Annotated in this window: 48 protein-coding genes; 29 read left to right on the forward strand and 19 right to left on the reverse strand. The window is 41.3% G+C overall.

The genetic code is table 11. The features are described 5' to 3' along the window. Positions 1–4 precede the first annotated feature (4 nt). The 3 genes from BV214_RS11295 to BV214_RS11305 all read right to left on the reverse strand — a co-directional run bounded on the left by BV214_RS11295 (position 5) and on the right by BV214_RS11305 (position 3,230). Positions 5–2,131 (reverse strand): carbohydrate binding family 9 domain-containing protein, encoded by a 2,127-nt coding sequence (locus tag BV214_RS11295; protein ID WP_245806784.1) that lies wholly within the window; start codon positions 2,129–2,131, stop codon positions 5–7. A gap of 83 nt (positions 2,132–2,214) precedes the next feature. Continuing rightward, positions 2,215–2,637, reverse strand: a complete 423-nt coding sequence (locus BV214_RS11300) for an MBL fold metallo-hydrolase (protein ID WP_086477617.1) — start codon at positions 2,635–2,637, stop codon at positions 2,215–2,217. 155 nt (positions 2,638–2,792) lie between these two features. Further along, positions 2,793–3,230, reverse strand: coding sequence for a hypothetical protein (locus tag BV214_RS11305; protein ID WP_086477618.1), 438 nt, complete (start codon positions 3,228–3,230; stop codon positions 2,793–2,795). A 369-nt stretch (positions 3,231–3,599) separates the two neighbouring features. On the opposite strand from BV214_RS11305, the gene BV214_RS11310 reads away from it, so the two are divergent. Both BV214_RS11310 and BV214_RS11315 read left to right on the forward strand, forming a co-directional pair. Next, entirely contained in the window at positions 3,600–4,145 is a 546-nt protein-coding gene (locus BV214_RS11310; protein ID WP_086477619.1) for a hypothetical protein, read from the forward strand. Between the two features lie 106 nt (positions 4,146–4,251). After that, the gene (locus BV214_RS11315) at positions 4,252–4,695 is read left to right on the forward strand and encodes a lipocalin family protein (RefSeq protein WP_086477620.1); all 444 of its coding nucleotides are present in this window, start codon (positions 4,252–4,254) and stop codon (positions 4,693–4,695) included. Positions 4,696–5,332: 637 nt separating this feature from the next. On the opposite strand, the gene BV214_RS11320 is transcribed toward BV214_RS11315, so the two are convergent. Then, the gene (locus BV214_RS11320) at positions 5,333–6,610 is read right to left on the reverse strand and encodes a hypothetical protein (RefSeq protein WP_086477659.1); all 1,278 of its coding nucleotides are present in this window, start codon (positions 6,608–6,610) and stop codon (positions 5,333–5,335) included. 270 nt (positions 6,611–6,880) lie between these two features. On the opposite strand from BV214_RS11320, the gene BV214_RS11325 reads away from it, so the two are divergent. Together BV214_RS11325 and BV214_RS11330 are read left to right on the forward strand one after the other, a co-directional pair. Next, positions 6,881–9,265 carry a TonB-dependent receptor gene (locus BV214_RS11325; RefSeq protein ID WP_086477621.1) on the forward strand — a complete coding sequence of 795 codons (2,385 nt, stop codon included), beginning with the start codon at positions 6,881–6,883 and terminating at the stop codon, positions 9,263–9,265. Between the two features lie 60 nt (positions 9,266–9,325). After that, positions 9,326–10,420 carry a PepSY-associated TM helix domain-containing protein gene (locus BV214_RS11330; protein ID WP_086477622.1) on the forward strand — a complete coding sequence of 365 codons (1,095 nt, stop codon included), beginning with the start codon at positions 9,326–9,328 and terminating at the stop codon, positions 10,418–10,420. A 42-nt stretch (positions 10,421–10,462) separates the two neighbouring features. Here BV214_RS11330 and BV214_RS11335 read toward each other — a convergent pair whose 3' ends face one another. Then, on the reverse strand, positions 10,463–11,053 hold the full coding sequence (locus BV214_RS11335; protein ID WP_086477623.1) for a hypothetical protein: 591 nt from the start codon (positions 11,051–11,053) through the stop codon (positions 10,463–10,465). A gap of 380 nt (positions 11,054–11,433) precedes the next feature. Between BV214_RS11335 and BV214_RS11340 the strand changes: the two genes are divergently transcribed. From BV214_RS11340 to BV214_RS11400, 13 genes are all read left to right on the forward strand, one after another. Then, positions 11,434–12,798 (forward strand): mercuric reductase, encoded by a 1,365-nt coding sequence (locus BV214_RS11340; protein ID WP_086477624.1) that lies wholly within the window; start codon positions 11,434–11,436, stop codon positions 12,796–12,798. Positions 12,799–12,953: 155 nt separating this feature from the next. After that, positions 12,954–13,805: a ChaN family lipoprotein gene (locus BV214_RS11345; protein WP_086477625.1), complete on the forward strand. Its 852-nt coding sequence runs from the start codon at positions 12,954–12,956 to the stop codon at positions 13,803–13,805. Positions 13,806–14,377: 572 nt separating this feature from the next. Beyond that, positions 14,378–14,680: an urease subunit gamma gene (gene ureA, locus BV214_RS11350; protein WP_086477626.1), complete on the forward strand. Its 303-nt coding sequence runs from the start codon at positions 14,378–14,380 to the stop codon at positions 14,678–14,680. A 16-nt stretch (positions 14,681–14,696) separates the two neighbouring features. Then, complete coding sequence (locus BV214_RS11355) at positions 14,697–15,071, forward strand: urease subunit beta (RefSeq protein WP_086477627.1); 375 nt, start codon at positions 14,697–14,699, stop codon at positions 15,069–15,071. Beyond that, complete coding sequence (ureC, locus tag BV214_RS11360; RefSeq protein WP_086477628.1) at positions 15,068–16,789, forward strand: urease subunit alpha; 1,722 nt, start codon at positions 15,068–15,070, stop codon at positions 16,787–16,789. Before BV214_RS11355 ends, ureC begins: the two co-directional genes overlap by 4 nt. A 146-nt stretch (positions 16,790–16,935) precedes the next feature. Then, a complete protein-coding gene (ureE, locus tag BV214_RS11365; RefSeq protein ID WP_086477629.1) occupies positions 16,936–17,439 on the forward strand; it encodes an urease accessory protein UreE in 504 nt (167 codons plus the stop codon). A gap of 3 nt (positions 17,440–17,442) precedes the next feature. After that, positions 17,443–18,138 (forward strand): urease accessory protein UreF, encoded by a 696-nt coding sequence (locus BV214_RS11370; RefSeq protein WP_086477630.1) that lies wholly within the window; start codon positions 17,443–17,445, stop codon positions 18,136–18,138. A gap of 31 nt (positions 18,139–18,169) precedes the next feature. After that, a complete protein-coding gene (gene ureG / locus BV214_RS11375; RefSeq protein ID WP_086477631.1) occupies positions 18,170–18,811 on the forward strand; it encodes an urease accessory protein UreG in 642 nt (213 codons plus the stop codon). A 3-nt stretch (positions 18,812–18,814) separates the two neighbouring features. Continuing rightward, positions 18,815–19,627: an urease accessory protein UreD gene (locus tag BV214_RS11380; protein ID WP_086477632.1), complete on the forward strand. Its 813-nt coding sequence runs from the start codon at positions 18,815–18,817 to the stop codon at positions 19,625–19,627. 5 nt (positions 19,628–19,632) lie between these two features. Next, positions 19,633–20,337: a hypothetical protein gene (locus BV214_RS11385; protein ID WP_086477633.1), complete on the forward strand. Its 705-nt coding sequence runs from the start codon at positions 19,633–19,635 to the stop codon at positions 20,335–20,337. A 20-nt stretch (positions 20,338–20,357) separates the two neighbouring features. Continuing rightward, the gene (locus BV214_RS11390; protein ID WP_086477634.1) at positions 20,358–21,338 is read left to right on the forward strand and encodes an urea transporter; all 981 of its coding nucleotides are present in this window, start codon (positions 20,358–20,360) and stop codon (positions 21,336–21,338) included. A gap of 163 nt (positions 21,339–21,501) precedes the next feature. Beyond that, the gene (locus BV214_RS11395) at positions 21,502–21,873 is read left to right on the forward strand and encodes a VOC family protein (protein WP_086477660.1); all 372 of its coding nucleotides are present in this window, start codon (positions 21,502–21,504) and stop codon (positions 21,871–21,873) included. 99 nt (positions 21,874–21,972) lie between these two features. Continuing rightward, entirely contained in the window at positions 21,973–24,525 is a 2,553-nt protein-coding gene (locus BV214_RS11400) for a c-type cytochrome (protein WP_086477635.1), read from the forward strand. A 50-nt stretch (positions 24,526–24,575) separates the two neighbouring features. On the opposite strand, the gene BV214_RS11405 is transcribed toward BV214_RS11400, so the two are convergent. The 8 genes from BV214_RS11405 to BV214_RS11440 form a co-directional block, all read right to left on the reverse strand. Next, positions 24,576–25,328: a LytR/AlgR family response regulator transcription factor gene (locus BV214_RS11405; RefSeq protein WP_086477636.1), complete on the reverse strand. Its 753-nt coding sequence runs from the start codon at positions 25,326–25,328 to the stop codon at positions 24,576–24,578. A gap of 37 nt (positions 25,329–25,365) precedes the next feature. Beyond that, positions 25,366–26,271, reverse strand: coding sequence for a 1,4-dihydroxy-2-naphthoate octaprenyltransferase (gene menA / locus BV214_RS11410; protein ID WP_086477637.1), 906 nt, complete (start codon positions 26,269–26,271; stop codon positions 25,366–25,368). 1 nt (position 26,272) lies between these two features. Continuing rightward, entirely contained in the window at positions 26,273–26,881 is a 609-nt protein-coding gene (locus BV214_RS11415) for an SPOR domain-containing protein (protein ID WP_086477638.1), read from the reverse strand. Positions 26,882–27,122: 241 nt separating this feature from the next. Then, complete coding sequence (locus tag BV214_RS11420; protein ID WP_086477639.1) at positions 27,123–27,953, reverse strand: CvfB family protein; 831 nt, start codon at positions 27,951–27,953, stop codon at positions 27,123–27,125. 86 nt (positions 27,954–28,039) lie between these two features. Next, a complete protein-coding gene (locus BV214_RS11425) occupies positions 28,040–28,384 on the reverse strand; it encodes a DUF2853 family protein (protein WP_086477640.1) in 345 nt (114 codons plus the stop codon). A gap of 23 nt (positions 28,385–28,407) precedes the next feature. Continuing rightward, a complete protein-coding gene (menD, locus tag BV214_RS11430) occupies positions 28,408–30,177 on the reverse strand; it encodes a 2-succinyl-5-enolpyruvyl-6-hydroxy-3-cyclohexene-1-carboxylic-acid synthase (protein WP_086477641.1) in 1,770 nt (589 codons plus the stop codon). 55 nt (positions 30,178–30,232) lie between these two features. Continuing rightward, positions 30,233–31,345, reverse strand: coding sequence for a chorismate-binding protein (locus BV214_RS11435; RefSeq protein ID WP_086477642.1), 1,113 nt, complete (start codon positions 31,343–31,345; stop codon positions 30,233–30,235). Position 31,346: 1 nt separating this feature from the next. After that, complete coding sequence (locus BV214_RS11440; protein WP_086477661.1) at positions 31,347–31,769, reverse strand: PaaI family thioesterase; 423 nt, start codon at positions 31,767–31,769, stop codon at positions 31,347–31,349. 71 nt (positions 31,770–31,840) lie between these two features. On the opposite strand from BV214_RS11440, the gene BV214_RS11445 reads away from it, so the two are divergent. The 3 genes from BV214_RS11445 (at position 31,841) to BV214_RS11455 (ending at position 34,234) form a co-directional block, all read left to right on the forward strand. After that, a complete protein-coding gene (locus BV214_RS11445; protein WP_086477643.1) occupies positions 31,841–32,488 on the forward strand; it encodes an alpha/beta hydrolase in 648 nt (215 codons plus the stop codon). 385 nt (positions 32,489–32,873) lie between these two features. Next, on the forward strand, positions 32,874–33,578 hold the full coding sequence (locus BV214_RS11450) for a Crp/Fnr family transcriptional regulator (RefSeq protein WP_086477644.1): 705 nt from the start codon (positions 32,874–32,876) through the stop codon (positions 33,576–33,578). A gap of 122 nt (positions 33,579–33,700) precedes the next feature. After that, positions 33,701–34,234 (forward strand): hypothetical protein, encoded by a 534-nt coding sequence (locus tag BV214_RS11455; RefSeq protein WP_086477645.1) that lies wholly within the window; start codon positions 33,701–33,703, stop codon positions 34,232–34,234. A 264-nt stretch (positions 34,235–34,498) separates the two neighbouring features. Here BV214_RS11455 and BV214_RS11460 read toward each other — a convergent pair whose 3' ends face one another. After that, positions 34,499–35,416 (reverse strand): hypothetical protein, encoded by a 918-nt coding sequence (locus BV214_RS11460; RefSeq protein ID WP_223883403.1) that lies wholly within the window; start codon positions 35,414–35,416, stop codon positions 34,499–34,501. A 357-nt stretch (positions 35,417–35,773) separates the two neighbouring features. Between BV214_RS11460 and BV214_RS11465 the strand changes: the two genes are divergently transcribed. The 4 genes from BV214_RS11465 (at position 35,774) to BV214_RS11480 (ending at position 42,705) form a co-directional block, all read left to right on the forward strand. After that, positions 35,774–36,478, forward strand: coding sequence for a LytR/AlgR family response regulator transcription factor (locus tag BV214_RS11465; RefSeq protein ID WP_086477662.1), 705 nt, complete (start codon positions 35,774–35,776; stop codon positions 36,476–36,478). A gap of 250 nt (positions 36,479–36,728) precedes the next feature. Next, positions 36,729–37,127: a hypothetical protein gene (locus BV214_RS11470; protein WP_086477647.1), complete on the forward strand. Its 399-nt coding sequence runs from the start codon at positions 36,729–36,731 to the stop codon at positions 37,125–37,127. A 69-nt stretch (positions 37,128–37,196) separates the two neighbouring features. Next, on the forward strand, positions 37,197–41,534 hold the full coding sequence (locus BV214_RS11475; RefSeq protein WP_086477648.1) for a CusA/CzcA family heavy metal efflux RND transporter: 4,338 nt from the start codon (positions 37,197–37,199) through the stop codon (positions 41,532–41,534). 10 nt (positions 41,535–41,544) lie between these two features. After that, entirely contained in the window at positions 41,545–42,705 is a 1,161-nt protein-coding gene (locus BV214_RS11480) for an efflux RND transporter periplasmic adaptor subunit (RefSeq protein ID WP_086477649.1), read from the forward strand. 128 nt (positions 42,706–42,833) lie between these two features. On the opposite strand, the gene BV214_RS11485 is transcribed toward BV214_RS11480, so the two are convergent. The 4 genes from BV214_RS11485 to BV214_RS11500 all read right to left on the reverse strand — a co-directional run bounded on the left by BV214_RS11485 (position 42,834) and on the right by BV214_RS11500 (position 47,721). After that, entirely contained in the window at positions 42,834–44,084 is a 1,251-nt protein-coding gene (locus tag BV214_RS11485) for an NAD(P)/FAD-dependent oxidoreductase (RefSeq protein WP_086477650.1), read from the reverse strand. 1 nt (position 44,085) lies between these two features. After that, on the reverse strand, positions 44,086–45,093 hold the full coding sequence (locus BV214_RS11490; RefSeq protein ID WP_086477651.1) for a 4-hydroxyproline epimerase: 1,008 nt from the start codon (positions 45,091–45,093) through the stop codon (positions 44,086–44,088). Positions 45,094–45,099: 6 nt separating this feature from the next. After that, complete coding sequence (locus BV214_RS11495) at positions 45,100–46,683, reverse strand: aldehyde dehydrogenase (NADP(+)) (protein ID WP_086477652.1); 1,584 nt, start codon at positions 46,681–46,683, stop codon at positions 45,100–45,102. 132 nt (positions 46,684–46,815) lie between these two features. Further along, positions 46,816–47,721 carry a dihydrodipicolinate synthase family protein gene (locus BV214_RS11500; protein ID WP_086477653.1) on the reverse strand — a complete coding sequence of 302 codons (906 nt, stop codon included), beginning with the start codon at positions 47,719–47,721 and terminating at the stop codon, positions 46,816–46,818. Between the two features lie 296 nt (positions 47,722–48,017). On the opposite strand from BV214_RS11500, the gene BV214_RS11505 reads away from it, so the two are divergent. From BV214_RS11505 to leuB, 5 genes are all read left to right on the forward strand, one after another. Then, the gene (locus BV214_RS11505) at positions 48,018–49,580 is read left to right on the forward strand and encodes a M28 family peptidase (RefSeq protein ID WP_086477654.1); all 1,563 of its coding nucleotides are present in this window, start codon (positions 48,018–48,020) and stop codon (positions 49,578–49,580) included. A 330-nt stretch (positions 49,581–49,910) separates the two neighbouring features. Then, entirely contained in the window at positions 49,911–51,320 is a 1,410-nt protein-coding gene (leuC, locus tag BV214_RS11510) for a 3-isopropylmalate dehydratase large subunit (protein WP_086477655.1), read from the forward strand. Between the two features lie 69 nt (positions 51,321–51,389). Beyond that, entirely contained in the window at positions 51,390–51,986 is a 597-nt protein-coding gene (gene leuD / locus BV214_RS11515) for a 3-isopropylmalate dehydratase small subunit (RefSeq protein WP_086477656.1), read from the forward strand. Between the two features lie 140 nt (positions 51,987–52,126). Further along, positions 52,127–53,644 carry an alpha-isopropylmalate synthase regulatory domain-containing protein gene (locus BV214_RS11520; RefSeq protein WP_086477657.1) on the forward strand — a complete coding sequence of 506 codons (1,518 nt, stop codon included), beginning with the start codon at positions 52,127–52,129 and terminating at the stop codon, positions 53,642–53,644. Positions 53,645–53,698: 54 nt separating this feature from the next. Further along, positions 53,699–54,754: a 3-isopropylmalate dehydrogenase gene (gene leuB / locus BV214_RS11525; RefSeq protein WP_086477658.1), complete on the forward strand. Its 1,056-nt coding sequence runs from the start codon at positions 53,699–53,701 to the stop codon at positions 54,752–54,754. A 110-nt stretch (positions 54,755–54,864) separates the two neighbouring features. Here leuB and BV214_RS11530 read toward each other — a convergent pair whose 3' ends face one another. Beyond that, a complete protein-coding gene (locus tag BV214_RS11530) occupies positions 54,865–56,082 on the reverse strand; it encodes an MFS transporter (protein WP_245806785.1) in 1,218 nt (405 codons plus the stop codon). Between the last annotated feature and the right edge of the window lie 193 nt (positions 56,083–56,275).

Consider the following 56,275-nt stretch of genomic DNA (forward strand, 5'->3'; position numbering starts at 1 on the left):
CTTATTATAAAAATCGTTTGGAATTGTCATAGAAATCGAACTGAATATTGGACGATAAGGAAATATCTGGGGTAAAGTCCAACCCGAGGTCCATCCGGAATAGATTGGTTTTAAATCCGACGGGATTGGCAGTGACCTCGGTATGGGTATATCCACTACTTAAGTTAATTCCTGGGCTTGGTCGTACGGTCACACCCAAACTATAACTAGAAATATGTCCTGTCCAAAATTCCCCGGCTTCGTACTCAAAGGAGCCAGACACCTTCCGATACGAGGCCGTGGAGGCCTCCACCTCGTACCTCCAATTCACATATTCCTCTGCGGGAATTAGTACGGACCCGTCGTTCAGTATATCAAAATCGTCCTCTAGAAATTCGAAGCTCCTGGAAATTTCGAATGCTATCCTGTCGTCGGATTCAAACCGAATAGCGCCTAAATTAAATCTCAGATTTTCGGTGAGGAGTTTATTTTCCAGGGAGGTGAGGTATAGGTAGTAGATTCCCCATTCGATTTCCCGTATTAGCTTGCTTCTATTGAACAGTGGTGCGTAATAAACCGCTGGTTGCACCCTTCTAAAACCGTTACGCTGGTTAAATCCTACGGCGGGATCATAGGCCTCTCCAAACTCCCTATAGGATACCCAGGCCGACCAGGGTTGGTTGGGGAAATTAAAACGGAATCCACGCACAGATCGGTCAGACGCGCTAGTAATACTATCCAAGGGAGAACTGGCATTATGCCCCACATAAAAGGCAGAGAATTGGAGGGTTTTACTACCAAAAAGTTCGGAGGTACTTAGGTTGAGATCGGCACCCAAGGTCTTTCTATCTTGCACGGGGATATCGAACAACAGATCATCTTCCGTGCTTCTATGGGTATACAATACCCCTATGGAACTCTCCTTCCAAAAATTGCGCCTATACCTCGCCACGGTAAAATTCTCTGGATTCAGCTCCCCTTGTTTTCCAGTTCGCACATGTAAAAGGGCTATGTTATTCTTCCCCACATTTCCTAGGAGTCGGCCTCCATAGCTAATAGGAATCCGCATCCCATTCACCAGCCCGATTCTCCGACTAAAATAGGGGTTCACATTACTAGAAGGTGCAAATTGTAGAATGGAGGATCCCTCCAGAAAAAAATCCCTCTTTTCGGGAAAACGCAAGGGGAATCGAGTGAGGTTTATCTGCCGATTGTCTACCTCAGCCTGTGCAAAATCCGTATTATAGGTAATAGAGGCTTTCAATTGAGAGGTAATATTGTAATTAATATCAAATCCGAGGTCGGCCGTGGTAGTGCTAACGAACTCCTGGTTCTCCACCTCATACTCCTTGCTAGACTGGGCAATGGCGTAGGGGATTACCTCTAAACCTACTCCCTGGGAAGGATCTACAAGGCCCGTAAGGATACCGGCATTCTGTGGGCGTAACAACCCCTGATTCCGGCGGTGCCCTGTCCACAATAGTTCTTCATTTTTACGCCGTATGGTCCGTTGGAAGTTAATTCCCCAACTATCTTTCTTAGTGTCAAAATTGATACTGCGAAAGGGAATCCTAATTTCAGCGGACCATCCAAAATCGCCCCTATACGTCCATGCTTTCCAAATCCCGTCCCAATCTTGGTTGAGGGTCTGACCCTGGCCAGAAGAAATGAGTCCATCCCCACGTAATCCAAGGGGATTAATCTCAAAGAAGTAGGCGCTACGCTTGTCCATAAAGGTGTCTAAAATCAATCTAAATCGGTCATCGGTCTCTAGGGAGGCATCCCGTTTCTTTTGAAAGGCTTTTATCCCGGACGGATCACTATCATAACAAACTACTGCGATATAAAGGTGTTGACTATCAAAGGTGATTCTTACCTCCGTTTGTTCGGTTGGCACACCACCTTCTATAGGTTCTTGCATTCGGAAATCAGTATTGGCCGGAATGGACAACCAAAATTCTTCATCCACCACCCCGTCCATTAGCAGCTCCTTCCCCTTCTTGGAATAGGCCCTAATTTCCTTCACCTCATTATCTGGATCACTGTCTTGGCCAACTATCAACAAAGGAAGAAAGTACAGGAAGGAGAGTACCATAATCCGAATCCGAAATTTATTGTGATGCGATGTAAAGTCTAGTATTTTGTTTTGCATTTGATTGTATTATTTCTATTATAAAAAACCAAGGGTCGGTTTGATTCATTAGCGCCCGCCTCCTATCGGCAGGAGTTCAATGTTCATCCTGCGTTTAAATTTCCTAAGTCCCAATTCTTCGCAATTGTTCTGTTCAGTTGGGCCTGAATTATTAAAGATAAAAAAAACGCTACACGCAACTCAGGGTTATAATGGTCTTTATGGTCATGGGGAATGATGCTAAGCTCAATATCGGTAAATCCTGGGTAGTTCCCTTTAAGCAGGGAGGCTATCACGGTATCGGAGGGATGCGCATAGGCTGGTTTGTACTTTTTATGGAATCCGTCTATCAGAACCGTTTGATCCTTATGCTCCAAAAGAACCCCCATATTCCCAATATAGGCAAGTTTTAATTCCGGTATTGGAAAAGGAATTACCTCGGTTGGCTCCCTCAGAATTATGGAATATTTTTGCGAAGCAAAAATCAATAGTAATAGTAGCAGTGGTAATCTTAGTGGATTAAACATGGGAACCCCATTGATGGGTTATCTGAAATAACTAGGCGATGTAATTGTATAAGACTTCAATAAAAAAACACCCAAGTGCACAGTGCCTAAGCGATGCGACATTGCCGCTTCCAGGGGCAAAGAAAAGGTTTGGAATATGGAATTAATTACCGATTCTAATACTCGTAAAGCAGTTGCTGGTCAGCATTGGTAATATTCAATACCACTCGGTTCCCTTCCACTTGTAGGTTCCTAATGTTAAACCTTATTTCTTTGGTTATATACGCCTCGCAAAGCTCCTCATTTTTCAAAGACAGCCTAATAGTTCTTTGTGGGGGATTCGATTCCATAATTTCGCCGGAATCGATTAGTTTTACTTCCCAACTATCTCCGCTGCAACCACTGGAACTATAGTTGATCTTTAAACAATGGTTGTCTATTTCCAACGTATTGATAGTGACAGTATGGGAAGGGGCGTTTGCATACTGGTCGGCACTAATCAAAGCAGTAAGATCACAATTTGCAGTTTTTGTGGTATCGTCATTATCGGAACAACTAAATGTTAAGCCTCCGACAAGGGTTACAATTACAATTTTCAGCTTAAAGTAATTCATCTCAATCTAATTTGGGGTCATGTGTATTAGGCCAACTATGCGATCTAAACCTGTAGAAAGTTACGCAATTTTTGTACGATTTTAGGTAGGCGGTGTAGTAAATATAATTTCTGAATACCCCGTATACCCTATTGATACTTATAATTTAAGATGAACCCTTTTAAACGCTTCACAAAATTCACTTAACTAGAAGAAAACTAATTGATACAGCTATAATCCTCAGCGAAACTCCACAAATTCTCAGTCGCTATTGCCAGCGAAAAAGACATGTTCTATTCTTGTACCAAACTGAGGGAAGGCACCTTGAGCGATGGAAAATAATAGCCTTCCATTAACTATAAGTTATAACTGATACTAATAAGATAGTGTATGGGAAAATCACTTTTACATTCTACGGCATATCTATTGGCCCTGTATTTTTTTATGGCGTGTTCCCAGGGTAAATCCAACAAATCCAAAGCTTCTTCGGAAGAAAATGAACATACCTACCACATTACCATCCATGGTGGCCAAACCTACTCTGGGCAGGTTCCAAAATCACAGGCCGGAATTTTCTGGCCATTTTCTATGGTAAGCTATAGCGAGGAGGTAAACAGCAAGGTATTGGCGGGAACCTTAATGGATGCAGGGAAATTTCAAGTGGGTATCGGTTTAAAATTGAATGAAAACAACCGGCCCATTTTAGAGGGTGATGGACCAGGATTAGTATTTGGGGAATGGAATAGCCAGCAAAAATACACTCCGGTTGGGAGTCCCAAAATGACCTTGAAGAACTACCAGGAGCACAATATTTCCTTTGCTGGAGAAAAGGGTGTAGGAGCCTCTTATACCTTGGAGTTCCAAGGAACATTTAAAGCTAATGGAACCGAAGAAACGGTGGAGGTCAGTGGAAAAATAACTTCCGCTGCACCTTAAATAGTATATCTGTCTAATTTAGACCTACGCCTAAAAAGACCCCAACAGACTGGCAACCAGCCTTTAACAAAGCATTAATACCACTAATTATTTAAACAAATACTTCATGAAAACAACTATTAAATGGTCCCTTGTAATGGGCTGTCTTATCTTCGCAAATGGATTAACTATCGCCCAGTACAAGGAAAACATCCCCTTAAAAGACCTTCTTCTGGGGAAGTGGGAAGTACAGGGAACTATAATGGGAGAAGATGGCAATGGATGGGTGGTACCACATAGCCATTCCAACAAAGAGTGCGGATTGGATCACAGCGAATTTAATGAGGACCATACAGTTACGGAAGTAACCTACACCAGTGATTGCGAAACCAAGGAACGCGTTTTTGAATGGAGCATTGAGGATGAGGATACCTTGACACTAAGTAGTGGGGATCGCAGTATTAATTGGCACATCCTTAGCATAGAAGACACTATTATGAAGGTAGGGTTACAGCTAAATCCTTATTCTGAACGGAGGATGTATGTTAGTTATAAGAAAATGCAGGAATAGGTTAGCTACCGAAGCATAGCGAATAGGTCTTTCCAATAGGACCTATCTTCCCATTGGTGGTAGCACGCTTTCTGCTGGTCCGTAGGATTATTTATTTTAGGCTCGCCATAAATTACATCCCCCTGCCAACTTTTGGCTTTACAACGGTAACATTTTATTTGTTTTAATACGGGCATACTATTGTTGGTTTATTAGTCACCACTAATATCGATGACTGTACTCTAATTTATTGATTTAGTTGTAAAAAAACTACAATTAGAATTCATAACGAAAAATCGGCAGATATAGTATGACTCCATGGACGAACATTATCAAAATACAATATAGAAATCCCATTTTCCGTAAAACAGGCTGTTCGATCTCGAAAGCACCCCATAACCTAATCAGCCTCAACTAACTAGAAACACATAGCCCTTAAAATTTCTATAATTTTTTTACTGATTTTTACCGATAAGTGATTTTTTTATTGTATATTTATATAATCATATTTCGGGGTGCTTTCATAGGACATGAAGGCTGAGAAAATACCCGTTGAACTTATCAGATAATGCTGACAAGGGGAAAATATGAGCGCAAAGGGAACTAGGAACGGTTTATATTGTTTTTGTTCCCTTTGTTTTTTTATACCCTTCCGGTTTTATTCCTCCCCACATTCAAAACAAGCCATCAATCCTTCTGGCAATTCCAAATCCCTAGAGCCTTTTAGTTTCTCTGTAAGCACCCCCTTTTCATCCAAAACCTCCTTGAACCGTTTTGCGTATTCAACAAGGTTATCGCGTCGTTCCTGGATGATGCCTATAAGTTCTTCCCCATTTAAATCATAAACTTCCTTTGGCCATACTTTAAAGGCCTCCGCAATTACAGCGTTCGTCAAGTTTTTTTGAAGATACCTTGCTTCTTCCTCAAAAATCCTCGATTCCGTTTTATATAGAAAATAGCGATCAAAATCCATCACCAATCCTGGAAGGTAATCTATATCACTCTCAAAATTTTGAAGACCGGGCAACAGATTTTTATTGGAAAGGATAGAAGGCACTAATCCCTCTACCTTAAAAAAAGCATTATCCCTATCGCAGGCCATGGGTATGGCCTTTTTTACCTCCCCGTTTCTTTGTACCACCCACCCCCATTGCTTGGCATGCCTGTCCCAATCCCCTATCAACAGATCGAACAACCTAGCACGTACCAACGCATTTTCATCAATGGATAGTCGCTCCCCTTCTTCTAACTTTAATTCCTGTAAATCTTCGGTATCCATTACCTGGGTGGCATTCTCTATTCCCCTCCACTGGGCATTCCCATCCGTTTCATACTCCATTAAAAAGAGTCGGTTTCCATACGTATCGTTATACGTTCCCAAAGCATCTTGCTTGGGAAGGAAGTACAACTTTGGCCTGGTATTTAATATGTGAACCGCTTCTGATAGTGGTGCCACTACCAAGGCGGCATAAGGGTGTTGCGCCGAGATTCCGTCTACAACAATATTCTCTAGCCCTAGCGTCTTTACAAAATCTGGGATTAAGGGTTCTGGATTTTTGGTAACACTTCGTAAACTATACACCGTGCCTGTCCCAGATTCCAACTCTAAGGAGTGGGTTTGCTTACCTCCCCCCTGCGCTACCACCTTTAAGCCCCCGTGCAGGGTATCTAAGAATACAATGGGAACCTTTACCGGAGTGGCCCATGCCTCACGATATTGATCTCCTTGTATTATTTTCTTTAACTGGTTCCCCTCATAGAGCAAACTAGCCGCCACCAATACGGAATCGTGCTTCCTAAAATCTATAGAATCCAAATTTGTTGGACTGAGAATCTCACAGGTAGAAAATGCTTTTTTGGTGCTGGATACCGACAGGTAAACAAGCCCTATAAAAACCAAAACGATCAGGGCAAAAAACAGTAGTATTTTCTTCATTTTCATAGTATTACCCTATTAGTTTTTCAACAAATTACGAAAACCAATCAAGTTTTATCGCCTTGCATCAACAATAAAATTAACCCAAAAACAAACTTATAAAAATGCTTCCCACCTCCATGGTATTCATCCCTTGTTGTAGTACCAACTACGATTATTAGCCTAGTACACGGATTTCAACCCTCTTAAAAAAAACAAAAAAATAGTTTGTAAGGATGGAAGCCCGACCCTATATTTGCCTTTATTTTTAATTAATCTAAATAAGAATAAATGAAATTCATACTATTTGCCACCTCCATGTTGATGTCCCTTTCCGCGTTTTCACAAGCATTGATCCAGGGAAAGGTATCAGATCAATTACAACAACCCATCGCAGGTGCCACCGTTTACATTCCAGAACTGCAACAGGGCACTATGACCGATTTTAATGGGGAGTACACCTTAGCAGAAATTCCGCCAGGAACATACAACCTCAGATTTCGCATGCTGGGATATAAAAGCAGCATGGTGAAAATTACAGTTACCACAACTGCCCCACTGCAACTAAATACCACCTTGGAAGAAGACATCAGTAATTTGGATGAAGTGGTGGTCTCCGCCAGTAGGCATTCTCAATACCTCACTCAGATTCCGGCTTCGGTCACTGTGGTAGGTGAGGCGAAACTGGAAGAATTATCGCAGATTACTACCAATATAAGCGACATCCTGGAGTTTACCGTACCCGGATTAGCGGTTTCAACCGGTACTTTCTCCAACTGGGGCCAGACCCTACGGGGTAGGTCACTCTTAGTTATGGTAGACGGTATCCCACAATCTACGCCCCTTAGGAATGGACAGTTGGGGATAAAATCTGTAAACCCCCAAGATATACAACGTGTAGAGGTAATTAAAGGGGCTACTTCTATTTTTGGAAATGGGGGTAACGGAGGATTCATCAATTACATCACCAAAAAACCGGTGTCCAACAAAAAGTTGGAAGCAACTACCCAGCTATGGGGTACCAGCAATCTAGCAAAGACCAAGGATGCTTTGGGATGGGGTGTTTACCAGTCCCTAAAGGGAAATCTGAACAAATTCAGGTATTATATCAGCGGAAGTATGGAGCAGACCGGAACTAAATACGATGCCAAAGGCCTACCCCTCCTCCCTACCTACGGATTTGATAATACCGACATCTACAGTGCTTTTGGAAAATTGGAATACCTGTTGAGCGAAAACCAGCAACTTTCTTTGGGCGCTAATATCTATAAATCCATTCACGATACCCCCTTTATCCCAGTACCGGCAACCGTACAGGTATTTAATGAAGCTGGTGATTACCATATTACGGCAGGTTATGGGGTAAAAGGCAGTATCCCAGGTGAGGAACCTACGGGATCTACCCTAATAAATAGTCAGTTGACCTATAGCCTCCACAATATTTTTCAGGGGACCACCAACTTTAATACCGATCTCTATTACCAAAACACGGAAAACATCTTTTTCTATTCGGACAAATTTGAAAATGGGGGACAGTCTGTTATCAATGCGGAAAAATATGGAATACGTCCCAATTTTAATTCAAAATTCGGTTCCTACTCCCACATGGATGTGTCATTAACCTACGGATTGGATTTTTTAAAGGACAAAACCAATCAAGGGTTGTTAGATGGTAGGTTATGGGTACCCAATATCGCATTGACCAACTGGGCACCCTACGCACAGACCACCGTTAAACTTAATAACCAATGGGTGTTTAAAGGCGGACTCCGTTATGATGAGATGCATATGGATATCGCAGATTACAATACCCTACCCTATTCGCCCAAAGGGGACGGCAACTATAATCCGTCCGTATCCGTGGAAGGTGGAAAGCTGGCATTTAATAACTTAGCCTTTAACCTCGGGTTGCGCTACATAGCACACGAGACTTTTATTCCTTATATTGGTTATTCCCAAGGTTTTTCCATTGCAGATCTTGGTTCCGTATTACGCTCTGCGGTGGCCAGTAATATAAACGATATTCAATTAGAGCCCGCGGTAACCAATAATTATGAATTTGGATTTATGTCCAAATTCCCCCAAGTACAATTGGAAGCCGTGGGGTACTATAGCACCTCCAACCTAGGAACGGGGGTGGTTTTTGTAGATGAGATAAACACCTTTGTTCCTTCCAAACAACCACAACAAATTTATGGAGGGGAAGTTTCTATCGATTTCCAGAGTTATAACAACCAATGGCAGCTTGGAACCTCCTACTCCTATGTAGAGGGGGTAAAGCATGCGGTAGACGATCCACATACCCTTTCTTTTTTAGGGGGTGATGTTATTTCTGCCCCTAAATGGACCGCCTACATTACCTGGAAGCCCTCAGAAAAACTGAACACCTCTGTTAGAATGACCAATTTGGGCGATAGAAAGCGATTTGATCCGTTCTTGGATGCCAATGACCAATTGGCCTATAGGCATACCCAATTTCCCGTAAACGGCTACACCTTGGTAAACTTTTCCATGGCCTATCAACTACAGTCCAATACCACCGTTTCCCTTGGTATCAATAATTTATTGAACGAATACTACCTACCAGCAAGATCGCAGTGGGCCTCCCCCTTAACTACTTTTACCGGAGCTGGGGAAGGCACGCATGCCAAACTGAGCGTACAGTATAATTTTTAAATATACCTCCCCCTAGTTTCATGATGAAGCTAGGGGGTATTTTAATACTAACTAGATAGTTTGAACCATCTTAATAAAACAATAAGAAAAATCCACCTTTGGTTGGGCATCAGCTGCGGACTCTTGGCATCCTTTTCTGGACTTACCGGGGCGCTATACGTGTGGCAACCAGAAATAACTGCTGCACTCAATCCAAGGTTGTTAACAGTAAGACAGGTAGATAGTCTCCCTGAAGAAACATTGATGCAAACGGCATCCCAACTGATAAAAGTACACAAGGATAGCCTAGTGCGCGTAAATTTACCCTACCGAGAGCAGCAGACCATATCTTTACTGTTTAATAATGGAACCACCCGTTATTATCATCCAAAAACCACAAGCTTTCTAGGAACAAAATCGGCCTCCATACATTATTTCGAGCAACTCTTAAACGTTCACCGTACCCTTGCCATCCCCATAATTGGCAAGTACATCATGGGCGGCAGTACTATTATCTTTTTGGTGATTATCCTTGGTAGCGGTATGTTTATTTGGTGGAAAGCCTATAAGAGCAGATTAAAAAAAGGATTCCAAATAAAATGGAAGGGGAAGAAAAAGAGACTAAACTATGACCTCCATAAGGTATTGGGGGTCTATTTCCTTATTCCACTTATACTAATTGCCTTATCCGGGGCCTACTTTACCTATCCTACTTATTATAAATCGGTTTTGAGCCTTCTGGACGGTACTAAGAAAGCACAGAACCAGCAAATAGAAAGTCGGTACACCTTTACCCAGCTGTTACGAATACCGGACACAACTTATGCCCTACGTGCTATTTACTTTCCGAAGGACGGCACGGATAGTTATCACTTTAGATATATTCAGGATCGATTTATTAGTCCAGGCTTAAGAAAAAGCAAGGAATTAAAAATAACGGAAGCGAACCAAGTCATCAGCGAAACCTCTTATGAATTGGCCCCCTCCAGCGATAAGATTGCCCTGCAATTTTATCCGATACATACCGGGGAAATAGCGGGATTAGCTGGGAGGATACTAGTCTTTATTTCTGGATTGGTTCCCCTTATCCTTTACATTACCGGAATTAGAATGTATTGGTTTAAAAATAAGAATCGAACTAAAAAGTCGGCCCCTAATGTATCCTCCCCTAAGTAACCCTTAGAAAGATAATAACCTACTAAAAGCTCTATTTAAGCATTAATTGCCCCTATTTCTAGGAGGTTTGCACTCCTTGCAGAAATGGGCATAGGTATCTATTTCCTTTTTTACGGCCGCATGTTCCTCTGCCAACAAATCTACCTTTTCCCCAAAGTTGGTCGCCGTATAAACCCTAGCACTAATTTTATTACGCTCCGCTACCATTTTGTCGAAAAAAGGCTGAAAGAAACCTGTATTGGAAAAAGCCTTTTTATTGCGGAAAAGCTCCTCTCTTATCTTACGGGCATACAATTCCGACAGATCAAAATCAAAAGCCGCCAAGGCCAATAATCTTTCTGCCTGCACACTGTCTTTGGCCTTAATTACAGCAGTATCCGGTAGAAACGCACAACTTACCTTGTCGTTGAAATTCTTTGTGAACACAAATTGGATCTGGGACATTTCGAAAGCAAACTCCAAGACTACGCCAGACTGTACCATCACGCTTGTAACAGAGGGATCAATAGCGGTATCGGTTCCCTTGAAATCTTCAATTTTTAATTGATGGTTAGGGGACCATTCCCGTCTATCTTCCTGAGAATAAAGGTTGCTATTTATTATACAACAAAGAAGCACTATTAAGGATCGCATAGCTATTTTCCTGATTTTAATTCGATGCTAAATTTAAGGCAATTTATTCATATGCTCTTTTTTCTACCCATTAACCCCCTAAATCCGAACCTTACCGTTGTTGGGGAGTTCACTTATAAATAAATGATTAACTTTAAGGCAGAACACTGCTGTTGCACCAATTATACTCCTCCCCAGTGTATTGCACAGCGCAAATATAATAGCGCTCACTAAAAAGACACCCCACCCATTTACGAACAGTACTAAATTCCGTCAAAGGAATAGCTATGAGCGTATGTACATATAGCCACTTAGCGAAGCTAAGGAAGAATAAGATAGATACAATGGATACTATTTGGACAGTAATGTCCACGAATAAATAGTAATTAATACGAGTACCTATGGATTTTGATGCAATTATAATCGGAACTGGACAAGCGGGAGCTCCCCTAGCCCAAAGTTTGGCCAATCAAGGCCAAAAGGTAGCTATTATTGAAAAGAATCATCTGGGCGGCACCTGCATCAATGTAGGCTGTACGCCCACCAAAGCTTATGTGGCATCGGCCAGACGAGCCTATATGGCAGGCAATAGCAGCACCCTTGGCGTCGCTATTAAGGGCGAGGTAGTTATCGACCTAAAAAAAATTAAACAGCGCAAAGATGCCTTAGTCCTAGAATCGCGCAAGGGTTTGGAAGAAATGCTGACCAAAAATAAATCTATCACCCTAATCCATGGGAAGGCCACCTTTGTAGACAACCATACCGTAGCGGTGAACGGCAAGGAGTATGCTGCCCCAAAAATTTTCATTAACGTGGGCGCAAGACCCCGTATCCCCGATGGATTTAAAGAGGTACCCTACCTTACCAATGAAAGTATTCTGGACTTGGAAAAAATTCCGGAACACCTCGTGATTGTGGGCGGAGGCTATATTGGACTGGAGTTTGGCCAGATGTTTCGTCGGTTTGGTAGCAAGGTAACCCTATTGGAAAGAGGGGATAAATTATTGAAAAAGGAGGATGGGGATATCTGTGACCTAATCACTGAAATTATGGAGGATAGTGGGCTTGCGGTACAGCTGAAATCTAATTGTATTGGCGCCAAGCTACACCAAGACCTACTAGAGATTAGTTATCGCTGCAATAACAAGACCGAAACCCTGAAGGCCAGCCATTTACTTTTGGCCACTGGACGTATTCCCAATACGGATGACCTGGGGTTGGAAAACACGGATATTAAACGATCCCGCCAGGGATATATTAAAGTGGAAGATACTTTACAAACCTCGGTGAGTCATATATGGGCTATGGGCGATTGCAATGGAGAGGGTGCCTTTACCCATACAGCCTATAACGACTATCAGATTGTGAACTCCCAATTATTTTTATCGCAAAAACGTTTTCTTTCCGATAGATTTACCTGCTATGCCGCTTTTATAGACCCGCCACTAGCTAGGGTTGGACTCAACCAAGCCGATATTAAAAAAAAGGGGTTGATGGCTAGGGTATCCGAAATTCCTATGAGTAAAATTGCTAGGGCCAAGGAAATGGGAGAAACCAAAGGGAAGTTGAAGATCTTCCATGAAGTAGACACCGATAGTATTCTAGGGGCTACCTTCTTAGGTGTTGGTGCCGATGAGTATATCCACACCATCATTGATCAAATGTACGCAGGGGCTACTTATAAGACCGTCCGGGATGCCATCCACATTCACCCAACCATTAGCGAATTGCTTCCTACCATGCTAGAAACCTCCTCCGAGCTATAAGTTGTTTTCTAAAGACATCTATTAAGTTAAAAGCGTTTTATGACACTACAAAATTCCTAGGCAAACGATAAAATTCTCCACCAAAAAGTCCCTTATATCCCAAAATTTCCCATATTTGAATAGTACCGACCTTACCCCATGTAAACAAGAACCCTATGCCTAGAATTATACTCGTTTTGTTCTTTCTTCTTTTATGCAGTCCTGCAACGGGGCAATTAAAATCTTATAACCTATACAACTCCAACGGCAAGAAGGTTTCCTATAGTAAAATGATGCGAAAATTAGCCAAGGCAGATATTGTACTTTTTGGCGAATTGCACAACAATCCCATTGCCCATTGGTTACAGTTAAAGGTAACCCAAAAGCTACACACGCAGCGCCCCCTTATCCTGGGTGCCGAAATGTTTGAAGCGGATAACCAAATACCCCTAAACCAATATTTAAAGGGAGAAATTACCCAAAAGGGGTTGGATTCTTTAGCACGACTCTGGCCCAACTACAAAACCGATTACGCCCCTTTGGTAGATTTTGCAAAGGCAAACCAGTTGCCGTTTATAGCCACCAATATCCCCAGAAGATTTGCCAGTATGGTCTACAGGAACGGATTTTCCGTACTAGACTCCTTAACTGCTGAGGAGAAAACATGGATAGCTCCCCTTCCCATTCCCTTTGATAGTGAATTGCCTACCTATAAAAATATCCTTTCTATGATGGGAGACCATGGGAGTCCAAAACTGGTTATGGCACAAGCCATAAAAGATGCTACTATGGCGTATTTTATCCTAAACAATTATAAAAAGGAAAATCTATTTTTACATTTTAACGGGGCCTACCACTCGGACTTCCACGAGGGAATTCTATGGTACTTAAAACAAAACACTCCCCCCCTTAACTACCTCACCATAAGTACGGTGTCCCAAGAAAACATCCATAAACTACTTCCCGAAAATAGAAATAAGGCAGATTTTATTATCTGTGTAGATAGTGATATGACCACTACGTATTAAGACTAGCTACATCATCTTATTTACCCCCAAAGATTTCCTGGAAAATTTCCTTACAGCAACCCTATAGCTCCTTAAGGAAGCAGGTGCCTACTATTTATGCCTCTTTTTATTTAGAAGTACCGTGGAGGTATGTTCCATACTATTGTTGCAACCACCAAATAAAATCTTTAGAGTTACTTTCTAAGGGCCACATTTCTAGCTGAAATGGCTCTCTCTAGAGGACAATTCTAGACAATCTAAAGAAACTTCCCTATTTAGGAAGGCTCGGGAATAGTAAATAACGCTATTAGCTAAGTAGCTACTCCCATCACACCTCAAAAAAACACAGTTATATCACATATTTCTACGAAAATATCGAAAAAAATCCATCACCTATAAACGTCATTTAATGGATTTATCGTATATTTTTAACACGAAAATTAAATAACCGACAACCTACGTCGTTTAAAATGACATTTATGAAATAGGCCCATTGCAAAAACTCCCCATATTTTGAATGCCTAAGAAGAAAATGACTTTTGTTGTCCATCCTTATACAAGAGATTAGATTTTAACCTTTAAATACAGCAATTATGCATTTAACAGCTAGGGAAACCGAGAAACTCCTCATCTTTATGACGGGAGAACTTGCCGAAAAACGAAAGGCCAGAGGCCTTAAATTAAACTACCCAGAATCTATTGCACTAATCAGCCATCGATTACAAGAAGCTGCACGGGACGGTAAAACCGTTGCCGAACTTATGCAGGAAGGCGCTACGTATTTAACACGCGACGATGTAATGGAGGGTATCCCAGAAATGATCCACGATGTGCAAATAGAGGCCACCTTTCCGGACGGAACCAAACTGGTAACCGTCCATAATCCAATTCGCTAACTTAAAGCCACATACTATGATACCAGGAGAATATATATTATTAAAGGAAGATATTGAATGTAATCCTTTCCGGGATGTATTTAAAATTAAAGTGGTAAACAAAGGAGATAGACCGGTACAGATAGGGTCTCACTATCATTTTTTTGAGGTTAACCGAGAAATGGAGTTCGACAGGAAGAAGGCCTATGGGTACCGATTAAATATCCCTTCCGGTACGGCGGTTCGCTTTGAACCAGGCGAGTCTACAGAAGTAGAATTAATCAGTTTAGGGGGCAAGCGAAATTCTTTTGGCCTTAACAACCTCACCAATGGTGATACCATGAATCCTCAGAATTTAAGAAGATCAATGATTAGTATAGAACAGGAAGCATTTAAAAATAAAAAATCATGAGCTTTAAGATAGATCGAGTAAAGTATGCCAATATGTACGGTCCCACCGTTGGCGATAAAATTAGATTAGGGGATACGGAACTTTTCATTGAAATTGAAAAAGACTACGCCTTTTACGGGGAGGAGAACAAGTTTGGCGGTGGAAAAACGGTGCGGGACGGAATGGCCCAATCCAGTACTGCTACTCGTGACAGTGGGGTGCTAGACCTGGTAATTTTAAATGCCATTGTATTGGACCACTGGGGTATTGTTAAAGGGGATATAGGAATAAAAGACGGGAAAATTGTGGGGGTAGGCAAAGCCGGGAATCCGGATACCATGGAAAACGTAAACCCCCATATGATCATTGGCGCTTCTACGGAGGTACATAGCGGTGAAAACACCATAGTTACCCCTGGAGCTATTGACACCCACATACACTATATTTCCCCCCAGCAAATAGAACACGCTCTATATAGTGGTGTTACCACTATGATTGGAGGTGGTACGGGCCCTGCAGACGGAAGTAATGCCACCACAGTAACTCCTGGTGCATGGAATATTAAAAGGATGCTCCAAGCTACGGACAACCTGCCCATGAACTTAGGGTTCTTTGGAAAGGGGAACTGTTCCTTACTGGCTCCCTTGGAAGAGCAGGTAGAAGCCGGAGTTCTTGGCCTGAAGGTGCATGAGGATTGGGGCGCTACCCCAGCAGTTATAGATGCTTCCCTAAGGGTTGCCGATAAATATGATATTCAGATAGCGCTGCATGCCGATACCCTTAACGAAGCCGGATTTTTAGAAGACACCATGGATGCTATTAATGGGAGAACCATCCACACCTTTCACACGGAAGGAGCCGGTGGTGGCCATGCCCCCGATATTATTAAAGCAGCCATGTATCCCAATGTGTTACCGGCATCTACCAATCCCACCCGTCCGTTTACCAAGAATACCATAGACGAACATTTGGATATGTTAATGGTCTGTCACCATTTAAGTAAAAACATTCCTGAGGATGTGTCTTTTGCCGATTCTAGGATACGCCCAGAAACCATTGCTGCAGAAGACCTTCTTCACGACATGGGAGTTTTCAGTATTATGAGTTCGGATTCCCAGGCCATGGGTCGCGTTGGGGAAACCATTACCCGTACTTGGCAAACCGCCCACAAAAACAAAATTCAACAAGGCTTTTTAAAAGAAGACAAGAAAATAAAGGCCGATAATTTCCGTGCAAAACGCTATGTGGCAAAATATTCCATAAATCCGGCTATTGCGCACGGTATCTCCCAACATGTGGGATCCATAGAGCCTAATAAAATGGCCGATATGGTATTGTGGAAACCGGCACTCTTTGGTGCCAAGCCAGAAATGATTATCAAAGGAGGAATGATCATAGCTAGTAAAATGGGGGATCCCAACGGATCCATCCCTACCCCACAACCTATATTAATGCGTTCTATGTACGGTAGTTTAGGTAGTGCAGTCCATAAAACCTGCGCCACCTTTGTTTCCAAAGCGGCAATGAACAATAATATCAAGGAGAAATTTGGACTTAAAAAGACGTTGTACGCAGTAACCAATTGCCGAAGCGTTTCCAAAAAGGATTTAATCCATAATGATAAAACGCCTGTTATAGAAGTAAATCCGGAAACCTATGAGGTAAAGGTAGATGGCAAGGTGCTTACCTGCGATCCAATCGATATTGTACCCTTAGCCCAACGCTATTTCCTGTTCTAACAGCTTGTGATCAAAAATGCAGTCTCCCCTAAGTCGTCCTTAGGGGTGATTAAAGCATCTAAAGCTTCTTGGAACCGCATGGTTTTACCCTTTAAAAATACCTAAGGCCCCCGTGCCAGTTCCATAAACTTAAACTGGTTTAATATATGGTATGTAAAGAAATAATAGGAAACGTAAAAACGTATGATTACGGAGCCAAGGAGGTGGACCGACTCTATTTGGAATGGTTTGAAATGCCTAAACGCATTATGCGAAAACGCTCTAAAAACGGAAAAGAGGTAGCCATAAAATTTTTACGGGAAGGACAACGCCTACAAGAGGGCGATATTGTTTTTGAAGATGAGGACAGTATCGTAATCGTAGAAGTACTCCCTTGTGAAAGTTTGGAGGTTACACCCCGCAACCTATTGGAAATGGGTACCGTATGTTACGAAATCGGAAACAAACACCTCCCGCTTTTTATTCAGGACGATAAAGTGCTGGTAGCTTATGAAAAGCCGCTAGAACGTCTGTTGATTGCTACTGGCTATCAGGTAGAAAAGAAGCATTGCAAATTGGTAAATATGCTGAAAGCCAATATAGACCATTCCCATGGCAGCAATAATCCCTCCCTTTTTTCCAGGATTTTAGACCTAACTACAAAAACTTAAACTATGAGCAAGACCAACAATTTACTTTTGGAGCTGCTCCACATCTCAGACCCTACGCTCCCCATAGGCGGTTACTCCCACTCTAACGGATTGGAAACCTATATACAGCAAAACATAGTGAAGGATGTGGATACCACCGCCGAATTTGTACGGAATATGCTGAACTATAATTATAAATACAACGACGGCATATTCGTTAGAGACGCTTATTACGCGGCCCAAAAAAACGAGCTATCAAGTTTATTGGACTTAGATAATGAGTGCCACGCCCTAAGGGCCCCGATGGAAGTCCGCGACGGAAGTCTAAAGTTGGGGGTGCGACTTCTAAAAATATATGTACGCTTACAGGATCATGAATTATTACACAGCTATTACCAACAGGTAAAAGAAAAGGAAACCCCAGGCCATTTTCCTGTTGCCTTTGGTATGATTACCGCCCTAATGGGGGCAGAAATAGTGGATGTACTGAGTGCCTTCTATTACAATGCCGCTGTGAATATGGTAACCAATAGCGTTAAAATGGTTCCCTTGGGACAGATGGATGGGCAGGAGATTTTGTACAAACTCCACGATTTTATCGATAAGGTGGCCCATGAAACCCTAACCATTGATGAGGAGTTACGCGGACTCTGCAATCCGGCCTTCGATATCCGCTGTATGCAGCACGAACACCTCTACTCTCGATTATATATGTCTTAAAAAATAATTTCACTAATAAAAACAAAATAGAATGTCTGAAAGAAACTATATAAAAATTGGGGTTGCCGGTCCGGTAGGCTCTGGAAAAACTGCCCTCATAGAAAAGTTGTCCCGAAAAATTGCACAAGACTACAGCATAGGTGTAATCACCAATGACATTTATACCAAGGAAGATGCTGAGTTCCTTACTAAAAACTCCCTCTTGCCAGCTGATAGGATTATAGGCGTGGAAACAGGAGGTTGCCCGCATACCGCTATCCGGGAAGATGCTAGTATGAATTTGGAAGCGGTAGACGAGATTGTAACCCGGCATCCCGGGATAGAAATTGTATTTATAGAAAGTGGGGGCGATAACCTGTCTGCCACCTTTAGTCCTGACCTTGCCGATATTACCATTTTTGTGATTTCGGTAGCGGAAGGTGAAAAAATACCAAGAAAAGGAGGCCCAGGAATCACCCGATCGGACCTATTGGTAATCAACAAAATAGATTTGGCACCCTACGTAAATGCCGATTTAGAGGTAATGAAGAGTGATTCGAAAAAAATGAGAGCTGGTAACCCCTTCATCTTTACGGACCTTATGAACGACATAGGGGTAGATCAGGTAATTAATTGGATTAAGAAATATGCTTTGATTGAGGAAGATGCTTCTGAACCCGTACTAGAACGATAACTGATGGGAAGATACAGCGTGCAGACCGACTTATACAAGGATATAACCATATTAAAGGATACCTATTTTACGCCTCCTTTTAATGTGGTGGAAGTTAGGGAGAACAAGAAAAATCCCCTATTGGAACTCATGATAATGAGCTCCTCCCCAGGGTTCTTCAACAATGATAATTATCAAATAGATATTAAGGTGAAAAAAGAAACTTTGCTTAACCTACAAACACAATCCTATCAAAGAATATACGACACCCCGGATGGTGCACAGCAGCACATGCGGGTGAATGTGGAATGCAACGCCTACTTCAGTCACTTACCACATCCCTCCGTACCCCACAAGGGGGCTATTTTTGAAAGCGATAATAGGATTTATCTCAGCGATACCAGTGTCCTTATCTGGGGAGAGATCTTGGCTTGTGGACGAAAACTAAATGGAGAGTCTTTCGCATTTAAAAAGTATAGGAGTTTAACGCAGGTTTTTCGCAAAGACAAGTTGCTGTACAAAGACAATCTATACCTAAACCCTTCAAAAGTTAATTATAAGACCATGGGACAGTACGAGGAGTTTAGCTATCAGGCAAACTTTATCTGTGTAGATCCCCACCATTCCCCTAAAGAGCACATGGCCAATATGGCTGAAAAATTGGAGGGGGAAGAGGATATTATTTTCGGGTTTTCCCAAATTTCAGATGATGCCTGCGTACTTCGGGTGCTGGGTAATTCTGGAGAACAACTTTTTAGAGCCCTGAAAAAAATTCAAAAACAATTAGATAAGCAAGCCGGTGACCTACGGCAACAGCAAATAGATTTAAAAATTTAATTTTTATGGTACCAGAATTAAATACATTAATAATAGCCGCAATTTCTATCAGTGTTCTACATACGCTTACGGGACCAGACCACTACATTCCGTTTATTGCCATTGGAAAGGCAAAAAAATGGACCTTGGGACGCACGCTATTTTGGACAGTCATTTGTGGAATTGGACATGTCCTTAGCTCCGTTCTCTTGGCTTTAGGGGGTGTAGCCCTTGGATTTTCCCTTAGTAAACTCAGCTGGTTTGAGGAAGTAAGGGGCGGTTTGGCGGCATGGGCCTTATTTATCTTTGGTTTTATTTTCCTCATAATTGGACTTTACCAGGCCTATCGGAATAAAAAACATAAACATTTTGATGTTTATGAAGGGGGCGAAGTCTATGTCTATGAACACAGGCACAACCAAGGTCCGGTAATGCCTTCCGAAAGAAGAAAAGTAACCCCTTGGGTGTTATTGGTGATTTTTCTCCTTGGTCCCTGTGAACCCATGATTCCCCTATTAACCTACCCCGCTATTTTAAACTCCACCACTGGAATAATTATAATCACCGCAGTATTTCTATTTTTTACGCTGTTGATGATGGTAATTATGGTAGTGCTAGGTTATTATGGTTATAGTTTGATAAAAACCGAATTTCTGGAAAAATACATGACCGCTATCGCAGGGGGTGCTATTGTAGTCTGTGCCGCAGGGATGATTTTTCTTGGCTGGTAATTGAATGTAAGTGACATGGTATGATGACTAAAATAAAATGGTTTATCCAGGTTAACCTTAGGGGCATTGCGCAGATAATGTTACAGGAAAAATCATTGACCGGTCTCATCCTACTTATAGGAGTCCTATACAGTTCTTGGCTTATGGCAATTGGCTTATTAGTAGCCAATTTAATAGGAACTTGTATAGGGCTTTTTTTTAAAAAGAAATATAGGGTTGCACTAAATCAAGGTCTATACGGATTTAATGCTGCACTTTTGGGAATAATAATCGTTTACCAGTACGGGTTAACTGGATTGTCTTTTGTAGCCATCATAATCGCTTCGGTACTGGCTACCCTAATGATGCATTATGCCATCGTTAAAAAACTGGAGATTTTCACCTTTCCTTTTGTAGTGTTTAGTTGGATTATAGTTTCCCTGATTAATGCAGGGGATATTATGCCTAGGGTGACCCACCCCACAGCCGCTGAAAATTTTTTACAAGAACCAACCGCCGAACTTTTTGAGGAAACCTTGGAGCTGGTTGGGATAGAATATGACGAAGACGAAATAGACGAAGACCTTATTTTTGCCACCCACGGGTTTGGACAGGTGATGTTTCAAGGAAGTGTTATTGCCGGTGTTCTATTCTTCCTGGGAGTATACGTTAGTAGACCTGTTTCGGCACTCTACGGAATATTTGCCTCCATTTTAGCCATGACAGTATCACATTTATTAAATAGGCCCGAAACCGATGCCGATACCGGTATGTTTAGCTTTAACGCTGTTCTTTGTGCCCTAGCTTTCGCAGGTACTGGAAAACAGGATGGTTTCTGGGTGGTAGTCGCTACCATCATCACTGTAATTGTGGACGATTTTATGATAAGTATTGACGTTCCCCCCTATACCTTTCCTTTTGTAGCCACCACCTGGATCTTGCTGATATCTAGAAGTGGTATCTCTGGAATTTCTAAACTGCTAGCGTCCTGGTTTAGGCCCAAAAGAAAACCACCCCCGTAAATTCCTCCATAAGTTGCTACCTATTACTCCATCCCAATGCAAGCTATTGACTCTGGAAGGTGTTTTTGTATGGACTGGGGTCCATGGACAAAAAGTGTTAGTTAAGCTTTTTATTTTTTTTAAATTATGTACCTTAGAACTTATTAACCTTAAAAATCTTCAAATGGAATTAGGTGCATTTTCGGTAAGTTTAAATGTGAAGGACCTTAACGCCTCCAAATTGTTTTATGAAAATCTGGGCTTCTCGGTCTTTGCAGGCGAAATGGAAAACAATTACTTGATCATGAAAAACGGTAAATCCCTCATCGGATTGTTTCAAGGAATGTTCCAAGGCAATATTCTGACCTTTAATCCTGGGTGGGATGAAAATGCTAATACGTTAAGTTCCTTTTCCGATGTAAGGGAGATTGAAAAGGATTTAGAAAACAAAGGAATCCAACTGGTTCGAAAAACTGGAGAGAACACTAGCGGTCCAGCCAGCATAGTGTTAATAGATCCCGATGGAAATACCATATTAATAGATCAACATGTATAACAGGGTGTCATATTAAGAAGTAAGCCCTTTTTAATACTGCCTAGTACTCTTATTCCTGGCATATTTCACCAACCAACCAACCAACCAACCAACCAACCCATGAGCAAAAGCCCACTATACCCTCTCCTCTTACTTGTTTTAATTTATAGCTGTAGCACTCCGGCAACTTCAGACCCCAATATCTTGGTGCAAGAAGGATTTATAGTAGAAAAATTATACAGCCCCAGTGAAAACAGCCAAGGCTCTTGGGTATCCATTACCAAGGACAACCAGGGAAGGTTAATTGCGTCGGACCAGTATGGGGCCCTATACTACATACAGGTGCCTAAATTAGGCTCTAAAGAGGCTGTGAAGGTAGATTCCATCCCTGTGAATATAGGTAAGGCCCACGGATTGTTATGGGCCCATAACAGTCTATACGTAATGAAAAACTCGGACAATCAGGAAGAAAGTGGTTTGTATAGAGTGACCGATTCTGATGGGGACGGACAATTAGACCATATTGACTTTTTACAACAATTTGTGGGAAGAGGTGAACATGGTCCCCATGGGATTGTCCTAGGACCCGATGGTTATTTATATATGCTAGGAGGCAACCACACCTTACTTCCCAAAAAATTTAATTCCGTACAAAAACCTGTTTGGGACGAAGACCAACTTTTTGATGCCATAAAAGATCCTAGGGGCCATGCCAACGAAGTAGTAGCGCCAGGCGGTTGGCTAGCAAGAACGGATAAGGATGGCAAGGACCTCACCGTTATTGCCACAGGGTTTAGAAATGCCTATGATTTGGCATTTAATGAGGACGGAGAGCTCTTTACCTTTGATTCTGATATGGAATGGGATATGGGATCTCCCTGGTATAGGCCCATCCGGGTATGTCATATCCCCATGGGTGCCGAATTTGGATGGCGTACGGGGTCGGGAAAGTGGCCCGACTATTACCCGGACAATCTCCCTGGAATACTGGATATTGGCCAGGGGTCGCCCACGGGGGTAATTTCCGGAAAAACCCTAGATTTCCCCGATCGGTTTAAAAATGGATTGTTTGTATACGACTGGAGTTTTGGCACCATGTATTATATAACCCTAATTCCAGAGGGAGCTTCCTACAGGGCTGAAAAAGAAGAGTTTTTATCGGGCAATTCCCTACCGCTTACGGATGGCATTGCAGGAGCAGACGGTGCCATGTACTTCCTAACTGGGGGAAGACGGTTAGAGTCTGGCCTCTACCGCGTGTATCACCCTAAAAACAATTCAACCGCCAGCCCAGCGCCCCAGCCTGTTACGGAAGAACAACAGCTAAGAAGAAACCTGGAATCCTTCGCCATGGGGGCACCCGCAGATTTAGCGTTGATCTGGTCTTCCTTGCAGCATCCGGACAGAGCCGTTAGGTATGCCGCCCGCGTAGCCTTGGAGTATATAGAAACAGGGCAGATAGAAAAGGAACTTTCCTCTGAGACAGCACCGGATGCCCTGATACAATCGGCCATCGCATTAGCCAGAATTGGGGAAACAACAGGGCAACAACTTGCTATGGAAAAATTAAATTCAATGTCCTTTCCCTCCCTGTCAGTAAATCAAAAAACAGATTTAATAAGAGCTTATGACCTATTGTTTATTAGGGGCGATTTTGGAAGGGAGCAGAAACAACAACTGGCAACAATGCTAGCACCGCACTACCCTACCACTAGCAATCAGGTTAATCGCGAATTGATACAACTACTGGTTTATTTGGGCGATTCTACCGCAGTACCAAAAACTATGGCCATGTTAGATACCCTTGCCATCAACAATACCAGCCTTCCCATAATAGCAAAAGAGGTCACTGAAAGAAGTGAACAATATGGGGGCACTATAGAAAGGATGAAAAGCAATACCCCGCCCTCCGAGCTTATCCATTATGCAAAAGCCCTAAGTTATGCCACCACTGGCTGGAACGAGACGCTAAGGGAACAGTATTTTAAAATCTTCGCCAAGCTTTTTGCTGCCAATGGAGGAGAGAGCTATACTGGATTTCTACTGCATATTAGAGACCAAGCCCTCAGCAACGTACCCGGGCACCTGAAAGAAAGTCTCCGCACCCTCTCTGGGGAAGAGTTGATTAAAGTAGGTAGTACCGATCTGGCATCCCTTCCTCAACCCCAAGGACCCGGAAAAAATTATGACATAGAGGAAATTGTTTCGCTCTACAATAGTGCGGATGAGCATGGAAATAGCACCAACGGGGAAAAGATGTATCAAGCCGTGCTGTGTAGTAGCTGTCATGGTCTACAAGGTAGTGGATCCAGTGTTGGCCCGGATCTTACCCAGCTAAGCAATCGGTTTTCTGCCAAAGATATTGCCGAGGCCTTGGTAACCCCCAACAAAACCATTTCGGATCAATATGAAGCCATAGAGGTAGTTATGAGCGACGAAAAGGAATATTGGGGACGGTTAATCAATGAGACAACCGATACCCTTACCCTCAATACAAATCCACTACAACCACAACAATTATTAAAATTGAACAAAAAGGAGATACAATCCAGACACCCCTCAAAGCGGTCTATGATGATGCCAGCCTTATTAAACAGACTGAATGAGCAAGAAGTAATGGACCTATTTGCCTTCTTAAAATCACAGGCACAGAAGACCAACTTACAAAACTAAAAAAGGTGCCCTAGCGGCACCTTTTTTATTAGTTATTTAAGCAAATATTCTTACGAATTCATTGCCGATATTATAAAGTCCTTAAACTCTTTGGAAATCGGGATGAGGGTTTCATTGATCAAGATATCCCTAGAATTGATGGCTTCAATATGGTCTACATTAACAATATAGGATTTATGGGCCCTATAAAATTTTCCCCTGGGAAGTTTCTCCAAATAATCCTTGAGAGGAGAGCGTACCAAGAACTTTTTATCTACGGTATTTACTTCCAAGTACACATTATCGGCCTTTATATATTGGATATCCTCAAATTGGATCCGATAATATAGATGTTGTTTTTTTACAAATATGGAGTCTTTTAATACGGTATTGGAAATAACTTCGTCCTCTTCCTCCACCTTGGCATCATTGCCCGTTTTGGCTACACTGATAAAATTTGACAAAGCAATTTCAATGGCAGTGTATAAATCTTGTTGTTCAAAGGGTTTTACTAAATAGCCATTGGGTTTTACACTTTTTGCATTCTCAACGGTAGCCCTGTCCGAATTGGATGTAACAAATATAAAGGGGATATCGTAGTTATCCCGGATGTGCTTCCCAAGGTCTATCCCGGTCTTATCCGAAGCCAAGATAATATCTATCAGAACTAGATCTACCTCCTTGGTTTTTAAGACCTCCACCGCTTGCTCGTAAACAATTACATTGTCTACTATGGCATAGCCAATTTCCTCCAACATGGACTGCATGTCATCGGCTATGATCACATTGTCCTCTACTATAAGTATTCTAATTGGTTGTTCCAAAGTTTCTGGTTTTTGTATGGTTAGTTTTTTAAAAATACTAAAAAATATTGAAGCTAAGGTAAAATATGATCGCTACCAAAAAGGTACTCAGCGCCAATTTTTTTAGTTCAGGATCTAATAATACGGTGTTCTTCACCCTCCGCATCCGTATTAAATGTATAAATATAGGTATAAATGCCAATAAATGTAAGGTATTTAGCCAATTGTCATAATGCAGCATGGTATAGATAAGCATGCAAACAAAACTAACTACCACCAATAAGCTGTGGTATATTTTTCCATTCCTTATGCCCATTTTCACGATTACCGTATTTTTCTTAGCCAACATATCGGACCGGTAATCCCTAAGGTTGTTTAAGTTTAACACTCCTGTGCTTAAAAGCCCTATGGTAATTGCAGGTAAAAAGGCAGACAGATAAATTTCCTTGGTATAAAGAAACATAGAACCCACTACGCCAATCAATCCAAAGAAAAGGAAAACAAAAACATCCCCTAGGCCTCGGTATCCATAAGCAGAATCCCCTACAGTATACCTAATGGCTGCCCAGATGCCAAAAGCTCCTAGCAATCCAAACAGTAGTATGTATTTAAGGTGTTCTAACCCAAAAGAAAAGTACAGGAGGGCAAGTACCAAGCCAATACAGATAAATATGGATATAATAATTCCACGTTTTAATTGCGCCCTAGTAAGGAGGCCACTCTGAAGTACCCTCTTGGGACCTACCCGATGTTCATTATCGGTTCCCTTTACTCCGTCCCCATAATCATTGGCAAAGTTGGATATAACCTGAAACCCTACAGTAGTTAAAACAGCAAATATGAAGATACGCCAGTCAAAAGCACCATACATGCTTGCTATGGCCGTACCCACAATAATCCCCGATAACGAAAGCGGAAGGGTTCTTAACCGCGCCGCATTCAGCCAAGCTTTTGATTTCTGCAAATTAGTAGGGATCTTCTATTTCTATTCGTTTTCCATCTCGGTAAGATGCCACAAAAGCATCTTCAAAACCCATCTTTACCAATTGATACCTAAAAGAACGGGCTTCTTCCAAGGTTTCAAAATTCCCCAAGGAGTAAGAGTAGAAAGAATTGGTTTTCGCAAAGATCGTATTTCCTATGGTCTTAGACGCTAGGGCAAGATTATTGTCCACAAAAGATTTCACCTGTACGGAGTATATCTTCTCCTTTTCCAAAAATTTCTTGGCCAAATAAAACTCCTTAACCAAGCTAAGTTCTTGGTTCTTTTGGGTCAAATTATTTATTCTTTCCTTAATTACCTCCAAACTGTCTATGGAAACAAGTAGGTTGTGGTTGTTGTATTGGCGCTCTAGGTTAGCCGATTTTACAATACCGGCGTTATATGAGAAAACAGCCAAGGAAACGAGGAAAAAAAGAACGGTAATACTACCAAAAATATTCCTTTGGATTTTACTGCGCCTCAATTCCTTGTTTTTAAATTTAATTTGATCTAATAAACGCTCGTTAATTAATTGAGCCTTATCAATGTCTTTATGCAATTCCAGTAAATCGCTTTCTTCGATGAATGGCATTGAAGTATTAATTTAGGGGTGAATACTTAACTATAACACAAAATAGGCATGTACTAATTTTATTAAACATACTGTTGTAAAAATAACCTAATTAGTATTAAAACAGGGACATACCTGCAATATAATTTTTTAAAATCTGTCGTTTCTAACTACACGAAATAAGCAAAGGGAGAAGTTTGTTTTGACTATTCCTGGCAAAAGGTATTTCCCTCCTTTGGGCCCTAACCAGCTTCCCACCCTTTTATACCAAACGTATCCCGTCTGTACCAATTTCTATTTTACGCTCTTTATAAAGTACTCCTATCCCTTTTTTAAAGGTTTTTTTACTCATTTGAAGTACGCGTTTAATATCTTCTGGAGCAGATTTATCATGGAGCTCAAGATAACCGCCATAGGCTTTTAACTTATCATAAATTAAATTGGCGGCCGGCTCCAAGCTTTTGTAACCTATAGGTTGCAGGGACACATCTATCTTATTGTCGGGCCTAATGAGTTTAATATACCCGTTAATTTGATCGCCAATGGATATTTTTTTAAACACTTCATTGGCATATACCAATCCTTTGTGGCTATCATTTATAATTACCTCCCATCCTAGATCGGTAGCTCTAGTGACTGTAAGCGCTACCTTTTCCTCTTCCTCTACGGTAAGGGTATCATTAGACAAGAATTTATCCAATTTATTGGAAGCCACCAGTCTATTGGTCTTTTCATCCAAATAACAATATACCACATACCATTGGCCTTCTTGCATTTTATTTCGCTGCTCACGGAAAGGAACCAACAAGTGTTTTTCCAAGCCCCAATCCATAAATGCCCCGTATTCATTTACCTCAGCTACCTGAAGCAAACGAAACTGATTTACCATTATATAGGGTTCCAAGGTAGTAGCTACAATTCGCTCCTCGTGATCGAGATAGCAGAAGACTTCTAAAAAATCACCGATCTCAAATTCTTCCGGAACATATTTGTTGGGCAACAACACATCATTTCCTTCTTCATCTCCCAAAAAAAGACCTACGGTAGTATCTCTTAATATTTCTAATTTACTATATTTTCCTAATGCTATCATGCTGCAAAAATACACTTTAAAAGAATCCCAATAAAAAAAAGCCGCTCTTTTTAAAAAGCGACTTATATTGTCTAGTTTACTTTTGTTTATTTGTTATAAACAGACTCCTTCTTAAAGTGTTTGGCAAGCATATAGTATACAACTGCTCTATACTTACTTCGCTCCGAGGAGCCGTATCGCTCCATCACAGCATTTATCCCTTCCATTAATTTGGGACCATCCTGTAAACCGAGCTTTTTAATTAGAAAGTTGTTCTTTACCGTTGCCAATTCCTTATCATCCGAGCCAGAAACTTTTGACGCATCCACGTTGTAAATGGAGGGTCCTAACCCTATGGCAACCTTGGTCAATAGATCCATATCCGGAGTCTCTCCAAATTTATCCTTTATATGCTCAGCATATTTTGCAATCAGTTCGTCTCTTTTACTCATAATCTAATTTGTTGGTTTGTAATTTATTTCTTGCTGTAAGATATAAAATCAAAATAACCCAACAAAATTTCATCGTTCAATAATCTTGGAGTTTTAATTTCCATAATTTTTGGCCTGTCGGATTCTTTATAAAAATCGTCCAACGCTAAAACCAACGATGCTTCATCCGAAACGGATATAAAATTAAATTGGTGTGTTTTGGCAATAAGGGATAGGTCTAATTGCTGCGTAGTTTCAAAAAAGGTTTCAAAATTATCGGATTTATCCCTCCCTGGCAGAATTCGAAAGATTCCTCCCCCCTGATTATTGATCACTATTATCCTAAAATCTGATCGCACATATTTTATCCATAAGGCATTGCTATCATATAAAAAACTAAGGTCGCCAGAGACCAGGAGGGTTGGACTTTCTGTATGCAGGGCCGCCCCTATAGCCGTAGAGGTACTGCCTTCTATGCCACTGGTTCCACGATTGCAGAAAACCTTTATGGAAGGATCTAAATCGAATAACTGGGCATATCGGATGGCAGAACTATTGCCCAACTGCAAGTTGTAGTTTTTAGGAACACGCTTCATAAGGTGGTGAAAGGCCAGCATATCACTAAATGGAATTTGATGGACATACGCCTCCCTTTTGGCAACATACCAATCCTTGGCTTTAGACCAATAGTTGCGATAGGTACTTTGGGTGCTAGCCCCTGGGGATCCTAATTCTCCTAGAAACCTATTGGGAGCTGTTTTAAAATGCTGGGTTAGACTAAAAAATGTATCCGGTGCCTTTTGGACATCTATATGCCAATGCTCTTTTGGTCCGTAGTTACGGAGAAAAGCCTTGACTTTCTTGGAAACTATTAGCCCTCCAAAGGTTAGCAAAATCTCTGGTTGCAATTGCTGAAAGAGTTCTTGCCTATCCGGGGATTTTTCTATGGGTGCTATTAAACTATCTATACTTGGGAAAAACTGAGGGTGGTTTAAATTAGAGGTACATTCGGTTAAAACAATCACCGATGGGTCCGAAGCCAGTAGCTCCAAATATTTAGAATCTACCGAATTTGGGAAATTAACCCCTACCAATACTAATTTACGCTTTGCATCCTTCCACATAGCCATGCAGGCCGCTAGCTTTTCGCTGTTAAAGCTGTGATCTACCACCCTAGGAAGGTTCACTTTGGGGAGCAAAGTAGGTTCCTTGGTAAACTCATATAAGGGCTCCTCAAAGGGAACATTGATATGTACCGGACTGTTTTGGGTGCAGGCAATATTTAGGGCCTTGTCTAAGGCAGCCTCATTAAAGGCCTGTACCGCTTGCTGCGCCTCCTCTACACTGCTTCCTTCCAAACTAGCCAGATCGTATTTTTGTACCTGGTCCGTTGCATGCGACACGTCTAGTTTTAAGTTGGCACCATAGGCAATATGATTTTTATAAACATTTTCTTGCCTAATGGTCTGTCCGTCCCCAATATCTACTTTAAACGGGGGCCTATCTGCAGAAATGACCACCAAAGGAATATCGCTATAAAACGCTTCCGAAACAGCGGGATAGTAATTTAACAAGGCACTACCAGAAGTACAAAGTACTACTGCCGGCTCTTGAAGCTGTTGGGCAATTCCCAAAGCGAAGAAGGCAGCACTGCGCTCATCAACAACGCTATAGCAATTAAAAAAAGGGTCTTCCGAAAATCCAATCGTAAGCGGGGCATTTCTAGACCCTGGGGAGATGATGATGTTTTTAATACCTCTTGCCTTGCAATGGTAAACCACGGTCTGGGAGGATGGAATAATAGAGTATTTCATTGACACAAAAATACAATCTCCACTTAATTAATACCAATCCTAGTTCCCAATAAATTTAACGGCCCACTATATTGAGCATAGTGCGACTCTTATCGCAGGTTTCTTTCCATTCCTTTTCCGGATCGGAATCTAGGGTGATGCCACCTCCCACGTAGATAGTGAGTTGCTTCTCCTCCATTTTCATACATCGTAAGTTCACATAAAGCGAGGTTCTTTTCTTTATGGTTCTATAGGCCCTATGTTCTTGATTTCTTCTTCTCTCTGGCCGATTTACTTCTTCCACTAGGTTTAACTCGCCCAAAAAACCAGTGTAAAATTCTCGGTGATACCCTTCATGCTTTAAAATAAAATCCTTGGACTTTAATTTAGGGAGGCCACATACCGCTGGGGTGGGATGCAAGGAAAGGATTATTTCGCCCAAATTGCTCTCGTTGTTCAATCTTCCTGAGATAGCAGTCTTTAAATGCCATAATTCACCTGCACGAGAACTGCTGGTCTCGGAAACAGTTAGGGCGACTACCTTCCCTTCTAATGAATCTTTAATAAATTGGGTAACCATCCGCTGTTCTTCCAACTCTTTGGCACCCCAATTTGGCTCCTCCTCCCCATTACTTTTCATGGTGCCTGCCAGTGACATGGTCCTGAGCATTCGGTTTTCCACTTCCAATAACATTTCTGGAGTTGCACCCAACCACATCCCTACTTTTGGGTGATACCACATATAACAGTACGCAGTAGGATATTGCGATAAAATATTCTGGAATAATTCTATCGGTTTTTGAGAGGCTTGCACTTCCACCTGCCTAGAGAACACCACCTTTTCTAACTGACCGGTTGCAATTTCATCTATACCTTTCTGGACCAAGTCCATATGGATGCCCTTGGTTGATGCATCTTCTTCTCCCCTTTGCGGCATCGCAGTTCCCGCCGTCTGTTTGGGAAACACAGGTTCAGAAAAGTAGGCGTCGTTTTTTAATAGAATGGCCTTTTCGTTTGAATTGAAAGGGGCAAAAACAAAACCGCTTTCCTCATAATCTACTACATGATGTAGTTCCGAATTATTTTGCAGGAGTAAATTGACCCTTTCCTCTTGTGGCTTTCTATAAGCCACAAAGGGCAACTCATCTACATATTGCTGGGATAATCGGTCCAATAAATTCAAAGACATATTATTCTCTCGGTAATGCTATGGTGGTTAATTTACAAATAGAGACCAGATTTTCTTCCTCATCAGTCACCTTAATATCCCAAACTTGGGTGGTACGTCCCTTATGAAGGAGTATTGCTTTAGCAAATACGGTTCCCTCCCTTACACTTTTCACATGGTTGGCCGAGATTTCCACTCCCCGAACAAAAAACTTCTCGGGATCCAGAAAAATATAAGAAGCAGCACTACCCACGCTTTCCGCCAAGGCAACGGTGGCCCCTCCGTGTAAAACCCCATCGGGCTGATGAACCATTGGAGTAACTGGCATTTTAGCTACCAGAAAATTATCTCCCAACTCTATATATTCAATTCCCAAAGTTTCCATTAGGGTACCTTTGCATATTTCGTTGCAAATCTGAAGTTTTTTCGCCCGCTGTTCTTCCATGAAGTATTTTTTTGTAAAATTAAGCATTAGAAAATCAATTAAGAGCAACCTTTAATCCCTATTTAACACTTATGCCCTTCCAAGAAAAAGAAGTCACCTATACCAGTACCAACACTTACCTTACCCTAAATACCTTTAGCGATAACACCAAAAATGTGTGGATTGTATTGCACGGAATTGGTTTTCTAAGCAGGTATTTCATAAATTACTTTAAGGGTCTCCCTGAAAATGAAAATTACATTATTGCACCCCAGGCGCCCTCCAAGTATTACCTAGGCAACAATTACAAGCACGTAGGTGCTAGCTGGCTCACCAAGGAGAAAACCACCCTGGAAACGGGGAATGTACTCCGATATTTAGATCAAGTGCTGATAAACGAACAAGTTCCCGAAGATTGTCGGCTTATTGTTCTAGGATTTTCACAAGGAGTCTCCGTAGCAACGAGGTGGGTTGCCAAAAGCAAAATACCCTGCAACGAGCTTATCCTATATGCAGGAGGTATTCCTGCAGAACTCAGCCCTGAGGATTTTGAGTTTCTAATGCCCTCCAACCCAGAGATTAAAATTGTAGTGGGAGATAGTGACCAATTTCTTAGTCCGGAGCGGATGGCTAAGGAACATTTAAGGATAGAATCCCTTTTTAAGGGAAAGGCAAAGCTTGTCCCTTTTGAAGGAGGACATGAGGTGAAAAGAACGGTTATTAACCAGCTAATCCAATAAAGGCATGCACCGAATACTAAAAGAAGTTTTTTTTAGGGTTAACTAAGACCCACAGAAGAGGCTTAGGGTTACCGTTAGTTCCTCCTGTACTAATTAGGCGGCACTGGTATTTCTTATTTGGATGGAAGGTAAGGACGTCCTAGCATTCCCTAAAAATCACAATATTTCTTTTTGCTTATGGTGATAAAATACAGCTTTTGAAAGGTCTAATACAAGGGTTTTTCAACTGTTAAAATAGGGGTATTATCCCATATGCTTACTTATTTTTTTGTACCTTAAGTCATCCCCCAAATGCAATAAAGACAGACGTTCAGTCTTTTTTTATTTCAGCCTATTCCTTGATTTTAATTAGGTTAAAGAATTCAACTTTATTTAAACCAAATAGATGAATTTAAAAAGAGCCACACCATTTTATAAGGCCTTGCGAAACAATCTTCTTTTTTCTGAAATAAGGGAGGAATCCTTACTAGATTTACTTGCCATTGCCTCGCCTCAGAAATGGCCTGCAAAGACCTGTATTTTGCACACAGACCAAGCCATACATAGATTTTACATTATACTATCTGGAATGGTGAAGGCCTATGACTACGATTCTTCCAACAATAGGGAAGTAATACTATCCATACTTAGCCAGAACGATGTGCTAAATGTATGCTCGCTAATTAGCGAAGGAAATACCCATCTATTTTATGAGACCCTGGCCCCTACCCAAGTCCTGTATATCCCAGTAAAACAAATGCGCGAATGGACCTACCACAATCCCGCAGTTTTTAAGCAGATATTGGTCTATGTTCTTAAAAAAATGGAGCATCTAGAAGATGTGGCGTCGGATATGTGCTTAAAAGACACCTCAACCAGATTGGCTAAACTTTTGCTACAATTAACCAATAAATCTACCAGTAAAATAGAATTGATCAATGGATTTACCCATGATCAACTGGCTGCCTTAATTGGAACTACAAGAGCGGTCTTAAACAGACATCTTCAGGAATTTAAGGAAGAGGGGATATTGCACATCAAAAGAAAACAGATAGAAATTATAGATCCTTCCCTCCTATCCCGTAAGATAAGCACATTCCCTATAAAGTAGCCTTCCACCAATAGTGATGCGTTAATGTTTTGATAAAGCGTAGGTCTGTGCTACCTAGGTAGCATTAAAAAATAGCCTAAAACGTTAATTTTAAGTACTATTAATCAATAAATTCATCAATCATGAAAAAATCACTTTTATTACTGGCAATGGGCTGTCTGGTCACTGTTGGGTTCTCGCAAACCAATGGAAATGACAAAGAAGAACAGGGAAAGGAAGTTAAATTGGAAGGGGTTACCATTACCCCTATGTACAACTTTACGTATCACAGTAAGGTAAGCAACGAATCTACGCCAGAGTATGTACAAAACCTACAAAAAGAAGTTGCTAATTACGACGTAACCGAAGACCCTAATTTCAATGGGGATTTTGACGATTTCAGAGTTATCTTCTCTCAAACCAATGGTAGAATAATCGCCACTTATGATAACAATGGAAAAGTAATTTCCACTTTTGAGAAATTTAAAGATGTTACCCCTCCGGCACCAGTTAGAGATAAACTTCATCAGCTGTATCCGGGATGGCTTATCCACAAGGATATTTATAGAGTAACCTATTTTGAAGATAAGGGAGCAACAAAATTCTATCAATTACAGATTAGAAGTGATAACGATAGAAAAAATATAAAAGTTGACGAAGAAGGGAATATTCTATAAGCTTTAAATTTACTAGCTACGGATTGTCTTAAAGCTAATAGGTAGAGGTCATCAATCATGCCTCCACCTATTCTCTAAACGCAAAAAGATACACTTAACAATCTAAGTGTGAAATGAGGAAAGCGTACTCAGCAAAGGATTATCCACTAGTATAGAATACCTAATTAAAATAGGTATTAGAGAGATCTCCACTATGTTTCAATCAACAAAGCGGAGATCTTTTATTTGTAGTTACTTCCTTTAAAATGCCTATTTAGGGGTAATTTATTCTGTTTTCTCCGCAGGGTAATACGTTATTCTACGGGTAACATAGGTATTGTCTGGGGTAACAATTTTTTTCACCCAATTCCCGTTTTCCCCATCGTACTGATAATGGTAGTTTTTTACGGTTTCCCTATTATTCTTAACCGTTCTTACCGACTTTACATCCCCACGGGAGTTGTACTCATAATAGATTCTTTCGGTGGGGAGATAGTCGTTATTCTTTTTATTGAAGGAAAGTTTAACCTCCGTCACCAAAGTGTCTAATGGGATATAGATTTGCTCAAGGGCCCTATACGGCTCCCCTTCCATAAACTCTTTAGTCAAAATCCTTATCCTTTGGTTTTTTTCCTTGTCCTTAATAGCTGAAGTGTGGATAGATTTTAAAACCACATCGTTTAAATAATGGGTTTCGGTAGACGCTTCTGTACCCTCTTCATAGCTTATGGTTGTTTCATCTATGCCACTTCGGTTGGTTCTTTTAATGGAAATCAGTTTCCCCTGCTCGTCATACCCATATTCGTATAAATCTAAAAATTCCTTATTATAAGAAAGGATTTTCTCCGTTATTCTCATGTTTCCAATGGTATCCACTCTAAAGACATGGGCTAAGGAAGTATTCCTAACAAATTCGCCGTCCCTATAATTTTCAACGCGCTTTTCCAGTAGTTGACCATCTCTCAAGGTATAAAGGGTAATATCATAATCTTCATCATTATACCGGGTTACCGACTTGGTAAGTAGGCCCTCTCTGTTAAATTCGTACTCCTCCTTCCCATAGTTGGTAAATACCAAACAGGATTTAACAGCTCCCTTTAAATTATAATCCTGCAACCTAAACACTTCCAATTCCTGAGCCCTAAGACTCTCAAAGGAAAGCAGTGCCAGCGTATAAAAAACTCCAGAAATAAAAATTGTCAAGTATTTTTTTACCATACTACAAAACTAGCTATATAATGTCATTAATAAAACAAAAAAGCAAACCCATAATAGCATTGAACATCCCCAAATATATGCAGTTTAGAGATTTATTAATAATCGATTTGGATCGCTTTTCGTCATGACTTCAGTAGACTGAAATCGTTCTAAATTAGAACTAGTTTTATAATTTCAACATCCATTTAATGGAATGTAGCGTATATTAGCCTAGTAACCCCCGCTACATCCTCCTGATCTTGAGGCATCTTTACCGTGTTTGTCACGGTAGGAATGACCAAAGGTGATTTAAGCTTTTTCCCAAAAATTAGGGGAGTGTGGTGTATTGTGAAAATGAACCATATGAAGAAAAATAGACTTAAATGTATATTAATAGACGATTCGGCCATCCAAAGACGCAGCATTTCCAAGCTGATAAGTAAAAATATCCGTCTCGATTTATTGGGAGAGTTTGAAAATGCCCAAGTAGCCAAGGATTATCTTGAGCAACACGAAGTAGATTTAATTTTCTTGGATATTGAAATGCCTTTGGTAAGCGGATTTGACCTCTTGGAGTCCTTGGAAGAAAAACCACAAATCATCGTAATTTCATCTAGTGCAGAGCACGCTTTAAAGGCTTTTGATTATAATGTTACGGATTATTTAAAAAAGCCATTGGACAAAAACAGGCTCAATGATGCCGTAAAAAAGGCTCTCCAAAACCATCAGCTAGAACTTACCGACAAAACCGCACCAGAATCCATTTATATCACCCACCAACTAAAGAAAACCCAACTGGTTTTAAATGAGATTCTTTGGGTAGAGGCTTATGGCGATTATATCAAGATTTTCTGTAAGGAAAAACGACTTCTTATTCTTTCAACCATGAAGTCCTTTGCCCAGCAATTACCTGCAGATAAATTTTTACGCATTCATAAATCCTATATAGTCAATCTAGAAAAAATAGAGGAGTACAATGGTTCTAGCGTAGTTATTCAAGAAAAGTCAATTCCTTTAAGCAGACATAAAAAAGAGTTATTACAGCAGGCATTATTGAATAAAGACTAAACTATTTATGATCCACTTTTAGATTCTTGGAAGAAGATATACACCTAAGATTTCCGCTAATCTAGTAGGGCAATTAAGGGAGTATTTCATAAGGGTAAGCTTTGTAGTTTGTGAAAATTAAGACGCTACAGACCGTCATACTAGTATAGGGTAGGTTATTAAGTTGGTTAGGGTCTGTTTAGTAATACTATCCTTATCGGTTAACAAGAGTCTTATGGTTATTGCCCAATAATTTTTTACCTTTACGCCGATGGGTAAATTATTTTCTTTAGCACTATCGATCTTGCTTTTTGTCCAAAGCCTTCACATGGATATGGTGAACATTGTACAACTACAAGATTTTTTCTCCCACGCCCAGTTCCATAAAGAGAAATATGGGGATAACTTGATCGATTTTGTTTCCAAGCATTATGGATCCCAAAAAGTGCAGCATCATTTGGAGCACCAAGAGGAGCATAAAGATCATGAGCGACTTCCCTTAAACCATCAACCTTGTATATATGCCGCTACGGCCTTTGTTTTATGCGAGACTTCAATTAAAATACCAAAAACACCCCCTGCCATAGATACTATGTCTGGCTTTTTTTATCAAGAATCCTACGAAGAGATAACGAATACCAATATCTTTCAGCCTCCCAAACACGCATAATTCATTTCAGGCATCCTTTTTTAAATCGCGCTATACACCCATAGCTCGTAAATCTTTTATATATGAATTATGCTATCCAAAATTATTCAATTCAGTTTAAAGAATAAGTTACTTGTTCTTTTACTCACCTTATTTATTATCGGTTTTGGACTCTATTCCATTACCCAGATTCCTATTGGTGCCGTCCCAGACATTACCAATAACCAAGTACAGGTAATCACAACCTCTAAAAATTTATCCACCCAAGATATGGAACAGTTTATTACCTATCCGGTGGAGTTGGAAATGGCCAATTTACCCGGAGTGGTAGAAATACGGTCAATCTCTAGATTTGGACTTTCGGTAGTCACCATCGTTTTTGAGGAAAAAATGGGCACTTATTTGCCCCGGCAGCTAATCTCCGAAAAGCTACTATCCGCTTCCGAAAAAATCCCCGAAGGCTTTGGCACCCCGGAAATGGGCCCCATTACCACCGGTTTGGGTGAAATATATCAGTATATCTTGGATACTAAACCAGGATATAAGGACAAATACTCTCTAATGGAACTTAGAACCATTCAAGATTGGGTGGTAAAAAGACAGCTTTCTGGAATACCCGGTGTTGTGGAAGTGAATACCTGGGGTGGTCATCTAAAACAATATGAAGTGGCCATCAACACCAATAAGTTGCATGCCATGAATATTTCCATTGGCGATATTTTTACGGCCTTGGAAAAGAACAACAGCGTTTCTGGGGGTGGGTATATAGAGAAAGTTAATCAGTCTTATTTTATACGTGGCGAAGGACTTATCTCCTCTTTAGAAGACATAAGAAATATCGCAACTAAAACCACCAATTCTCTTCCAATTTATATTAAGGATGTTGCTGAAGTTGGTTTTGGTAGCGCCACACGCTTTGGAGCCATCACCGGGAACGGCGAGGGCGAAAAGGTATTGGGGCAGATTATGATGCTAAAAGATGCCGATTCCAAAAAAGTGATCGATGCAGTTCACGAACGAATTAATATAATTTCGGAATCCTTGCCAGAAGGCGTCTATATCAACGGTTTTTTGGATAGGAGCGAACTTATTGAGAAAACCACCTATACGATTTCTGAAAACCTCATCTTGGGGTGTTTAATCGTAATTTTTGTGGTGGTTATATTGTTGGGTAATCTCCGCTCTGGATTGGTAGTAGCATCCGTGATTCCCCTTTGTTTATTGTTTGCACTTTCCATGATGTACCTATTTAATGTAGATGCCAACCTTATGAGCTTAGGTGCAATAGATTTTGGGATAATCATAGACGGGGCGGTGATCATTGTGGAATACATCGCCTATCAAATGACCACAAATAGACACGAGCTGACTACTATTGCCCTAGGTAAAAGACAGGAATTAAGAAACAAGATCACCTTTCAAGGTGCTTCTAAAATGATGAATTCGGCCATATTTGGACAATTGATTATTCTTATTGTCTTTATTCCCATTCTATCGCTTAGTGGCGTAGAAGGTAAAATGTTTAAACCCATGGCACTTACTTTTAGTTTTGCTTTGCTGGGTGCCATGTTACTATGCTTTACCTATGTGCCGGTAGCTGCCTCCTTATGGATTAAGCCCTCCGACACCTCTCCTAAAAATATATCCGTAAGGTTAATGGCATTACTAAACAGGGCCTACGATCCGGTCATTAAATGGGCTTTACATCAGAAAAAGGTGGTATTGGGAATTTCTGCACTACTCCTGGCAGCTTCCATTTACCTATTCACCACCATGGGAGGCGAATTTGTCCCTACCTTGGATGAAGGCGACTTTGTAATTCAACCTGTATTAAAAACGGGAACCTCCTTAAGTAAAACTGTTGAGATTACTACAAAAATAGAACAGATACTATTGGAGAATTTTCCAGAAGTAAATCAGGTGATTACCAGAATTGGCGCCGCAGAAGTCCCAACAGACCCCATGTCTATGGAAGAAAGTGATGTCATTATTACCCTTAATCCCAAAAAAGAATGGGTTTCTGCCGAAACTAAGGATGAATTGGCCGATAAATTTAAGGAAGCATTATCCGTAATCCCCGGGATGGAAGTAGAATTTACCCAGCCTATCGAAATGCGATTTAACGAATTAATCACCGGTGTACGTGCCGATATCGCCATAAAGATATTTGGGGAGGATTTAAGCATTCTACAAAGCAAGGGGAATGAAATAAAAAACCTGATTCAAAATGTAGAGGGTGCCGCGGATATCATCGTTGAAAAAGTGGAGGGACTACCACAAATGAACGTGAAATTTGATCGGCCCAAAATCGCCAGATATGGTCTTAATATTGCAGACCTCAACCAGATCATATCTATGGGATTCGCTGGGACAAGTCTAGGAAGTGTTTTTGAGGGTGAAAAGCGATTCGATCTAACACTCAGATTGGATAAAACAAGCAGAAAGGACATCTCTAATCTTAAAAATCTTTACGTAGATACCCCCACCGGCCAAAAAATTCCCTTGAGTGAACTTGCCACTATTACGTATACCCAAGGAGCAGCTCAAATATCTAGGGACGATACCAAACGAAGGATTGTAGTGGGTGTAAATGTACGGAACCGGGATCTGCAATCTGTAGTAGACGATGTGCAAGACCTTATAGATGCCAATATAAAGTTGCCCGTAGGGTATACCATAGATTATGGAGGGCAATTTGAAAATCTACAGAGTGCCAAAAACCGATTATTAATAGCGGTTCCAGTGGCCTTATTCCTCATTTTTATATTGCTCTATTTTGCTTTTAAATCGGTAAAAGACGCACTGTTAATCTATTCGGCAATTCCATTATCGGCCGTTGGAGGTATTTTTCTTCTATGGATTAGGGATATGCCTTTTAGCATCTCTGCAGGGGTTGGCTTTATAGCACTTTTTGGAATCGCCGTGTTAAACGGAATTGTACTAATAGAACATTTCAAGGAATTAAAACAGCAAGGTATGGAATATTCGGACCAACTTATTATACAAGGATCTAAGGATAGGTTGCGGGCAGTATTGCTTACTGCCTCTGCAGCAGCATTGGGATTCTTACCAATGGCCATCTCCACAAATGTTGGAGCAGAAGTACAACGACCCTTGGCCACGGTAGTCATTGGCGGACTAATTAGTGCTACCCTATTAACGCTTGTAGTTCTTCCTATCTTATACTCCCTATTTCACAGAAAGGATAAGCATGACGCAAATAATAGAAAAACCAACATTAAACTTCCTAGCACCCTATTGCTACTATTGATTAGCACTGGATTTATACACGCACAGGAACAGGGATTAAGCTATGAGGATATACACGCACTAGCGCTTAAGAATAATGCCAGTCTTAAAGCAGCAGATCTAAGGACACAAGAGTCTAAGGCCTTGATAGGTAGCGCCTTTAATTTTGACAAAACAGAAGTGTACTACCACTACGATCAAAATAATATGGCTTTTAATAACAAGCCCTTAAAAGTATTCGGCATTCAACAAAATTTCATGTTTCCCACGGTGTACTTTGCCGAAAAAGGCGTAAACAAGGCCCATTATAGAATAGAAAATAGTGCGTATGATATAAAACGGCTTCTTTTGCAACAAGAGGTAGCCGCTGCCTACCACGAGCTCCAATACGCCAGACAAAAAGAAAAAGTCTATAGTGAGCTAAACGCTATTTATGAACGGTTTTCACATGCCGCCCAACGTAAATTTGAACTTGGCGAGAGCAACTACCTGGAAAAAATAACCGCTCAGGCCAAACAAAAAGAACTACAGGCCCTATTTAAAAAAGCTGTTGAAGATTCTAAAATAGCCCTGTACGAACTGTCTAAAATGGTGCAAGCAGACACCCTGTTTTCTGTAAGGAGCACGCCTATGGAGAAATTAAAATTACAGCCTTCCCCAATAGAAGATAATGCAGGAATACGGTTTTTTGAAAATAGAAATAAACTATTTCGTGCCAAGCGCAATCTAGAACAACAGCATTTGTTACCCGATTTAAGTATTAACTATTTTCAGGGTACCAATGCCACCTTGGGGGAAAACCTCTATGGCTTTCAGGTAGGGGTAAAAATCCCTTTGTTCTTTAATGGTAATGCCTCCAAAATTAAGGCGTCTAAAATAGCCAAAGAGGTGGCAAGCACAGAAATGGAAGATTACACCATACGTCTCAGGGCGAAATATGAAACCCTAATGGGCCAATTAAACAAATACAGCGAAGTACTTTCCTATTATGAGACCGAAGGGCAAGGACTTGCAGATGAAATTATTAAAACAGCGACCTTGAGTTATCAAAGTGGGGAAATAGATTTTTTTCAATACATCCAAAGTATGGAAAATGGGTATCAGATTAATCTCAGTTACCTAGAGAACCTCAATGCCTACAATCAGACCATCATCGCCATTAATTACCTAAACCTATAAAAAAACTACTATGTTAAGTGTACCATATAAACTTATTGCCACTTCCCTGCTGCTTATCCTTACGGCATGTGGAAACAAGAACAACAAAAATAATCTCCCTACCCCTGAAGAAGCTGAGGCCCAGGCCGAGACCTCCATTAGGGTAACCAAAGCACAGTTTGAAGGAGAGAATATGCTATTGGGAAGTTTGGTTGAAAAAGAATTTCCGAAGCTGGTAGAAGTTAGGGGAAGCATAGACGTGCCGCCTCAAAACATGGCTATTATAAGCGCTTTTATAGGGGGTTATATAAAAGAAACTCCCTTATTGGTTGGCGATAAAGTAAAAAAAGGAGAACCCTTGCTGAGCTTGGAAAATCCGATGTTTATTGAATTACAGCAAGAATACATGGAATCTGTAGAGCAGCTTGTCTACCTTAAATCGGAATTTGAGAGGCAACAATCCCTCTTAAAGGAAAAGATCACCTCCCAAAAGAATTTTTTAAGGGCAGAAAGCGAGTACAAGCGAAATTTAGCATTATACAAGGGCCTGCGGAAAAAGCTGCAAATGCTGAACATTTCACCCGATAAGGTAGAAAATGGAAATATAGTCTCCCAAGTAACCATCTTTGCCCCTATAGCAGGGAACATAACCGAGGTGAATGTTAGTCCAGGACAATATGTTGCGCCTTCCGATGAAATTATGGAGATAATAAATACCGATCATATTCATTTAGAATTATCGGTATTTGAAAAGGACATCATGGAAATTAAAAAGGGGCAAAACATACAATTTAAGATTCCCGAAGCCTCTAATCAAATATACAACGCAGAGGTATACCTGGTAGGTACTTCCATTGATATGGAAAATAGGACGGTTAGGGTCCATGGACATCTACCCGAAGGAGAAAGCCACTCTTTTGCTGTTGGTATGTTTGTAGAGGCAGGTATCATAACAAACAGTAAGCAACTTAAAGGAATATTGAACGATGGTATTATATCCGTTGCTAACGATCATTATGTTTTGGTCTTGGTGGCCGAAGACCAGGAAGGCTATACTTTTGAGGCCAAAGAGGTTGCCATAGGTGATAGTTATAATGGGTTTACTGCCATAACCAATTGGGGCGATGTAAAGGATAGTGATAGGCTACTTGTGAAGGGCGGCTTTAATTTAATCGGGGAAATTGGGGAATGACCATTAATTCCGCCTAAACTGATTAGACAACATATAAACCCATATAGAAAATAATTTCATAACGGATAAAAATGACAAGGGTGGTTTACCTTTTCCCTTAAAGCTGTTCTGCTTACCGCCCTTAAGCCTTAAAACTTCCGATCTGGGGAGAAACCACTAATATCCATACCTGTCTTTTTATCCGAGATGATTTCCGATACCAATTTTCCGGTGGCCGGCCCTAGGCTCCACCCCATCATGGCATGCCCGGTGGCAAAGGTTAGATTATCTATATGTTTAGATCTCCCAATATAGGGCAGTCCGTCCGGGGATATAGGCCGTAGCCCACTCTCGGCAGCTTCCTTTTCTTCTTGATTGATCTTAATATCGGGGTAATACCTAGAAGTGGCATCGGCGATGGCTGCTACCCGCTCTTTTCTAATCACTGAGTTGATCCCAGAAAACTCCATAGTTCCCGCAAACCTAGTGTAATTGGTCATAGGGGTAACCGCCACCTTAGACTCCATAAGAATAGCCGGGATGGTAATTCCGGTAGGTCTGTGCACATTGATCCTATACCCTTTCCCTGCCTGTAAGGGCAGTTTAATATTTAATTTTTTAGAAAGATTTTCACTCCATGTTCCAGAGGCCAGCACCACCTCATCTACCGCATAGGTATCCTTATCGGTAATTACTTGGTCTATTTTTCCGTTGGCAAACTGGAAATTTATCACCTCCTCATGGGGTTTTATTTGCACGCCCACCTCCTTTAAGCGAGCAATCATTTTCTCCATAAATTCCGTAGGCGTGGTATGTCCGTCACATTCGTAGTGTATAGCCCCCTTTACATCCATGGTTACATTAGGTTGCAGCGCATCTAACCCTTGCTTATCCAAAAACTGTACTTCCAATCCTAGGGAAGCGGCTTTATTGGCCACTTGCATTTCATGATCGCCTTCCTTGTCTGTTTTATAAAGCATTAAAAGGCCTTTTCTCTCCAACTGGAAATCCCCTAAATCGCCCGAATTTTTTATATCCGTAAAAAGCTCCCTACTCATTATGTTGATTTCTTTGATCCAGGGACCGGCCACTTCCACTTTTTCCTTGGTAGAAGAACGATGAAAATACCAAGACCACTTAATAAAGTCTTTATCCCAACGCGGCTTCATATAAAAGGGACTGGTAGGATTAAACATCCATTTAATCCCTTTAGAGATCATCCCTGGGGAAGCCAAGGGAATGATATGACTGGGGGTGATATAGCCTGCATTTACATGGGATGCTCCCGATTTCATGTCCGACTTATCCAAAACGGTAACCTGATGCCCCTCTTTTTGCAGAAAATACGCTGAACAGAGTCCGGCAATACCTCCACCAACGATCAATACATTTTTTTCCATATTACAAAACTTGAAATCCGTGGGCATAAGGATCCTCATCATCAATTATGATGGTATTATATCCATATACTTTTGCCCACCCTTTAATACTAGGGGTAATTGCTTTTATTCCGTTTATAGAGGTTTCTTTCTCTATAATCCCCGTAAATTGAGACCCAATATAACTCTCATGGACAAAAGGTTCGCCCAACTTTAATTTTCCTTTGGCATGCCATTGCGCCATCCTTGCCGATGTACCAGTACCACAGGGAGATCTATCAATTGCCTTATCGCCATAAAACACCGCGTTCCTAGCAGTAGCCGAGGCACTTAAGGTTTTACCTGTCCATTGAATATGGCTTAGTCCCCTTATGGTATCGTTTTCTGGATGAACAAATTTATCTGGGTATTTTAGATTGATTTTTTTCCGTATTTCTTGACTATAGCCAATTAATTGGCCTGCTGAATACTCCTGAATACCTTGAAAGTTTTTTTGGGGATCTACAATTGCATAAAAGTTGCCCCCATAGGCTACATCAAAAACCAATTCTCCCAATCCCGAGCAATCTATAGTAAGTTCGGAAGCAGCTAGATAGGATTTTACATTGGTCAACTGTACCCAATCTACCTTTGTTCCTGTTTGTTGGTACCTGATCTTTACCAATCCTGCCGGAGTTTCCAATTTGATGGTTCCTGGCGTTTTGGGCGATAATAAGCCTTCCTCTATCCCTATAGTAATAGAACCAATAGTACCATGGCCACACATGGGCAGGCATCCACTAGTCTCCAAAAAAAGGATGCCACAATCGTTCTCGGGATCTTGTGGGGGATAAAATATACTCCCGCTCATCATGTCGTGCCCCCTGGGCTCAAACATAAGTCCTTTCCTTATCCAATCGTATTCCCGTAAAAAATGTTGTCGTTTTTCACTCATGGAATTCCCATGAAGCTGCGGACCGCCACCTGCCACAACCCTAACTGGGTTTCCACAGGTATGCGCATCAACACAAAAGAATGTTTTTCGTGCCATTAAACCTTAGATATTACGATCCGTATTTTCTCCATTTACCAGCCTCATAATCCCTAACACATTGTTATTTTGCAATGCCTGGGGCAATAGATCCTCTGGCCAGCTTTGGAAAGATACCGGTCTCACCCATCGTTTTATGGCCGAGGTCCCTACCGAAGTAAATCGGCTATCCGTGGAAGCGGGAAAGGGTCCACCGTGCATCATAGACGGGCAGACCTCTACCCCTGTTGGGACTCCATTGAATATAATACGCCCTACCCGCTGCATCAAAGCATTGGGCAGCTCTGGGAAATTTTTTAATTCTTCTTCCGTACCCAAGATGGTTCCAGTAAGTTGCCCTTCTAACGCACCAATAACTTGGAGCAATTCCTCTTGGTCCGTACAGCTTACCACTATAGAGAATGGACCAAAGACCTCCCGGTGAAGGATAGGATTTTCTAGAAATGTGCTTGCTTCTACGGTAACTACACTTTGGGCCGCATAATTAGGGGGAGTATCCCCTTTAAAATCGGCAATTTGCTTCGTATTGGCCTGGGAAGATAATTCCTGTTTCCCTTCTAGGTAGCCTTCATAAATATTGGGATGAAGCATACACGCGGGCTCAATTTTTTCTATTTCCTTGGATAGCTTGTTTACAAAATTGGAAAATTCCGTTCCTTTTATCCCCAGTATCAACCCAGGGTTGGTACAAAATTGTCCTGCTCCCAAAGTAATGGAGTTTGCGTATTGGGCAGACCAATAAGCTCCCTTTTCTTCCAAGGCTTTCGGCAAGGCCACTACGGGGTTGATACTACCCATCTCGGCAAAAACAGGAATGGGTTCCTTTCGCTGATTAGCTAGGCGATATAGTGCCATGCCCCCATTGATACTTCCTGTAAAGCCAACACCTTTAATTTTAGGGTGCATGGTTAATAGTTGGCCCACGGTAACATCACTACTATTTAGATTGGAAAAAACACCATCTGGCATATTCGTGGCCTTTGCGGCCTTAATGATGGCAGATGCCACCAGTTCTCCGGTACCAGCATGCATAGGGTGACTCTTAACAATTACCGGGCAACCTGCTGCTAAGGCACTGGCGGTATCTCCACCTGCCGTGGAAAATGCCAATGGAAAGTTACTAGATCCAAAGACCGCAATTGGCCCTATGGGCATCAACATGCTACGCAGATCTACCTTGGGAAGCGGTTCCCTTTTTGGCAAGGCCGTATCGATGGTTGCCTCTACCCAGGAACCTTCCATTAACAAGGTGGCAAACGCCCTTAATTGGCCCATGGTTCTACCGCGCTCCCCCCTAGCCCTGCCTTCCGGCAATCCAGACTCTTGCGTATACACGGTAATCAATTCCTCTCCCAAGGCCTCTATTTCATCGGCAATGGTATTTAAAAAACTGGCCCGTTGGCTGTGTGAAAGTTTACTATAAGAATTGAAGGCCTTAGATGCTTTTTCAACTGCAGCCTCAATTTCTTCATGGTTGGCTTCATAAAAAGTCCATTCCGTGGGAATATTGAGTTTAGGGTTAAACGTGTGATAGGTTTTATCACCTTTCCCTGACTGCGCTTCCCCTATATAGTTCTTTCCTGTAATCATTTTTTAATTGCTGTTTAATTAACCAACTGCTACCAAGTAGATTTTCTAGCACTAATGTAACATTTTAACCTAGCTTATAAAAGGCAGTGTTAAATTATGATACTAGAAGTCTATGACCCCAAAAGAGTATTCTTATAATTGTGGAAGTGTAGGCCTATTTTTAACCCCATCCTCGATAATTTTCAATACCCGTTTCCTCTCGTCCCCGGATAGTGGCAGTCTGGGGGCACGGACTATTTCCGTTCCCAATCCCGTAGCCACCTCTGCCAATTTAATATTTTGAACAAGTTGTGGGGTAATATCCAACTCCAACAAGGGCAAAAACCATCGGTAAATGGCAAGGGCTTCCTCAATTCTTCCGGCTTTTGCTAATTTATAAATAGCTACTGTCTCTGCGGGAAAAGCACACACCAAACCGGCAACCCAACCATCGGCCCCCATAAGTATACTCTCTAAACCTAAGGTGTCTACTCCAGTAAGCACCTTTAATCGGTCTCCAAAACGATTTTTTATTCGGGTTATATTTGAAATATCGCGCGTAGATTCTTTAACGGCTTGAATATTGGGGATAGTCAGTAATTCTTCAAACATATCCAAAGTAACCTCAATACCATAATCCACGGGATTATTATATACCATAATGGGCAGGTCCGTACTTTTGGCAATCGCCTTATAATAGGTAACGGTTTCCAAATCGTTTGCTTTATAGCGCATGGGTGGGAGCACCATTAATCCACTAGCCCCATATTTCTCTGCTTTATGTGCAGCTTCAATGGCGCCTTTGGTTGTTTGTTCTGCAATATTGATTATAACCGGCACCTTACCGCTTACCATCCTTACAGTTTCCAGAACCAATGTTTTCTTTTCCTCATCCAAAAGGGTACTGGCTTCGCCAAGGGTACCTCCCAGAATTATTCCGTTAACGCCCGCTTTTAGCTGCGCCTGGATATTTAGCTCGAACATTTTTAAATCCAAGCTGTCCTCCTCTGTAAACTTGGTAGTCACTGCGGGCATTACCCCTTCCCATTTTATTTCCATAAGTTAAAGTTTAATTGGTCCTTAAATGTAATTCATTCAATATCAACAACACAAGAGTTTTTTAGAGAAATATAAGGGGAGATAACCCAATACTAATCGCAGTAGCCCCTGCACGGTATGTAACAGGATCCCTCTGATACCCATTTAGTATTTTAGGGTACCTAGTTACCCCCCTTTTACCGTAAACGATCTATAAGGCATAATCCTTTCCAGTTTTCTAATAATACTACATAAGTATCCCTTTTATTTTACCTATTTTTGACAAATTCAGAATCTATTAATATTAATATCACACAATGAAAAGAATTTTGTTTGTTGCGCTAGGACTCACCATGGCGTGCAATTCATCGCAAAAGACCGTTTCCAAGCAAGCGGTAGAACCGTTGGAAAACGTGGACCCCTTTAGCTATGCGGAGACCATTACGGAATCGGAATTAAAAGAGCATCTCTACATTTATGCTTCAGACGAGTTTGAAGGAAGAGATACCGGAACACCTGGACAAAAGAAAGCGGTAGAATATATAAAGGCTGAATATGTTAAAATGGGAATTCCTGCAGCCAAGGAAGATGGAAACTATTATCAAGACGTGCCCTTAACCATTAACAAGTTACCTACAGGAGGTATTTCTATTAATGGAAAGGAATATGCGAATGGAGAAGGTATCCTTAGCTTTACACAAGCAATGGGTAATTATGACCAGATTGTATATGTAAACCATGGAATAGAGGATGAAAACTACTCGGATTATACTGGATTGGACGTTGCAGGTAAAATTGTTTTGATGAAGGCAGGGGAGCCTGTTGATGCACAAGGCAACTACCTTGTTTCCGGGACTACCGAGAAATCTGTATGGAGCAATATGTCCGAGTCCATTGGTAAGCGAATGGAGTTGGCACAAGACAAAGGTGCCTTGGGTGTAATTTACTTTGACACGGACAACTACGGCCGCTTTAAGAATAGGTATAACCATATGAAAGCTAATGATAGCGGCCGTATGGGTCTTAAGGCAGACAACAATGAGAATTTCTTTTACTTATTGGTAGACAGCTCTATAGCTAATGCCTTATTGCCAAATATTCTAGAGGAAAATTCCTCCAAGACCATTGCCACCCAATTGGTTTTAAATATTGAGAGCAGCAATGAGGATGTACAATCTGAAAATGTGGTAGCAATCATCGAAGGATCGGAGAAGCCGAACGAATACATTGTTATCTCTTCCCACTTAGACCACGTAGGTGTTAACAAGGAAGGGGAAATTTTTAACGGGGCAGACGATGATGGTTCTGGAACGGTTGGTATGATAGAAATAGCACAGGCTTTTAAAGCGGCTGCAGATGCTGGCCACGGTCCTAAGAGATCCATTGTATTTTTACACGTTACCGCAGAAGAAAAAGGATTGTTGGGATCTAGATATTATACAGACCACGACCCAATATTTCCATTGTCTGAAACCGTAGCAAACTTAAATATTGATATGATAGGTAGAATAGACCCTAAAAGAACAGGGGATAGAAATTACATCTATCTAATTGGAGCCGATAAGTTAAGTACTGAACTTCATGATATTTCCGAGGCGGTAAACCAAAAGTATATGAATATTGAGCTAGATTACACCTATAATGATGACAACGATCCCAATCGTTTCTACTATAGAAGTGACCACTACAACTTTGCTAAGCACAATATTCCAATTATATTTTATTTCAACGGAACCCATGACGACTATCACAGACCAGGGGATACTCCAGACAAAATTAACTACGACCTCTTGGAAAACAGAACCAGGTTGGTATTCCTTACCGCTTGGGAGTTAGCCAATAGGGATGCTAGAATTGTGGTAGACAAGGCAGCTAAATAAAGGATAGTTTTTTTAAGTTGATTTTTCAAGAAATATCAACTACCAACGGGGAACATAAAATATTTTTTGTTCCCCGTTTTTAATTAGACACCGATGTTCATCAACTAGTGATAGGCACAACCATTACTTCCTAAGGTACAGGATTGGCGGTATTTCCAGAGCGAACTAATTCAACTTTTGCTCCCCTACAGCCCCAATTACCACGTTGAACATCGTAATTCTCGCCAACTTAATTTCAAGATTTTATAAGATAGTCTTAATTTAGCTTGATTGTATTTGAGAGCGATTACCTCTTGCTAATAAAAAATAAGTAGTATATAAAACACGAAAATGAAGAAAACGTTATTCGATAAGGTTTGGGATTCCCATGTTGTACACACCATTGAAAATGGTCCGGATGTACTTTTTATAGATCGCCACATGATTCATGAAGTTACTAGTCCAGTAGCTTTTCGTGGCCTAAAAAGCAGGAACATCCCAGTGATGTATCCCGAAAAAACCTTTGCTACCGCAGACCACAACACCCCAACCATCAATCAACATTTACCTGTACAAGATCCTCTTTCTGCCAATCAGTTGAAGGCTTTGGAGGAAAACTCGGCAGAACACAATATCTCCTATTGGGGATTGGGACACGAAAAGAACGGAATTGTTCACGTAGTAGGTCCCGAATATGGAATTACCCAGCCTGGAGCCACTATAGTTTGTGGGGACTCGCACACTTCTACCCACGGAGCCTTTGGTGCCATTGCCTTTGGGATAGGCACTTCTGAAGTAGAGATGGTATTGGCCACTCAATGTATTATGCAACAAAAGCCAAAATCCATGAGAATTAATGTACATGGATCGCTAAACTTTGGGGTTACCCCAAAAGATGTTGCACTCTATATAATTTCTAAACTTACTACTTCTGGTGCTACTGGATATTTTGTTGAATATGCAGGTGAGGTGTTCCGCAATATGAGTATGGAAGGTAGGATGACCGTTTGTAACCTAAGTATAGAAATGGGTGCCCGTGGTGGAATGATTGCCCCGGATGAGAAAACCTTTGAATATATTAAAGGAAGAGAATTTACCCCTGTTGGAGCTGCTTGGGATAAAGCAATGGCCTACTGGAGTACCTTAGAATCTGATGAAGGAGCCCAATTTGATCAAGAAATAACCTTTGATGCCTCGGACATAGAACCCATGATCACCTTTGGTACCAACCCTGGAATGGGAATGGCAATATCTAAGGACATCCCAATGGCCGAAGATGTTGAGGGCGCTGTAGACACCTTCAGAAAATCCTTGGATTATATGGACTTCAAGGAAGGGGAAAATATGATTGGAAAACCAATCGATTTTGTTTTCCTAGGAAGTTGTACCAACGGGCGTATTGAAGACTTTCGGGCTTTCGCCTCTATTGTAAAAGGAAAGAAAAAAGCAGATAACGTTACGGCATGGTTAGTACCAGGCTCACATAAGGTGGTTAATGCCATAAAAGAGGAAGGCATCCTTGAAGTATTGCAAGAAGCTGGATTTGCTTTGCGCGAACCAGGTTGTTCTGCTTGTTTGGCCATGAACGATGATAAGATACCTGCAGGAAAATACGCGGTAAGTACCTCTAACAGAAACTTTGAAGGTAGACAAGGTCCTGGGGCTAGAACCCTATTGGCTAGTCCGTTAGTGGCAGCAGCAGCGGCAATTACCGGAAAAGTTACCGATCCAAGGGTGTTGATGGAAGAATTGGCCCACTAAATCCTAAGAACAAGAAATAAAATACAATTCGCACTAAGCGCATAGCGCTAAGCAAAAAAAGTAATAATAATGGCATACGATAAATTTGACGTTTTAAAATCGACCGGAGTTCCACTTCCTATAGAAAATGTGGATACGGACCAGATCATTCCAGCACGTTTTCTTAAGGCCACCGAAAGGAAAGGTTTTGGAGATAATCTATTTCGCGATTGGAGATACCATCCAGACAATACTCCTAAAAAGGATTTTGTTTTAAACAACCCCATCTATGGTGGTAAAATATTGGTTGGAGGAAAGAATTTTGGTTCTGGATCTTCCCGTGAGCATGCGGCATGGGCGGTTTACGACTATGGATTTAGATGTGTAGTCTCTAGCTTCTTTGCAGATATTTTTAGAAACAACTGTCTTAACATCGGAGTGCTTCCAGTACAGGTTAGTCCAGAATTCCTTCATAAGATTTTCACGGCGATTGAGGCAGATCCCAAGACAGAGATTGTGGTAAGTCTACCAGAGCAAACCATTACCTTAACCGCTACCGGTGAAAAGGAAAGCTTTGACATCAACGACTATAAAAAGCAGAACATGCTAAATGGTTTTGACGATATCGACTATCTATTAAATATCAAGGAAGATATTCGTGAGTTTGCAGAAAAAGCTCCCTTATAATATAGTTTTTTTACTAAAAAGTTGATTTTACAATTACCCACTTTACTACACCCATTATCTGCACTCCCACGTATGAGAGTTGCAGATAAGGGTTATGTGGCTAAATGGGTAATAGGCATACCTACACTAGTTCCGCTTAAATGAAAAAAAGAAAAATTGAAATAATGGATACCACCCTACGTGATGGCGAGCAAACGTCGGGGGTATCCTTTTCAGCATCCGAGAAGCTTACCTTGGCAAAACTCTTGCTAGAAGAGCTGAAAGTAGATAGGATTGAAGTAGCGTCGGCCAGAGTTTCCGATGGGGAGCTTTCTGCCGTACAGCAGATTACGGAATGGGCAGCGGAGGTTGGACATTTAGATCGCATAGAGGTGCTAACCTTTGTAGATAAAGGCGTTTCTTTAGAATGGATGAAAAAAGCCGGTGCAAAAGTTCAAAATCTATTGACCAAAGGGTCAATGAACCACCTGACCCATCAACTGAAGAAAACCCCGGAACAACACTTCAAAGAAATTGAAGCTACCCTAGCTGCTGCGCAGCAGGAAGGCATCAACAGCAATGTTTATTTGGAGGACTGGAGCAATGGGATGAAAGACTCCAAAGCCTACGTCTTTGAGTTTTTGGATTTTCTATCCACTCAGCCCGTAAAAAGAATATTGCTTCCAGACACCTTGGGGGTTCTTACCCATCATGAGACCAAGGAGTTTATCTCGGAAATTGTAGCGGCTTATCCGGATTTGCATTTCGATTTTCACGGACATAACGATTACGACCTAAGTGTTTCCAATGTTATGGAGGCTGTAAAGGCCGGTTGTCATGGGCTTCACCTTACCGTAAATGGTATGGGAGAACGAGCTGGAAATGCTCCTATGGCCAGTGTAATTGCCGTAATCAACGATTTCTTGCCAGAGGTATCCGTTGGCGTAAACGAAACATCCTTACACAAAGTAAGTAAGGTGGTATCTGCGTTTACCGGATTTGGTATCCCGGCCAATAAACCAATTGTAGGTGACAACGTATTTACTCAAACTGCCGGCATCCATGCCGACGGGGATAGTAAAAAGAATTTATATTTTAATGACCTAATGCCAGAACGCTTCGGGAGAAAGCGAAAGTATGCCTTGGGAAAAACCTCTGGTAAAGCCAATATCCAAAAGAATTTACAGGAATTGGGACTAACCCTAAACGATGAGGAACTCCAAAAGGTTACGGCAAGGATCATTGAATTGGGAGATAGAAAAGAAAAGGTCACCAAGGACGACCTTCCCTTTATCATTTCCGATGTACTGGATAGCAACGCCTATCAACAAAAGGTTTTTATAAAGTCGTACGTACTTACCCATTCCAAGGGCCTAATGCCCTCCACTTCCCTCGCCATCGAGATTAATGGCGAGTTAATTGAGGCCCATGCCCAAGGAGACGGACAGTATGATGCTTTTATGAATGCCCTTAAAAAGGTATATGCCAGCAAAAAACTAAAATTACCCAACTTGGTAGATTACGCGGTACGGATTCCCCCAGGGAGTAGTTCGGATGCACTGTGTGAAACTATCATTACTTGGGATAGGGATGGAAAGGAATTCACTTCCAGAGGGTTGGATTCTGACCAGACCGTATCGGCGATTAAAGCCACCGAAAAAATGTTGAATATAATTTAGGGCCTAGGAAATTAGTTTTCGGCCTTAATAAAATCATAAACCAAAACACATAAAATGAAATTAAACATTGCCCTTTTAGCAGGAGATGGAATAGGACCTGAGGTTATAGATCAGGCGGTAAAAGTATCCAATGCGATCGCAAAAAAATACAATCACGAAATCACATGGACTCCTGCCCTAACTGGTGCAGCGGCAATAGATGCCGTAGGAGAGCCCTACCCGGATGAGACACATGCCATTTGTGAAGCTGCCGATGCCGTGTTATTTGGTGCTATTGGAGACCCCAAGTACGACAACGACCCGTCTGCTAAGGTAAGACCAGAGCAAGGACTGCTTAAAATGAGACAAAAGCTAGGCTTATTTGCCAATGTAAGACCCACCTTTACCTTTCCTTCCCTTATTGATAAATCTCCTCTAAAGCGAGAGCGAATAGAAGGGACAGACCTTATTATTTTAAGAGAACTTACAGGAGGTATTTATTTTGGAAAAAGAGGTAGGGAAGATAATGACAATACTGCCTATGACACTTGTACCTATACTCGTGAGGAAGTACAGCGTTTGGCCAAAAAGGGATTTGAATTAGCTATGACCCGCTCCAAAAAATTATGTTGCGTAGACAAAGCCAATGTTTTGGAAACTTCCAGACTATGGCGCGAAACCGTACAAGCCATGGAAAAGGACTATCCAGAAGTAACCGTTACCTACGAATTTGTGGATGCAGTGGCGATGCGATTGGTACAATGGCCTAACTCCTATGATGTAATGATTACCGAAAACCTATTTGGTGATATCTTGACGGACGAAGCTTCTGTAATTTCCGGATCTATGGGACTTATGCCTTCTGCTTCCGTTGGAACCAAGGCTAAGTTATACGAACCCATCCACGGTTCTTACCCACAAGCAGCCGGGAAAGACATTGCCAATCCATTGGCTACGGTTCTTTCTGCCGCGATGATGTTCGAAGATTTTGACCTTAGGGAAGAAGCGCAAGCCATTAGGGACGCTGTAAACAAATCCTTAGAAGAGGGAATTGTAACAGAAGACCTAGCCGATGGTGGTAAAGCTTATAAAACCAGTGAAATTGGCGATTGGTTGGCCAAAAATATCTAAGAAAGAAATAGCGGATACCGCTAGACACCTACTATAAAATGAAGATCCCAATGATATTACTTATCATTGGGATCACTTTTTTGTTACCTCTATTATACTTTGAATAAGCGCTACTGATTAAAGGCTAGTTTCCTTTCTGCTCTCCGTTTCTTAGATCTTCTATTAAGTACGATCATTACTCCAATTAAAACACCACTACTGGCCATTGCAGCTCCAACCAGACTAGGTGAAGTGAAATCGGCCCCCATAGCAATAGGCAAGCCACCAAAATAAGCGCCAGAGGCATTCCCCATGTTAAAGGCACTGTGATTCATGGATGCACCTAGCATTTCAGAACCCTTTGCAGACCTAATGAAGGCCATTTGTATAGGGGTAGAAACGGTAAATGATATCATTCCTATTACAAAGGTCCAAATTAGGATACCCGTAGGACTACTAGCTATAATACTATTGAGGATTAAAACAGCCACCATTAAGGATAAGCTTATTATTACCGCTTTCATGGGGCTGAATATTTCCGCCATTTTAGCACCGATAAAGTTCCCTACAACCATCCCGGATCCAGCGATGATCATAGCATAACTCACCGCGGTTTGTGTATGTCCGGATACCTCGGTTAACAAGGGAGCAATATAACTGTACCAGGCAAAGAAGCCACCAGTACCTACAATGGTCAATACAATTATCACCCATAGCTCTAGTCGCTTAAATACATTGAGGTCTTTCGCCATTCCTTCCGAAGAAGAACGTTCTTGTGCAGGCATCCAATAGTAAAGCGCAAGCATGGTAAACAAGCCCACAACTCCCACCGATATAAAAGATAGGCTCCAACTATAATGTTGGCCCAAATACGTACCTAGGGGAACCCCCACCACATTGGCCACTGTTAATCCGGAAAACATCATGGCAATCGCCTGGGCCGCCTTTCCCTTTCTGGCCACTTTTCCTGCTACTACAGCTCCAATACCAAAAAAAGCACCATGGGGAAGACCAGATAAAAATCGGGTTACCAACATCATCCCGTAGCTATTGGAGAAGGCAGAAATGGTATTGAAAAGGGTAAACCACAACATTAGGAACAACAATACCTTATGAGCCGCCCACCTACCGCTTAACAAGGTTAAAGTTGGGGCCCCTACGACTACTCCAAGGGCATAGGCAGAGATAAAATGTCCGGCCTGCGGAATGGTAACATCCAGGGAACTGGCCACATTGGGCAAAATCCCCATGATAACAAACTCCGTCATCCCTATTCCAAATCCGCCCATTGCCAGGGCAAAGAGTGCTTTCTTATTTGTTTTATCCGTTTCCATATTCCTACTGTTCATTTACTATCGGTAATTATTTAATTCCTAAGGAACAACCGAAAGTCTTATTTGCTTCTTTACTACTATTAAAAGCCTGCAAAACTACAGCCTTTTAAAGGAATACTATTCTTTTTAACCAATCTTTATGTGCTTCTAGGCAAACGAACCCCAAAATCGAGTAGGAAGGTAGCCATTATTTGGCTACCTGTCCTCT

It is taken from the genome of Arenibacter amylolyticus, from assembly GCF_002150785.1.
In the GTDB taxonomy this organism is placed as follows: Bacteria; Bacteroidota; Bacteroidia; order Flavobacteriales; family Flavobacteriaceae; genus Arenibacter; species Arenibacter amylolyticus.

Excerpts from the sequence above, each read along its gene's own strand:
- BV214_RS11400 (WP_086477635.1), top strand. The coding sequence starts at position 21,973 with ATGAGCAAAAGCCCACTATACCCTCTCCTCTTACTTGTTTTAATTTAT.
- BV214_RS11440 (WP_086477661.1), bottom strand. The coding sequence starts at position 31,769 with ATGGAAGAACAGCGGGCGAAAAAACTTCAGATTTGCAACGAAATATGC.
- BV214_RS11380 (WP_086477632.1), top strand. The coding sequence starts at position 18,815 with ATGGGAAGATACAGCGTGCAGACCGACTTATACAAGGATATAACCATA.
- BV214_RS11470 (WP_086477647.1), top strand. The coding sequence starts at position 36,729 with ATGGGTAAATTATTTTCTTTAGCACTATCGATCTTGCTTTTTGTCCAA.
- BV214_RS11500 (WP_086477653.1), bottom strand. The coding sequence starts at position 47,721 with ATGGAAATAAAATGGGAAGGGGTAATGCCCGCAGTGACTACCAAGTTT.
- BV214_RS11325 (WP_086477621.1), top strand. The coding sequence starts at position 6,881 with ATGAAATTCATACTATTTGCCACCTCCATGTTGATGTCCCTTTCCGCG.
- BV214_RS11370 (WP_086477630.1), top strand. The coding sequence starts at position 17,443 with ATGAGCAAGACCAACAATTTACTTTTGGAGCTGCTCCACATCTCAGAC.
- BV214_RS11390 (WP_086477634.1), top strand. The coding sequence starts at position 20,358 with ATGATGACTAAAATAAAATGGTTTATCCAGGTTAACCTTAGGGGCATT.
- menD (WP_086477641.1), bottom strand. The coding sequence starts at position 30,177 with ATGAAATACTCTATTATTCCATCCTCCCAGACCGTGGTTTACCATTGC.
- ureG (WP_086477631.1), top strand. The coding sequence starts at position 18,170 with ATGTCTGAAAGAAACTATATAAAAATTGGGGTTGCCGGTCCGGTAGGC.
- BV214_RS11385 (WP_086477633.1), top strand. The coding sequence starts at position 19,633 with ATGGTACCAGAATTAAATACATTAATAATAGCCGCAATTTCTATCAGT.
- BV214_RS11345 (WP_086477625.1), top strand. The coding sequence starts at position 12,954 with ATGCCTAGAATTATACTCGTTTTGTTCTTTCTTCTTTTATGCAGTCCT.
- leuC (WP_086477655.1), top strand. The coding sequence starts at position 49,911 with ATGAAGAAAACGTTATTCGATAAGGTTTGGGATTCCCATGTTGTACAC.
- BV214_RS11295 (WP_245806784.1), bottom strand. The coding sequence starts at position 2,131 with ATGCAAAACAAAATACTAGACTTTACATCGCATCACAATAAATTTCGG.
- BV214_RS11480 (WP_086477649.1), top strand. The coding sequence starts at position 41,545 with ATGTTAAGTGTACCATATAAACTTATTGCCACTTCCCTGCTGCTTATC.
- BV214_RS11530 (WP_245806785.1), bottom strand. The coding sequence starts at position 56,082 with ATGAACAGTAGGAATATGGAAACGGATAAAACAAATAAGAAAGCACTC.
- BV214_RS11420 (WP_086477639.1), bottom strand. The coding sequence starts at position 27,953 with ATGATAGCATTAGGAAAATATAGTAAATTAGAAATATTAAGAGATACT.
- ureE (WP_086477629.1), top strand. The coding sequence starts at position 16,936 with ATGGTATGTAAAGAAATAATAGGAAACGTAAAAACGTATGATTACGGA.
- BV214_RS11310 (WP_086477619.1), top strand. The coding sequence starts at position 3,600 with ATGGGAAAATCACTTTTACATTCTACGGCATATCTATTGGCCCTGTAT.
- BV214_RS11300 (WP_086477617.1), bottom strand. The coding sequence starts at position 2,637 with ATGTTTAATCCACTAAGATTACCACTGCTACTATTACTATTGATTTTT.
- BV214_RS11315 (WP_086477620.1), top strand. The coding sequence starts at position 4,252 with ATGAAAACAACTATTAAATGGTCCCTTGTAATGGGCTGTCTTATCTTC.
- BV214_RS11450 (WP_086477644.1), top strand. The coding sequence starts at position 32,874 with ATGAATTTAAAAAGAGCCACACCATTTTATAAGGCCTTGCGAAACAAT.
- leuD (WP_086477656.1), top strand. The coding sequence starts at position 51,390 with ATGGCATACGATAAATTTGACGTTTTAAAATCGACCGGAGTTCCACTT.
- BV214_RS11495 (WP_086477652.1), bottom strand. The coding sequence starts at position 46,683 with ATGATTACAGGAAAGAACTATATAGGGGAAGCGCAGTCAGGGAAAGGT.
- BV214_RS11485 (WP_086477650.1), bottom strand. The coding sequence starts at position 44,084 with ATGGAAAAAAATGTATTGATCGTTGGTGGAGGTATTGCCGGACTCTGT.
- BV214_RS11395 (WP_086477660.1), top strand. The coding sequence starts at position 21,502 with ATGGAATTAGGTGCATTTTCGGTAAGTTTAAATGTGAAGGACCTTAAC.
- BV214_RS11465 (WP_086477662.1), top strand. The coding sequence starts at position 35,774 with ATGAAGAAAAATAGACTTAAATGTATATTAATAGACGATTCGGCCATC.
- BV214_RS11455 (WP_086477645.1), top strand. The coding sequence starts at position 33,701 with ATGAAAAAATCACTTTTATTACTGGCAATGGGCTGTCTGGTCACTGTT.
- BV214_RS11425 (WP_086477640.1), bottom strand. The coding sequence starts at position 28,384 with ATGAGTAAAAGAGACGAACTGATTGCAAAATATGCTGAGCATATAAAG.
- ureA (WP_086477626.1), top strand. The coding sequence starts at position 14,378 with ATGCATTTAACAGCTAGGGAAACCGAGAAACTCCTCATCTTTATGACG.
- BV214_RS11435 (WP_086477642.1), bottom strand. The coding sequence starts at position 31,345 with ATGTCTTTGAATTTATTGGACCGATTATCCCAGCAATATGTAGATGAG.
- BV214_RS11415 (WP_086477638.1), bottom strand. The coding sequence starts at position 26,881 with ATGCCATTCATCGAAGAAAGCGATTTACTGGAATTGCATAAAGACATT.
- BV214_RS11340 (WP_086477624.1), top strand. The coding sequence starts at position 11,434 with ATGGATTTTGATGCAATTATAATCGGAACTGGACAAGCGGGAGCTCCC.
- BV214_RS11305 (WP_086477618.1), bottom strand. The coding sequence starts at position 3,230 with ATGAATTACTTTAAGCTGAAAATTGTAATTGTAACCCTTGTCGGAGGC.
- BV214_RS11520 (WP_086477657.1), top strand. The coding sequence starts at position 52,127 with ATGAAAAAAAGAAAAATTGAAATAATGGATACCACCCTACGTGATGGC.
- BV214_RS11355 (WP_086477627.1), top strand. The coding sequence starts at position 14,697 with ATGATACCAGGAGAATATATATTATTAAAGGAAGATATTGAATGTAAT.
- leuB (WP_086477658.1), top strand. The coding sequence starts at position 53,699 with ATGAAATTAAACATTGCCCTTTTAGCAGGAGATGGAATAGGACCTGAG.
- BV214_RS11490 (WP_086477651.1), bottom strand. The coding sequence starts at position 45,093 with ATGGCACGAAAAACATTCTTTTGTGTTGATGCGCATACCTGTGGAAAC.
- BV214_RS11475 (WP_086477648.1), top strand. The coding sequence starts at position 37,197 with ATGCTATCCAAAATTATTCAATTCAGTTTAAAGAATAAGTTACTTGTT.
- BV214_RS11445 (WP_086477643.1), top strand. The coding sequence starts at position 31,841 with ATGCCCTTCCAAGAAAAAGAAGTCACCTATACCAGTACCAACACTTAC.
- BV214_RS11505 (WP_086477654.1), top strand. The coding sequence starts at position 48,018 with ATGAAAAGAATTTTGTTTGTTGCGCTAGGACTCACCATGGCGTGCAAT.
- BV214_RS11320 (WP_086477659.1), bottom strand. The coding sequence starts at position 6,610 with ATGAAGAAAATACTACTGTTTTTTGCCCTGATCGTTTTGGTTTTTATA.
- BV214_RS11335 (WP_086477623.1), bottom strand. The coding sequence starts at position 11,053 with ATGCGATCCTTAATAGTGCTTCTTTGTTGTATAATAAATAGCAACCTT.
- ureC (WP_086477628.1), top strand. The coding sequence starts at position 15,068 with ATGAGCTTTAAGATAGATCGAGTAAAGTATGCCAATATGTACGGTCCC.